This window comes from Arthrobacter sp. Leaf141, from assembly GCF_001424565.1.
In the GTDB taxonomy this organism is placed as follows: Bacteria; Actinomycetota; Actinomycetes; order Actinomycetales; family Micrococcaceae; genus Arthrobacter.
In genome coordinates this window covers 61,347-118,343 of record NZ_LMOL01000007.1, presented here as the reverse complement: position 1 = coordinate 118,343, position 56,997 = coordinate 61,347, and the positions used below count along the sequence as shown (strand labels likewise).

At 66.7% G+C, this 56,997-nt stretch carries 54 protein-coding genes and 1 tRNA gene (1 of these 55 cut by a window edge); 21 read left to right on the top strand and 34 right to left on the bottom strand.

Annotated features, from left to right (window positions below):
* Both ASF72_RS08260 and ASF72_RS20965 read right to left on the bottom strand, forming a co-directional pair.
* A protein-coding gene (locus ASF72_RS08260; RefSeq protein ID WP_056597956.1) for a glycosyltransferase family 2 protein crosses the window boundary here: on the bottom strand, positions 1-1,790 show its 5' portion. 1,549 nt of this gene lie to the left of the window's left edge; only the first 1,790 of its 3,339 coding nucleotides appear in the window; the start codon lies at positions 1,788-1,790; its stop codon lies off the left edge, out of view.
* A gap of 29 nt (positions 1,791-1,819) precedes the next feature.
* The gene (locus tag ASF72_RS20965; protein ID WP_082178404.1) at positions 1,820-2,350 is read right to left on the bottom strand and encodes a WhiB family transcriptional regulator; all 531 of its coding nucleotides are present in this window, start codon (positions 2,348-2,350) and stop codon (positions 1,820-1,822) included.
* Between the two features lie 378 nt (positions 2,351-2,728).
* Here ASF72_RS20965 and ASF72_RS08250 point away from each other — a divergent pair, with 378 nt between their 5' ends.
* The gene (locus ASF72_RS08250) at positions 2,729-3,427 is read left to right on the top strand and encodes a TIGR03089 family protein (RefSeq protein ID WP_056597954.1); all 699 of its coding nucleotides are present in this window, start codon (positions 2,729-2,731) and stop codon (positions 3,425-3,427) included.
* A 36-nt stretch (positions 3,428-3,463) separates the two neighbouring features.
* On the opposite strand, the gene ASF72_RS08245 is transcribed toward ASF72_RS08250, so the two are convergent.
* Positions 3,464-4,024, bottom strand: coding sequence for a GtrA family protein (locus ASF72_RS08245; protein ID WP_050687898.1), 561 nt, complete (start codon positions 4,022-4,024; stop codon positions 3,464-3,466).
* Positions 4,025-4,198: 174 nt separating this feature from the next.
* On the opposite strand from ASF72_RS08245, the gene ASF72_RS08240 reads away from it, so the two are divergent.
* The 4 genes from ASF72_RS08240 to manA are packed head-to-tail and all read left to right on the top strand — an operon-like array spanning position 4,199 to position 8,929.
* Positions 4,199-5,395 carry a 5-(carboxyamino)imidazole ribonucleotide synthase gene (locus ASF72_RS08240; RefSeq protein ID WP_082178405.1) on the top strand — a complete coding sequence of 399 codons (1,197 nt, stop codon included), beginning with the start codon at positions 4,199-4,201 and terminating at the stop codon, positions 5,393-5,395.
* Positions 5,392-5,976 (top strand): 5-(carboxyamino)imidazole ribonucleotide mutase, encoded by a 585-nt coding sequence (gene purE / locus ASF72_RS08235; RefSeq protein WP_050687900.1) that lies wholly within the window; start codon positions 5,392-5,394, stop codon positions 5,974-5,976. Before ASF72_RS08240 ends, purE begins: the two co-directional genes overlap by 4 nt.
* A gap of 9 nt (positions 5,977-5,985) precedes the next feature.
* Positions 5,986-7,629, top strand: a complete 1,644-nt coding sequence (locus tag ASF72_RS08230) for an LCP family protein (RefSeq protein ID WP_056597952.1) — start codon at positions 5,986-5,988, stop codon at positions 7,627-7,629.
* A gap of 40 nt (positions 7,630-7,669) precedes the next feature.
* Positions 7,670-8,929 (top strand): mannose-6-phosphate isomerase, class I, encoded by a 1,260-nt coding sequence (manA, locus tag ASF72_RS08225; protein WP_056597950.1) that lies wholly within the window; start codon positions 7,670-7,672, stop codon positions 8,927-8,929.
* Here the strand turns inward: manA and ASF72_RS08220 are convergent.
* Positions 8,926-9,978 carry a lipid II:glycine glycyltransferase FemX gene (locus ASF72_RS08220; protein WP_056597948.1) on the bottom strand — a complete coding sequence of 351 codons (1,053 nt, stop codon included), beginning with the start codon at positions 9,976-9,978 and terminating at the stop codon, positions 8,926-8,928. The two genes, manA and ASF72_RS08220, sit on opposite strands and share 4 nt — an antisense overlap.
* A gap of 93 nt (positions 9,979-10,071) precedes the next feature.
* The gene (gene glpX, locus ASF72_RS08215; protein WP_197273624.1) at positions 10,072-11,094 is read right to left on the bottom strand and encodes a class II fructose-bisphosphatase; all 1,023 of its coding nucleotides are present in this window, start codon (positions 11,092-11,094) and stop codon (positions 10,072-10,074) included.
* Positions 11,095-11,319: 225 nt separating this feature from the next.
* Here glpX and ASF72_RS08210 point away from each other — a divergent pair, with 225 nt between their 5' ends.
* The 5 genes from ASF72_RS08210 to ASF72_RS08190 all read left to right on the top strand — a co-directional run bounded on the left by ASF72_RS08210 (position 11,320) and on the right by ASF72_RS08190 (position 16,608).
* A complete protein-coding gene (locus ASF72_RS08210) occupies positions 11,320-12,000 on the top strand; it encodes a DUF4245 domain-containing protein (RefSeq protein ID WP_050687905.1) in 681 nt (226 codons plus the stop codon).
* Positions 12,001-12,009: 9 nt separating this feature from the next.
* Positions 12,010-12,624: a carbonic anhydrase gene (locus tag ASF72_RS08205; RefSeq protein ID WP_050687906.1), complete on the top strand. Its 615-nt coding sequence runs from the start codon at positions 12,010-12,012 to the stop codon at positions 12,622-12,624.
* Positions 12,625-12,700: 76 nt separating this feature from the next.
* On the top strand, positions 12,701-14,122 hold the full coding sequence (locus ASF72_RS08200) for a class II fumarate hydratase (RefSeq protein ID WP_050687907.1): 1,422 nt from the start codon (positions 12,701-12,703) through the stop codon (positions 14,120-14,122).
* A gap of 123 nt (positions 14,123-14,245) precedes the next feature.
* A complete protein-coding gene (locus ASF72_RS08195; RefSeq protein ID WP_056597946.1) occupies positions 14,246-14,914 on the top strand; it encodes a TetR/AcrR family transcriptional regulator in 669 nt (222 codons plus the stop codon).
* Positions 14,911-16,608, top strand: a complete 1,698-nt coding sequence (locus ASF72_RS08190) for an MDR family MFS transporter (protein WP_050684574.1) — start codon at positions 14,911-14,913, stop codon at positions 16,606-16,608. The genes ASF72_RS08195 and ASF72_RS08190 overlap by 4 nt, the downstream gene beginning before the upstream one ends.
* 94 nt (positions 16,609-16,702) lie before the next feature.
* On the opposite strand, the gene ASF72_RS08185 is transcribed toward ASF72_RS08190, so the two are convergent.
* Both ASF72_RS08185 and ASF72_RS08180 read right to left on the bottom strand, forming a co-directional pair.
* Entirely contained in the window at positions 16,703-17,173 is a 471-nt protein-coding gene (locus ASF72_RS08185; protein WP_056597944.1) for an NUDIX hydrolase, read from the bottom strand.
* A gap of 31 nt (positions 17,174-17,204) precedes the next feature.
* A complete protein-coding gene (locus ASF72_RS08180; RefSeq protein ID WP_050684576.1) occupies positions 17,205-17,744 on the bottom strand; it encodes a prepilin peptidase in 540 nt (179 codons plus the stop codon).
* A 59-nt stretch (positions 17,745-17,803) separates the two neighbouring features.
* On the opposite strand from ASF72_RS08180, the gene ASF72_RS08175 reads away from it, so the two are divergent.
* Positions 17,804-18,616, top strand: coding sequence for a hypothetical protein (locus tag ASF72_RS08175; RefSeq protein WP_200933632.1), 813 nt, complete (start codon positions 17,804-17,806; stop codon positions 18,614-18,616).
* Positions 18,617-18,640: 24 nt separating this feature from the next.
* A complete protein-coding gene (locus ASF72_RS08170; protein ID WP_056597942.1) occupies positions 18,641-19,315 on the top strand; it encodes a GNAT family N-acetyltransferase in 675 nt (224 codons plus the stop codon).
* A 132-nt stretch (positions 19,316-19,447) separates the two neighbouring features.
* On the opposite strand, the gene ASF72_RS08165 is transcribed toward ASF72_RS08170, so the two are convergent.
* Together ASF72_RS08165 and ASF72_RS08160 are read right to left on the bottom strand one after the other, a co-directional pair.
* Positions 19,448-20,866, bottom strand: a complete 1,419-nt coding sequence (locus ASF72_RS08165; protein ID WP_050684578.1) for a PhoH family protein — start codon at positions 20,864-20,866, stop codon at positions 19,448-19,450.
* Positions 20,867-21,102: 236 nt separating this feature from the next.
* Positions 21,103-21,864 carry an isoprenyl transferase gene (locus ASF72_RS08160; RefSeq protein WP_050684579.1) on the bottom strand — a complete coding sequence of 254 codons (762 nt, stop codon included), beginning with the start codon at positions 21,862-21,864 and terminating at the stop codon, positions 21,103-21,105.
* Between the two features lie 255 nt (positions 21,865-22,119).
* Here ASF72_RS08160 and trhA point away from each other — a divergent pair, with 255 nt between their 5' ends.
* Complete coding sequence (gene trhA, locus ASF72_RS08155; protein WP_056598063.1) at positions 22,120-22,761, top strand: PAQR family membrane homeostasis protein TrhA; 642 nt, start codon at positions 22,120-22,122, stop codon at positions 22,759-22,761.
* Positions 22,762-22,801: 40 nt separating this feature from the next.
* Here trhA and ASF72_RS08150 read toward each other — a convergent pair whose 3' ends face one another.
* On the bottom strand, positions 22,802-23,134 hold the full coding sequence (locus ASF72_RS08150; protein ID WP_050684580.1) for a hypothetical protein: 333 nt from the start codon (positions 23,132-23,134) through the stop codon (positions 22,802-22,804).
* A gap of 89 nt (positions 23,135-23,223) precedes the next feature.
* Positions 23,224-24,129 (bottom strand): mycothiol conjugate amidase Mca, encoded by a 906-nt coding sequence (gene mca, locus ASF72_RS08145; RefSeq protein WP_050684581.1) that lies wholly within the window; start codon positions 24,127-24,129, stop codon positions 23,224-23,226.
* Between the two features lie 111 nt (positions 24,130-24,240).
* Between mca and ASF72_RS08140 the strand changes: the two genes are divergently transcribed.
* Positions 24,241-24,693: a DUF4307 domain-containing protein gene (locus ASF72_RS08140; protein ID WP_056597940.1), complete on the top strand. Its 453-nt coding sequence runs from the start codon at positions 24,241-24,243 to the stop codon at positions 24,691-24,693.
* A gap of 158 nt (positions 24,694-24,851) precedes the next feature.
* The gene (greA, locus tag ASF72_RS08135; RefSeq protein ID WP_050684583.1) at positions 24,852-25,346 is read left to right on the top strand and encodes a transcription elongation factor GreA; all 495 of its coding nucleotides are present in this window, start codon (positions 24,852-24,854) and stop codon (positions 25,344-25,346) included.
* A gap of 83 nt (positions 25,347-25,429) precedes the next feature.
* Here greA and ASF72_RS08130 read toward each other — a convergent pair whose 3' ends face one another.
* Genes ASF72_RS08130 through ASF72_RS08115 form a run of 4 tightly spaced genes read right to left on the bottom strand, consistent with a single transcriptional unit; the run spans position 25,430 to position 29,646 of the window.
* Positions 25,430-26,068, bottom strand: coding sequence for a rhomboid family intramembrane serine protease (locus tag ASF72_RS08130; protein WP_056597938.1), 639 nt, complete (start codon positions 26,066-26,068; stop codon positions 25,430-25,432).
* Between the two features lie 9 nt (positions 26,069-26,077).
* Complete coding sequence (gene ilvA / locus ASF72_RS08125; RefSeq protein WP_050684585.1) at positions 26,078-27,316, bottom strand: threonine ammonia-lyase; 1,239 nt, start codon at positions 27,314-27,316, stop codon at positions 26,078-26,080.
* A 12-nt stretch (positions 27,317-27,328) separates the two neighbouring features.
* The gene (locus ASF72_RS08120; RefSeq protein WP_082484155.1) at positions 27,329-28,645 is read right to left on the bottom strand and encodes an AI-2E family transporter; all 1,317 of its coding nucleotides are present in this window, start codon (positions 28,643-28,645) and stop codon (positions 27,329-27,331) included.
* A 56-nt stretch (positions 28,646-28,701) separates the two neighbouring features.
* A complete protein-coding gene (locus ASF72_RS08115) occupies positions 28,702-29,646 on the bottom strand; it encodes an aldose 1-epimerase family protein (RefSeq protein ID WP_050684587.1) in 945 nt (314 codons plus the stop codon).
* Positions 29,647-29,744: 98 nt separating this feature from the next.
* Here ASF72_RS08115 and galT point away from each other — a divergent pair, with 98 nt between their 5' ends.
* The gene (gene galT / locus ASF72_RS08110; protein ID WP_050684588.1) at positions 29,745-30,896 is read left to right on the top strand and encodes a galactose-1-phosphate uridylyltransferase; all 1,152 of its coding nucleotides are present in this window, start codon (positions 29,745-29,747) and stop codon (positions 30,894-30,896) included.
* Complete coding sequence (galK, locus tag ASF72_RS08105) at positions 30,893-32,080, top strand: galactokinase (RefSeq protein ID WP_056597935.1); 1,188 nt, start codon at positions 30,893-30,895, stop codon at positions 32,078-32,080. The genes galT and galK overlap by 4 nt, the downstream gene beginning before the upstream one ends.
* Before the next feature lie 99 nt (positions 32,081-32,179).
* Here the strand turns inward: galK and ASF72_RS08100 are convergent, their stop codons facing one another.
* The gene (locus tag ASF72_RS08100) at positions 32,180-33,043 is read right to left on the bottom strand and encodes a Bax inhibitor-1/YccA family protein (protein ID WP_056597933.1); all 864 of its coding nucleotides are present in this window, start codon (positions 33,041-33,043) and stop codon (positions 32,180-32,182) included.
* A 505-nt stretch (positions 33,044-33,548) separates the two neighbouring features.
* Here ASF72_RS08100 and ASF72_RS08095 point away from each other — a divergent pair.
* Genes ASF72_RS08095 through ASF72_RS08080 form a run of 4 tightly spaced genes read left to right on the top strand, consistent with a single transcriptional unit; the run spans position 33,549 to position 37,620 of the window.
* Positions 33,549-34,802 carry a branched-chain amino acid ABC transporter permease gene (locus tag ASF72_RS08095; protein ID WP_235504683.1) on the top strand — a complete coding sequence of 418 codons (1,254 nt, stop codon included), beginning with the start codon at positions 33,549-33,551 and terminating at the stop codon, positions 34,800-34,802.
* A 12-nt stretch (positions 34,803-34,814) separates the two neighbouring features.
* Positions 34,815-35,783: a branched-chain amino acid ABC transporter permease gene (locus ASF72_RS08090; protein ID WP_050684591.1), complete on the top strand. Its 969-nt coding sequence runs from the start codon at positions 34,815-34,817 to the stop codon at positions 35,781-35,783.
* A complete protein-coding gene (locus ASF72_RS08085; RefSeq protein ID WP_050684592.1) occupies positions 35,780-36,850 on the top strand; it encodes an ABC transporter ATP-binding protein in 1,071 nt (356 codons plus the stop codon). The genes ASF72_RS08090 and ASF72_RS08085 overlap by 4 nt, the downstream gene beginning before the upstream one ends.
* The gene (locus ASF72_RS08080) at positions 36,847-37,620 is read left to right on the top strand and encodes an ABC transporter ATP-binding protein (RefSeq protein WP_050684593.1); all 774 of its coding nucleotides are present in this window, start codon (positions 36,847-36,849) and stop codon (positions 37,618-37,620) included. Before ASF72_RS08085 ends, ASF72_RS08080 begins: the two co-directional genes overlap by 4 nt.
* A 355-nt stretch (positions 37,621-37,975) precedes the next feature.
* Here the strand turns inward: ASF72_RS08080 and ASF72_RS08075 are convergent, their stop codons facing one another.
* From ASF72_RS08075 to ASF72_RS07990, 18 genes are all read right to left on the bottom strand, one after another.
* Positions 37,976-39,325 carry an ABC transporter substrate-binding protein gene (locus tag ASF72_RS08075; protein ID WP_056597931.1) on the bottom strand — a complete coding sequence of 450 codons (1,350 nt, stop codon included), beginning with the start codon at positions 39,323-39,325 and terminating at the stop codon, positions 37,976-37,978.
* A 243-nt stretch (positions 39,326-39,568) separates the two neighbouring features.
* Positions 39,569-39,642: transfer RNA gene (locus ASF72_RS08070), tRNA-Leu, on the bottom strand.
* Between the two features lie 20 nt (positions 39,643-39,662).
* Positions 39,663-40,607: an N-acetyltransferase gene (locus ASF72_RS08065; RefSeq protein ID WP_050684595.1), complete on the bottom strand. Its 945-nt coding sequence runs from the start codon at positions 40,605-40,607 to the stop codon at positions 39,663-39,665.
* Positions 40,608-40,743: 136 nt separating this feature from the next.
* On the bottom strand, positions 40,744-42,231 hold the full coding sequence (locus ASF72_RS08060) for an NAD(P)/FAD-dependent oxidoreductase (protein ID WP_056597929.1): 1,488 nt from the start codon (positions 42,229-42,231) through the stop codon (positions 40,744-40,746).
* A gap of 59 nt (positions 42,232-42,290) precedes the next feature.
* A complete protein-coding gene (locus ASF72_RS08055) occupies positions 42,291-43,691 on the bottom strand; it encodes a S8 family serine peptidase (RefSeq protein WP_056597928.1) in 1,401 nt (466 codons plus the stop codon).
* Between the two features lie 2 nt (positions 43,692-43,693).
* Positions 43,694-44,641, bottom strand: a complete 948-nt coding sequence (locus ASF72_RS08050; protein ID WP_056597926.1) for a Ppx/GppA phosphatase family protein — start codon at positions 44,639-44,641, stop codon at positions 43,694-43,696.
* Complete coding sequence (locus ASF72_RS08045; protein ID WP_082484151.1) at positions 44,638-45,309, bottom strand: DUF501 domain-containing protein; 672 nt, start codon at positions 45,307-45,309, stop codon at positions 44,638-44,640. Before ASF72_RS08045 ends, ASF72_RS08050 begins: the two co-directional genes overlap by 4 nt.
* Positions 45,310-45,335: 26 nt before the next feature.
* Entirely contained in the window at positions 45,336-45,971 is a 636-nt protein-coding gene (locus tag ASF72_RS08040) for an FtsB family cell division protein (RefSeq protein WP_056597922.1), read from the bottom strand.
* A 124-nt stretch (positions 45,972-46,095) separates the two neighbouring features.
* Complete coding sequence (gene eno, locus ASF72_RS08035; RefSeq protein ID WP_056597920.1) at positions 46,096-47,376, bottom strand: phosphopyruvate hydratase; 1,281 nt, start codon at positions 47,374-47,376, stop codon at positions 46,096-46,098.
* A 118-nt stretch (positions 47,377-47,494) separates the two neighbouring features.
* On the bottom strand, positions 47,495-48,145 hold the full coding sequence (locus ASF72_RS08030) for a MazG nucleotide pyrophosphohydrolase domain-containing protein (protein ID WP_056597918.1): 651 nt from the start codon (positions 48,143-48,145) through the stop codon (positions 47,495-47,497).
* 100 nt (positions 48,146-48,245) lie between these two features.
* Positions 48,246-49,382 carry an adenosine deaminase gene (locus ASF72_RS08025; RefSeq protein WP_050684904.1) on the bottom strand — a complete coding sequence of 379 codons (1,137 nt, stop codon included), beginning with the start codon at positions 49,380-49,382 and terminating at the stop codon, positions 48,246-48,248.
* Positions 49,383-49,421: 39 nt separating this feature from the next.
* Positions 49,422-50,120 (bottom strand): DedA family protein, encoded by a 699-nt coding sequence (locus ASF72_RS08020; RefSeq protein WP_056598059.1) that lies wholly within the window; start codon positions 50,118-50,120, stop codon positions 49,422-49,424.
* A 220-nt stretch (positions 50,121-50,340) separates the two neighbouring features.
* Entirely contained in the window at positions 50,341-50,970 is a 630-nt protein-coding gene (locus ASF72_RS08015) for a DedA family protein (protein ID WP_050684902.1), read from the bottom strand.
* A gap of 6 nt (positions 50,971-50,976) precedes the next feature.
* Positions 50,977-52,296, bottom strand: coding sequence for a thymidine phosphorylase (locus tag ASF72_RS08010; protein ID WP_056597916.1), 1,320 nt, complete (start codon positions 52,294-52,296; stop codon positions 50,977-50,979).
* Positions 52,293-52,700: a cytidine deaminase gene (locus tag ASF72_RS08005; protein ID WP_082178228.1), complete on the bottom strand. Its 408-nt coding sequence runs from the start codon at positions 52,698-52,700 to the stop codon at positions 52,293-52,295. The genes ASF72_RS08010 and ASF72_RS08005 overlap by 4 nt, the downstream gene beginning before the upstream one ends.
* Positions 52,701-52,705: 5 nt before the next feature.
* Positions 52,706-54,031: an ABC transporter permease gene (locus ASF72_RS08000; RefSeq protein ID WP_056597914.1), complete on the bottom strand. Its 1,326-nt coding sequence runs from the start codon at positions 54,029-54,031 to the stop codon at positions 52,706-52,708.
* Positions 54,028-55,383 (bottom strand): ABC transporter permease, encoded by a 1,356-nt coding sequence (locus ASF72_RS07995; RefSeq protein WP_050684899.1) that lies wholly within the window; start codon positions 55,381-55,383, stop codon positions 54,028-54,030. Before ASF72_RS07995 ends, ASF72_RS08000 begins: the two co-directional genes overlap by 4 nt.
* On the bottom strand, positions 55,376-56,950 hold the full coding sequence (locus ASF72_RS07990; protein ID WP_056597912.1) for an ABC transporter ATP-binding protein: 1,575 nt from the start codon (positions 56,948-56,950) through the stop codon (positions 55,376-55,378). The genes ASF72_RS07995 and ASF72_RS07990 overlap by 8 nt, the downstream gene beginning before the upstream one ends.
* Positions 56,951-56,997: the final 47 nt, after the last annotated feature.

Below are 56,997 nucleotides of genomic sequence, written 5' to 3'. Positions count from 1 at the left end.
CGGCCCAGCAACAGTCCGCACAGCACCACCACGGCCACGGCAGGCACCAGCAGTGCCGGCGCCGAAGCCGCGATGACGGCCAATGCCAGGCCGGCGGCGGCCGCAGCTGTCCAGGACGGGGTGCCGTTGATGCCGGGCCGGATGGGTGGCTTGTTTCCTGTCCTGCGGTCGCCGGGGGCGGGCATGGTGAATCGTCCGTGGCCTACCGCTGAGCCTGTGGCCCGGAGCAGCGCGAGGGCAAACAGGGGAATCATCAGGTGCGCGATCAACGCACCGGCGCGGCCCTGGTTAAGTGCCACCTGCAGGGCCGGGGCAGCGGCCCAGGCCAAAGCGGCGGCCAGCCGGAGCCTGCGGCGGACGGTAAGGCCGCCGGCCGCGAACCAGGCAGTGAGTCCGGAAAGCGGGGTGCTGAGCAGCAACAGCCACGCCAGGGCGGCGTTGGCGTCGCCGCCGCCGATGACGCCAAGGACCCACAGGACGTATCCGAAGGGGTCGCCACGGCCCGGCAGCCCGGCGCCGAGGCCCACCCACCAGCTGGAGGCATGGTGCCAGATGTCGCCCAGGCCGGCGGAGACGGGGATCAGCGCACCACCGGATACGGCGTCGGCGCGGAACAGGCCGGCGAGGCCAAGCAGGGCGGCGACCGCGGCGACAATAACGGCAGCAAGGGCGCCGTTGCCCACCCAACCTCGCTTGGTGGTGGCCAGGGCGGCAAAATCATCAGCGGCGTCTCCGGTGGGCTGGTTGGCCAGCGGATCGTGTTCCAGCTCGTCCGCCGGAGTGTTGTCGGATCCCAGCGCCTCCATGAGGGACCGCCGGTGGCTCCACACCTCCCGGCGGGGGGTCTGCAGCTTCCGGATCACGGAACGCCGGATCCTCCGGGTTTTCCGCGCAGCCCCCCTGGCGCGGGCAACGGCCCGGGGCCGGGCCAGGGCAGCGCAGGTCGCGGCCAGCTGGGACAGGCCGTACCCGGGATCCTTGACCAGGATGCTGAGGACGAACTTGAAGAGGCTGCCCAGCAGGGCGCCAACAGCGTGGACCGGGACCAGCCAGGCCGGTGCGTGCTTGAGCCGCAGGTGGACCTGGGCTTTCCTGGCAGCGGCAGCGTTGCCCAGGGCATGCGGCCGGTGGGCCACATGGAACATCCTGGCCGAAGGCACCACCACCACGCGGTGCCCGGCCAGGCGGTTGCGCCAGCAGAAATCGACGTCGTCGCCGCTGCCGGGAAGCGCCGGGTCGAAGCCGCCCAGCTGCTCCCAGACGTCGCGGCGCACCAGCATCCCGGCGGAATTCACCGCGAAAGTATCACTTCGCCCGTCGTACTGGCCCTGGTCCAGTTCCTCGGCGTCAATCAGGGTCAGCCGTTCAGCCCAGCGGCTCGTTGAAAGGCCCACGTCAATGAGGTGGCGTTCCGCGTCCCAGTCCAGCTGCTTGCAGCCGGCCACGGTCACGGACGGCGCCCGCTCCACTGCCATGAGCAGCTCGGCCAGCGCCTCCGGCGCCGGCGCGGCGTCGTCATGGAGCAGCCAGATCCACTCCGGGCGTGCGTTTTCGGCGGCGGCATGCCATGGCGACAGCCCGGCAAGGCCGGCCTGCACGGCAGCGCCCATACCGCCCTTGACCCGGTCATGGGCCACAACGTGCGCGGCGCCGAGGGCCCCGGCAAGGAGCTGCTGCGATTCGTCGCGGGAGCCGGCATCCACACCGATGGCGCGGTCAACCGGCCGGGTCTGTTCCGCCAGGGCGGAGAGGGTCCTGGGGAGATAGGCACTGCCGTTGTGGGCGACCACAACGGCAGTGACATAAACGTCCTGAAGAATTAGACTGCCCGCTTCCTAAGCCGCCGGCGCTCGCGCTCGGACAGGCCACCCCAAATGCCAAACCGTTCATCGTTGGCCAGCGCATACTCAAGGCACTGCGACCTTACGTTGCACGCACCGCAAACCTTTTTGGCGTCCCGGGTTGAGCCGCCTTTTTCCGGAAAAAACGCCTCGGGATCCGTCTGGGCGCACAAGGCGTCAGTCTGCCACCCCAGCTCCCCTTCGTCGTCGAAGTCCTGCTGGAACGGCAGGCCCAGCCATTCCGGCTGCGTCGCGGCGGAAATGGCCAGTTCCATGGGCGGGTCGAGTTCGTCCTCGGGATCCGCGCCGCTGGAGAGGGCTTCATGGGCTGCCAGGAACGCGGTGGCCTGCTGGTCAAGGCTGCCGCCGGAATTCCGGTTGTAGCGTTCGGCGGCGTCAGGATCTGCAGGATCCACATACCAATCGCCGGGCACGCCCCGTGCACGGTATTTGGCTGTCGCCTGACCGGCGACAATGCCATCTTCCTGGATTCGCTCTGCTTGCCCCACGGCGACCCTCCTGCTGTTGCGGCTACTGCCTGGATACGTGGACACTCGGTTGTGTGCCGGTATTTACGCAGTTGCCTTAGATATCTAATTACACGTGTGTAACTTGGGTGAGTCAAGCCGGAGCCGGGATAATAATCACTCCGAACCCCCAACGCGCGCACGCCACGCCGATCATTTCGTGGCGTGTCGCGCGGCCCTCATGCAGGTCAGCGCGGTTCCCGGCAGTTGCGGCCCTGATTTCCCGGCAATCGGGCACCTTCGGGCAACGCCCCGCCGGGATGGACGTCACTCCGGTGAGAGGCAAGTCACAGGCCCCCTGCGCCGGAATGGTCCCGGCCTGCTGGCGCACGGAGGGCTGCCCGGTGGCAGGATGGAGTCATGACTACTCCGGCGTCCCACCTGATGACCAGCCTCCGTTCCGGCAATGCCACAGCGCCGCGGCTTACCTGGTACGGCCCGGACAGCGAACGCGTGGAACTTTCCGGCAGGGTCCTGGACAACTGGGTGGCCAAGACCAGCAACCTGCTCCAGGACGAACTGGACGCGGCTCCCGGGATGCGGCTGAAACTTGACCTGCCCGCGCACTGGAAGTCAATGGTGTGGGCCCTGGCAGCCTGGCAGGTGGGTCTGGAAACGGTCCTGGACGGGGCGGACGCCGATTTCCTGGTCACGGCGGCCACCGACCCGGTCGAGGGCCGGTATGACGCCGTAATCGCCGTTGCCCTGCCTGCCCTGGCCATGCGCTGGCCGGGCACGCTGCCGGCAGGCTGGGTGGATTACGCCGCCGAAGTGCGCTCCCACGGTGACGTCTTTATGGCCCATGCCGAGCCGGACCCGGCGGCCTGCGCCATCCGTGCCGGCGGGGGCGGGGTACACAGCCAGGCTGGGCTGCTGGAGGGCTTCGCACTCCCCCACGAGGACGGCGCAAGGATCCACCTCGCCGCCGGGGATGGCCTGGAAGGCGCCCTTGCCGGCGCACTGGGCGCCTGGCAGCGCGACGGGTCGGTGGTGCTGACCGCACCTGAGGTTGAACTGACGGACCACCTGCTGGCTACCGAACGCATCCACGGCAACTAGGCCACAGCGGCCCTGCCCGCGCGCATTCGGGCTGGATCAGGGCCGGGACGGTCCGCCCGGGGTGCTGCCCTGATCGGCGGCCGGAGCCTGCCCGCGGTGCTGGTGGTGGAGTTCGATCAGGTCATGGTCGTGCGAGAACTCGGGTTCCTGGTCCAGTTCCTCGTTGAAGACCCAGAACCGGTAGGCGAAGAACCGGAAGATGGTGCCCAGAACAAGGCCCACAACGCTGCCCGCGATAAAGAGCGAGGGCTTGTCGTTCAGTTCCAGGACGTACTTGGCGAACCACACGCAGCCGGAGGCGATCAGCAGGCCCACGAAGTTCATCACGGCGAACAGGACGGCCTCGCGCACCACGTTGGCCTGCTTACGATGGCGGAACGTCCAGAACCGGTTGGCCACCCACGAGAAGATGCTGGCCACGATCGTGGCGACGGCCTTGGCCCAGACTTCGCTGCCGTGCATGGGCCCCGTGAAAAGCCAGATGAAAATGGCGGAGTCAATGACAAACGCCACACCGCCCACGGCCCCGAATTTGGCAACTTCACGCCAAAAGAGTGAGGCGAGCCCCCGGATTCGATCTGCAAGTGCGCTAAACATGACCCTCCATGGCCGTCTGAACTATGGGCCACACGGCCAAACGACTATTTTAGCCCCCAAACACCCCCTCCGGCCCCTCCGCCGCCGCCTTCCCCGGCGCAGATTGGTGGAAATCTTCGGCGTAGAGCGCCCGGGAAGCCGGGATCACGGGCTGTCTTCGGTAGGCTTGCCCATGTGACTTTTCCAGTAATAGGCGTGGTTGGCGGCGGCCAACTGGCCCGAATGATGGCCCCAGCCGCAACCGCACTCGGCTTTGAACTCCGTGTCCTGGCAGAAAGCGGGGACGTTTCGGCAGTCCCGGCGGTCCGGACCTCACCGGTGGGTGACTACAAGGACCTCCAGGCCCTGCTCGGCTTTGCCGAAGGCGTGGACGTGCTGACCTTCGACCACGAGCACGTCCCCACGGCGCACCTGCGCGCCCTCCAGGACGCCGGGGTCAACGTCCAGCCCGGACCGGACGCCCTGGTCCATGCCCAGGACAAACTGGTGATGCGTGCTGCCATCGAGAGGCTGGAACTGCCCAACCCCGCGTGGGCCTCAGTGGACGGCATCGCCGACCTGGTGGCCTTCGGGGAGGACAGCGGCTGGCCCGTGGTGCTGAAGATGCCCCGCGGCGGGTATGACGGCAAGGGTGTTCGGATTGTCGCGTCCGCGGAGGAAGCCGCAGAAACCGCTGAGTGGTTTGCCGCCATGAGCCCGCTGCTGGCCGAGGCCAAAGTGGAATTCACCCGCGAACTTTCGGCCCTGGTGGCCCGGACTCCGGACGGCGAGTCCCGGGCCTGGCCCGTGGTGCACACCATCCAGGTTGACGGCGTCTGCGATGAAGTCATTGCCCCGGCCCTGGACATCCCGGTGGAGGTCGCCGCCGCTGCCGAGGACGCGGCCCTGCGGATCGCCGCCGAACTCAACGTGACAGGCGTCCTCGCCGTCGAACTTTTTGAAACCCCCGGCTCCGGCCCCGGGTTCCTGATCAACGAACTGGCCATGCGGCCGCACAACACCGGCCACTGGACCCAGGACGGTTCGGTGACCAGCCAGTTTGAGCAACACCTCCGGGCTGTTTTGAACCTTCCGCTCGGGTCCACCGACGTGCTGGCACCGGTAGTGGTGATGAAGAACTTCCTGGGCGGCGACAACCAGGACCTGTTCTCGGCGTTCCCCCTGGCGTTGGCCAGCGAACCGGCCGCCAAAGTGCACTGCTACGGCAAATCGGTCCGCCCGGGCCGCAAGATAGGACACGTGAACCTGGTGGGCACGTCCGCGGCGGACGTTGATTCCGTCCGCAGCCGCGCCTCGCTGGTGGCGGGCATCATCCGTGATGGCCGCGTCCCCGCCGGGGAACCGCAGCAAACATTCGAGGAGAACCAATGAGCGCCAAAGCCAACCCCGCCGCCACACCGGCGGCGGCCCCCCTGGTGGGACTGGTCATGGGTTCCGACTCCGACTGGCCCGTGATGGAAGCTGCGGCCGAAGCCCTGGCTGAGTTCGGCATCCCCTTCGAAGCTGATGTGGTTTCCGCACACCGGATGCCCACCGAGATGATCAGTTACGGCAAGTCCGCCCACGAACGCGGGCTCCGTGTGATCATCGCCGGCGCCGGCGGTGCCGCCCACCTGCCCGGCATGCTGGCGAGCGTCACTCCGCTGCCCGTGATCGGCGTCCCCGTTCCCTTGAAGACCCTGGACGGGATGGACTCGCTCCTTTCCATCGTCCAGATGCCCGCCGGTGTACCGGTGGCCACCGTCTCCATCGCCGGCGCCCGGAACGCGGGCCTCCTGGCTGTCCGGATCCTCGCAGCCGGTACCGACGATCTGGCAGCCTCCCTCCGGACCGACCTGCTCGCATTTGCCGAGGAACTCAACGCCGTGGCCAGCCGCAAGGGGGCAAACCTCCGGCAGAAAGTCAGCGAGGTCTTCGCGGACCCCGCGGGCTCCCCCCGGGGCAGCCACTAGGACGCGCCCATGGCCAGCAGCAAAGCACAGCACGAAGCCACCGGCAGTGGCCTGACCGATCCCGTCCGGTTCCCGGCCGGCGCCGCCCCCGCGGTCCGCACCAAGCGGGCCTTTGTCCTGGTGCTGCTGACCCTCCTGGTTCCGGGCAGTGCGCAATTGGTGGCCGGCGACCGCAAACTGGGCCGCACGGCCCTGCGGGTCACCCTGTGCGCCTGGGGGCTCGTGGCCATTGCCCTGCTCCTTGCCGTGTTCAACAGGAGCCTGCTGATCAACATCCTGGCCAACCAGTTCGGTTCACTGCTGGTGGTCATCCTGCTCGTCGCCCTGGCTGCCGGCTGGGCGGTCCTGTTTGTCAACACCCTGCGCCTGATCCGCCCGGTCCTGCTGGCGCCCAAGGCGCGTCCCGGCGTCGCCATTGCCCTCGTCCTGTCGCTGGTCCTGGGCAGCGGTACCCTCGCCTACAGCGCCTACCTGCTCAACGTGAGCCGCAACGCGATCGGGAGTATCTTCTCTGCCGGCCCCGCCATCGAACCGGTGGACGGCAGGTACAACTTCCTGATGATGGGCGGAGACGCGGGCGATGACCGCACCGGCCGCCGCCCGGACAGCCTCTCCGTCCTGAGCGTGGATGCCAAAACGGGCCAGACGGCCATCATCTCGGTGCCCAGGAACTTCCAGAACGCACAGTTCAGCGAAGGGTCGCCGATGCGGGACATCTACCCGGACGGTTACAACTGCGGCGACGAGTGCCTGATCAACGCGATCAACACCGAGGTCACCAACAAATACGCGGACCTGTACCCCGGCGTCGCTGATCCAGGGGCGCAGGCCACCATGGAAGCCGTCTCCGGCACCCTGGGCCTCACGGTCCAGGCCTATGTCCTGGTGGACATGGAAGGTTTCGCCAAACTCATCGACGCCATGGGTGGAATCAAAATCAAGGCCGGTGGCTGGGTGCCGCTGAGCGGTGAGGTCATCGATGAGGCGAACGGCATCCACGGCATGCCCATGGGCTGGATTCCGGCCGGCGAACACCGCCTGAACGGCGACCTGGCGCTCTGGTACGGCCGGTCCCGCGAATTTGTGGACGACTACGCCAGAATCCAGCGCCAGCAGTGCATCCAGCAGGCCATGCTCAAACAGCTCGACCCGGGCACGCTGCTGGCCAAGTTCGAGGAAATCGCCAATGCCGGAACCCAGGTGGCGGACTCCAACATCTCGTCCAACCAGCTGGGCAGCTTCGTGGACCTCGCCGTAAAAGCAAAGGGACTTGACATCAAGCGGATGACTATCGGTCCGCCGGACTTCGACGCCTCCTTCTCCACGGTGCCGGACTTCGGTGAACTCCACTCCCGCGTGGACCAGCTGCTGGCGTCGGCCGGGCCGCAGGCTGCCGGGACGGCCGACGACGCCATGGCAGTTCCCGCCGCCGGTACCGGCCAGGTGCAGGCCGCCGGAGTTCCTGCCGCCCTTTACGCGGCCGGCGCCCTTCCCCGCCAGCAGTCACCGTCGCCGTCGGACTTCGTCCCGGTGACCACCACGCCGGACGGCGAGCCGATTACCGAGGCCATGCTGAACGAACTCAAGCGCCAGGGCAACGAGCAGGCCATCCGGGACCTCGTGGCCAGTAACGGCAACTGCGCGCCGCTTTAGGCAGCGCAGCCAAACCAGAACCAAGTGATCGGAACGGGCTTTGTACGAAATTGAGAACGTCCTCCGGGATTATGCCTGGGGTTCGACCACCGCCATCGCCGCCCTGCTGGGGCGGCCCGAATCGGGCGGCCCCGAGGCCGAACTCTGGATCGGCGCGCACGCTGACTCCCCGTCGATGGCCCGGTCCGGCAGGAATGGAACACCGACGCCGCTCAACGAGCTGATCGACGCCGACCCTGCGCACCACCTCGGTGCAGGTTCCGTGGCCCGCTTCGGTCCCCGGCTGCCGTTCCTTGCCAAGATCCTGGCCGCCGCCCAGCCGCTGTCCCTTCAGGTGCATCCGAGCCTCGAGCAGGCGCGCTCAGGTTTTGCCCGGGAGAACGACGCCGGCGTGCCGGCCAACGCAGCCAACCGCAACTACCGCGACGATAACCACAAGCCGGAAATGATCCTGGCGCTGACGCCGTTCGAGGCCCTGTGCGGATTCCGGCCTCCGGAACAGACCCGGCAGCTCCTGCAGCACGTGGCAGGCCGTTTTGACCAGGCCGGGCGCACTGCTCCCGCCTTGCTGGGCACCCTGCTCGCGGACCTGGCCGGACCGGACGAGGGACAGGCCCTCCGGACGGCCTTTGAAAGGCTGATTTCCGGTGGCGGAGAGGTAGCGGAGGCCACGGCAGTGGTGGCAGCTGCCCTCATCTCGGGCGCGCCGCTGGAGCCCTACCGCCCTGAACTGGCCACAGTGGTCAGCCTGAACGAAAAATACCCGGGCGACCCCGGCGTCCTGATCTCCCTGCTGCTGAACCGGATTTCGCTGCAGCCCGGCGAAGCCGTCTACCTTCCGGCAGGCAACGTCCACGCCTACCTGCACGGCCTGGGTGTGGAGGTCATGGCATCATCGGACAACGTCCTCCGTGGGGGGCTGACGCCCAAGTTCGTGGATGTCCCCGAACTGCTGCGGACCATCGATTTCCAGCCCGTCGCGGTGCCCATGCTGGCGGCCACCAGGAACGGCCTGGACCAGGAAATCTTCAGCCCTCCGTTCGCGGAGTTCTCCCTGCAGCGCATCGCTTTGGGTCCGGACGCGGGTCCGGTGCCTATAGCCCAGTCGGGAGCGGCAGTGGTGGTTGTGGTGGCCGGCGACATCTACCTGGACTCCCCGAAGGGCGACCTGCACCTGTCCCGCGGCGGCAGCGCGTTCCTGCCGGCCGCCGAGGCGCCGGTGAATGTCCACCGCGCCGCGGGCAGCACCGAAGAAGTCCTCGCCTTCGCGGTGACCACCGGCCTTCCGGCCGGGGACTAGCGCTTCAGCAGGCGGGCCGCTGCCGGCCGGACCCGGCCAGCAGCGGCCTTCACCGCGCGCCGGGCGCCCTGCAGGCCGCGCCTGGCCAGCGGCATGGCTTTGGCGTAGGCAGGGTACAACGGCGACAAGGGCTTGTCCCAGGTGCCCAGGAGCAGGTTCTCGTGCTTGGCGAACTGCTTCTTGAAATCGGAGATGCCGTCGTTGAGCAGGCCGTTGAAGTCATACCGCGAGCAGCCGTCCGCTCGCATTGCCTGCAGGGCTGCCCACTTCACGCCGTAGTTGACCCGCTGCTTCTGCCCTTCGGCGGACACCCCGCCGTAGAGTTCGAAGGCCGTGGCACCGCTGCGGGCGAGCCAGACAAAGGCCAGGACCCGGCTGCCGTCAAACGCGGCGATGATCGGGGAACCCTCGCCCAGGTTGGCAAAGATGTCCCGGTAGTACTGGTCCTCATGGATGCCGAACCCGGCCCGTTCGGCCGTTTCGTGGTAGATCGCCAGGACCTGTTCCAGTTCGTCCGCGCTGGCGACCTTCCGGAACTCCACCTCGCTGCGCATTGACTTGCGGATGTTGGCGCGGGTGGACTTGGACATGTCCGCCATCAGCTCATCGTCGGTCCGGCCAAGGTCCAGGATGAGGGTCCGCGGGATCAGGACCGTGTTTTCGGTTTTGCGGAACCCGGCGGCAGCCACCGCGCCGGCGAAGTCCGAGTCGGCGTCCCAGTCAGGTTCGATGCTGAGCGCCACTCCCCCGTGACGGGTTGCGGCATGCGCCGCCAGGCTGTCCAGCACTGCGGGGGCATCGGCCGCTGAGCACATGGGCCCGCGGGGAATGTAGACCAGGGCCTTGAAGGGAAAGGGCAGTCTGCGGATCAGCAGCTGCGCGCAGCCAACTGTGGTGCCGCCGGCCACCAGGAGCACCCGGTCAACGGACCAACCGTGCGCGGCCTTGGTCTGCCCCCAACCCCACAGCTGCTGCGGATGCCCCTGGAACCGGTCAACATGCTCATCCCACAGGGTGCGGTCAGTACAGGGCACAACAGCGACAATCATGGCTTAAACCCTATACCAACGCGTTAACGCCGAAGCCCCGGGGCGCGCTGGGCACTCCGGGGCTTCGGGACGGGCCGGCTACGGCCGGCAGGCTCAGCTCTTGCGGGCGTAGCCTTCCCACTTGCTGGCCTGGTGCTCGCCGTCCACAAAGCGGATGGTGCCGGATTTGGACCGCATCACGATTGACTGGGTCAGGACCTTGTCCTTGGAGTAGCGGACACCCTTGAGCAGGTCTCCGTCCGTGATGCCGGTGGCTGCGAAGTAGCAGTTGTCGCTTGAGACGAGGTCGTTGGTGGAGAGGACGCGGTCAAGGTCATGGCCGGCGTCGATCGCCTTCTGCTTCTCGTCGTCGCTGGTGGGCCACAGGCGGCCTTGGATGACGCCGCCCAGGGACTTGATGGCGCAGGCCGCGACGATGCCCTCGGGGGTGCCGCCGATGCCCATCAGGGCGTCCACGCCGGTGCCGGACCGGGCCGCCGCAATGGCGCCGGCAACGTCGCCGTCCATGATGAACTTGGTGCGGGCACCGGCTTCGCGGATCTCTTCGACCAGCGGGCGGTGGCGGTCACGGTCCAGGATCATCACGTTGAGCTGGTTGACCTTAACGCCCTTGGCCTTCGCGATGAGGTGCAGGTTCTGCTTGACGGGCAGGCGGAGGTCCACCATGTCGGCAGCCTCGGGGCCGGTGACCAGCTTCTCCATGTAGAAAACGGCTGAGGGGTCGAACATGGAGCCGCGCTCAGCCACGGCGAGCACGGCCAGGGCGTTGTTGATGCCCAGGGCGGTCAGGCGGGTGCCGTCGATGGGGTCGACGGCAACGTCGCACTCAGGGCCGGTGCCGTCGCCGACGCGTTCGCCGTTGAACAGCATGGGGGCTTCGTCTTTTTCGCCTTCGCCGATGACCACAACGCCGTTGAAGTGGACGGTCTGCAGGAAGGAACGCATGGCGTCAACGGCAGCGCCGTCCGCCGTATTCTTGTCGCCGAAACCTACCCAGTGTCCGCCGGCGATGGCCGCGGCCTCGGTGACGCGGACCAGTTCAAGGGCCAGGTTGCGGTCAGGCTCGTCGTTGCCTACTGCCAGGGACGGTGAGATCGTGGAGTATTTCTGGGTCATGGACGCTGGTGACACGTGAACCTCTTCTTCGAGTGGCGATCATTAAACCCGCAACGCCGGTGCGGCGGTGCGGTGATTCCTCTGCTTCCGATCATAGTCGCGGCATCGGGCACGGGGCATCGGATGACGCGCCCCCGCAATGTGCCGGGATTGGCCGGAGCCGGACCGAGGGGGTCCCGAATAGCAGAGGGTGCCTCTATAGGCGACTATGGAGGGGTGAATGAAATGCAGGAAAAGCCCAGCCCCAGCCCCGAACCCAGCGAAACCCGCGGCCGGGAGTCTGCCGCCGGGCAGGACGGCGGCAGCCAGGTTTTGCCCGTCATTCCGGCCGCGGCGGCCAAGCGGGCCAACGCTTCGGTGATCGGCATGATCATCGCCCTGGTGGTCAGCATTGCGGCGTTCCTGCCGGTAATCCTGATGAACCCGCTGCCCAAGAGTGATGGCTACCGCCCGGACATCGACGTGGCCGCAATAGCCGGCCGGGCCGCGGATGTGGCAGGATTCACACCTGCCGCGCCGGACACCGGCGGTGCGTTCAGGGCCAATTACGCCCGCTGGGAGGCAGGCACGTCCAGCGGGGTCCCCACCTGGGAGGTGGGCTACCTGACGCCCAAGGGCTCCTTCATCGGCATGGTCCAGACCATCAAGGCCAACCCCACCTGGCTGCTCCAGGAAACCCGCAACGCCCCCGTTACCGGCTCCCGCAGCGCAGGCGGCCAGGAATGGGAACTCCGGGACACCGGCAAGGGCGAGAAGTCAATGGTGCTGGAATATGGCGGCACCACCGTCATCCTGACCGGCGCCGCCCAACTGGAAGAATTCGGCACGCTGGCGGGCGCCGTGGTGAAGTCCATTGAGGCCAACCCGGCCGTAACAGTTTCACCCTCCGCCACCGCAGCGCCGTAACGTAGTCGCGTGGCTACCTACCTGACCCCCGCACTCGCCTGGCGCCGCCTGCGCGAAGGAAACGAACGCTTCGTCAACGCCGAAACGTCCCACCCCAACCAGGATGCGTCCCGCCGCTCCTCCCTGGTGGAGAACCAGCACCCGTTTGCGGTGATCTTCGGCTGCTCGGATTCCCGGCTCGCCGCCGAAATCATCTTCGACGTCGGCCTTGGCGACGTTTTTGTGGTCCGCACCGCCGGCCAGGTCATCGACGACGCCGTCCTGGGCTCCCTCGAATACAGCATCGGCGTGCTGGGGGTGCCCCTGATCGTGGTCCTCGGCCACGACAACTGCGGCGCCGTCAGCGCCACCAAGGCCGCCGTCGAGACCGGACAGATGCCTGCCGGTTTCATCCGGGACCTGGTGGAGCGGATCACGCCCTCGGTGCTGACCTCGCTGCGGAACGACCAGACAGAGGTCAACGACATGGTGGTGGAGCACGTCAAGCAGACCGCCCAGCGGCTGGCGGACAGCTCCCGTGTGATTTCCGACGCAATCGAAAGCGGCCGCGCCGCCGTCGTTGGCCTGTCCTACAGCCTGGCGGAAGGCCGGGCGGACGTTGTTTCGGGCATCGGGGACCTCTAGCGGCACCGGGCGGGCCGCTGCGTCGCAGCCCCTTCACGGTTTTCGATGGTGCGCCCGCTCGTCCTAAGCTAGCCCCATGACTTCCACTGAAGAATTCCGCATTGAACACGACACGATGGGCGAAGTCCGCGTCCCCGTGAACGCCCTGTACCGTGCACAGACGCAGCGTGCAGTTGAGAACTTCCCCATCTCCGGAAAAACCCTGGAACGCGCCCACATCGAGGCGCTGGCCCGGGTCAAGAAGGCTGCGGCGCAGGCCAACGCGGAACTTGGGGTGCTCGACGGCGAGCTGGCCAAGGCGATCGCCGACGCTGCCGATGAGGTGGCGGCGGGCAAGTACGACGGCGACTTCCCCATCGACGTTTTCCAGACCGGCTCCGGCACCTCCTCGAACATGAACACCAATGAGGTGCTGGCCGAACTCGCATCACGCGCCCTGAAGGCAGCCGGCAGCGACAAGGTGGTCCACCCCAACGACCACGTCAACGCCTCGCAGTCCTCCAACGACGTCTTTCCCACCTCGGTCCACGTGGCAGCCACCTCGGCCCTGATCAACGACCTCATTCCTGCGCTTGGCTACCTGGCAGAGTCGCTGGAACGCAAGGCCGTGGAGTTCAAGGACGTCGTGAAATCCGGCCGCACCCACCTCATGGACGCCACCCCGGTGACGCTGGGCCAGGAGTTCGGTGGCTACGCAGCGCAGGTCCGCTACGGCATCGAACGCATCAACGCAGCACTCCCCCGCGTCGCTGAGGTTCCGTTGGGCGGCACGGCCGTGGGCACGGGCATCAACACCCCGGCCGGCTTCCCCGAACGTGTCATCGAACTGCTCGCCACGGACACCGGCCTGCCGCTGACCGAAGCCCGCGACCACTTCGAGGCCCAGGCCAACCGCGACGGCCTGATCGAAGCGTCCAGCCAGCTGCGCAACATCGCGATCTCCTTTATGAAGATCAACAACGACCTGCGCTGGATGGGCTCCGGCCCCAACACGGGCCTGGGCGAAATCGCGATCCCCGACCTGCAGCCGGGTTCCTCGATCATGCCGGGCAAGGTCAACCCCGTCATCTGCGAGGCCTCCATCATGGTGTGCGCGCAGGTCATCGGCAACGACACCGCCATCGCCTGGTCCGGCACCAACGGCGCCTTCGAGCTGAACGTCGGCATCCCCGTGATGGCCGCCAACCTGCTTGAGTCCGTGCGCCTGCTGGCCAACACCAGCCGCGTGATGGCGGACAAGATGATCGACGGCATCACCGCGAACGTGGAGCGCGCCCGCTTCCTGGCCGAGGCCTCACCGTCCATCGTCACCCCGCTGAACAAGTACATCGGGTACGAGAACGCGGCGAAGATCGCCAAGAAGGCCGTGGCCGAAGGCCTCACCATCCGTGAAACCGTCATCGCCATGGGCTTCCTGGAGCGCGGCGAGGTCACCGAGGAACAACTGGACACCGCCCTGGACGTTATGTCCATGACGCGCCCGCCGCACAAGGCCTAGTTCCCCCGGCTTTCCTGCAGTACGACGGCGGCCGCCACCTTCCCAGCGAAGGCGGCGGCCGCCGTCGTACGCATTTCCCAGATTAAGTTGCACTAATTCCGACTTAGTGCAAAACTTTACTCTGTGACTCAGAGTGCAACTTTAGAAAATGGCCTCCGTGAGCGGAAACGGGCCGCAACGCGGCAGGCCATCACCAACGCCGCCCGGACCCTGACGGCCGAACGCGGGCTGAACGGCTACACCGTGGAAGAGGTCTGCGAAGCCGCCGGAATCTCGCGCCGCACCTTCTTCAACTACTTCCCGGCCAAGGAAGACGCCATCATCGGCCACGTGGACGACGACGTCCCCGAGGACATCCTTGCCGAGTTCATTGCGGGCGGCGCAGCCTCCCCTGCCGGCGAAATTTCCCCCACCCTTTTCCAGGACCTCATCCGGTTCTCCCTCCGGCTTTCCGAAAAGATGACCGCCTCCGAGGAGGAAACCCGGCAGCTGATCGCCGTGGTCCATAAGGAACCGCAGCTGATCCTGCGCATCATCGGGGTCACTGACCGGCGCGAGAAGCAGTTCGCCAGGGACCTGGCCCGCCGCGAAGGCGTGGGCGAGGACCATCCCGTGGTGCAGATGGCCGTGGTCCTGTTGGGCACCATCGCCCGCAAAAGCAGCATGGCCTACTTCTCGGACGGCAACACCCGCCCCTACCGCGAGCTGCTGATGGAAAACATCAGCGCCGCCAGCAGCCTTTTCTCCCAGCCTTTCGACCCCACCACCGCAGCAGCAGAAGGACACTCATGAGCACCACCACCAAGCCACCGGCAGGGCCCCTGCTGTTGACGCAAAAACGCATCTGGATCATCTTCTCGGCGCTCATCGCCGGCATGCTGCTCTCCAGCCTGGACCAGACAATCGTCTCCACGGCCATGCCCACCATCGTGGGCAAGCTCGGCGGCGTCGAACACCAGGCCTGGATCACCACCGCCTACCTGCTGGCCACCACCATCGTGATGCCCATCTACGGCAAGTTCGGTGACATCCTGGGCCGGCGGAACCTGTTCCTCGTGGCCATCGCGCTGTTCACGCTCGCCTCGGTCGGCTGCGCCCTTGCGACCGATTTCTGGGGCTTTGTCATCTTCCGTGCCATCCAGGGCCTGGGCGGCGGCGGCCTGATGATCCTGTCCCAGGCCATCATCGCCGACATCGTCCCCGCCAAGGACCGCGGCAAGTACATGGGCCCGCTGGGCGCCATCTTCGGACTCTCCGCCGTGGCCGGCCCCCTCCTGGGCGGGTTCTTCGTGGACCACCTCACCTGGGAATGGGCCTTCTACATCAACATTCCCATCGGCATCGCCGCCTTCGCCATCGCCTGGTTCACCCTGACGCTGCCGAACAAAAAGGCAGAAAAGCGCATCGACATCCTCGGGGTCCTCCTCCTCTCCACCGCCACCACCTGCCTGATCTTCTTCACGGACTTCGGCGGCAAAAAGGACGAAGGCTGGGATTCTCCGCTGACCTGGGCCTTCGGTGCCGGCCTTGTCCTGTCGGCCGCAGCCTTTGTTATGGTGGAGCGCCGCGCCGAGGACCCCATCATTCCGCTGAGCCTGTTCCGCAACCGGATCTTCGTCAACGCCACGGCCATCGGCTTCACGCTGGGCCTGGGCATGTTCTCCGCCATCGCCTTTGTGCCCACTTTCCTGCAGATGTCCTCCGGCACGTCCGCCGCCGAATCCGGCCTGCTGATGCTGCCCATGATGGTGGGCCTGATGGGCACCTCCATCTACTCCGGCATCCGGATCTCCAAAACCGGCAAGTACAAGATGTTCCCCATCCTGGGCGCTGCTTTCACCATGGCTGCCATGCTGTGGATGACCACCCTAGCCGCCACAACACCCATCTGGGTTATCTGCGTGCAGCTGTTTGTGTTCGGTGCAGGCCTGGGCCTGATCATGCAGGTGGTGGTCCTGGTGGTCCAGAACTCCGTGCCGGCAGAGCAGATCGGCACCGCCACCAGCACCAACAACTATTTCCGCGAAGTGGGTGCCGCCATGGGCGTCGCAGTGTTTGGTGCCATCTTCACCAACCGGCTCTCCGAATCGCTGACCACCGCCTTCACGGGGGCCGGCGCATCGGCTGACCAGGCCGCGCAGTCCACCAGCACCCTGGACCCGGCAGCGCTCAGCCAGCTCCCGGAGCAGCTGCGGGACGCCATCGTGAACGCTTACGCCGACTCGCTGGCGCCGGTGTTCTGGTACCTGCTGCCCTTCATTGCCGTGGCCCTGCTCCTGGCCATCACGCTCAAGCAGATCCCGTTGTCGGATACGGCCGGCATGGTGGCCCGCGGCGAGGCAGTGGGCGGCGAGGAAGCCACCCGGCTCGAGGCCGAGCAGCGGGCAGCAGCCGCCGGCGAAGCGCCCGCCAGGCAGGACGACCCTGCGAACAACGGCCGGGATGCCGCGGACGACGACGGCGGGCTGGTTTCCCAGCGACGCTGACGCGGGCTGCCACCACGGTCCGTCGGATCACGACAAGCAGGGACGCCGCAATCTTGGGGGATGCGGCGTCCCTGCCTGGTTTTAAGCCGTCGGCTCAGGCCTCGAAATGCGCTGTCCCCGCCGGCGCGAGGGCACGACGGATGCTGGTGAGGTGGCCGGCCATCAATTCCGGCAGGTCCGTCGGGGCGAACCAGCCCACGGCAAGAGATTCGTCGTCGTTGATCCGGGCGGTCCCGGACACGTACCGGCACTTAAAAACAATGTCCAGAAATTCACAAACATCGCCGTTCGGGTAGGTGAACGGACCCACGGCGCCAACAGAGACCACGTGCTCCACCTCTGCCACCACGGCTGTTTCCTCAAAAATCTCCCGCACCAGGCCGCGGGCGGGCTGCTCCCCCGGCTCCAGGATGCCGCTGACCAGGGCCCACTGCCCGTTATCGGCCCGCCGGGCCAACAGGATCCGGCCTTCCCCGTCCACCACCACACCCCGGACGCCGGGAAGCCACAGCAGGTCGTTGCCGACCTTCTTACGCAGGTTCAGGATGAAGTCAGGTGCAGGCATAAGCCAAGCCTATGCCTCCGGCGCACCGCCCTCAGGCCGGCAGGAGCAGGGCCAGGAAAGCACCGGCCAGCATAAACGGGCCGAACGGGATAGCTGTCTTCAACGTGCCGCGGCGTGCCACCAACAGGATTACGGACCAGGATCCGCCCAGCAGGAACGCCAGGAACGTGCCCGCGAACAGGTGGCCCCAGCCCAGGAAGCCCAGGTACAGGCCCAACACTCCCGCCAGCTTCACATCGCCGAATCCCATGCCCGGCGGGTACAAGCGCCGCAGCACGTAGTAGAACAGCCACAGCAGCCCCGCTCCCGCCAGCACCCGGAAAGTCTCCGTGGCGGCAAGCCCGCCGTCGTGGAGGGTACCGGAGCCGGCATCACCCAGCGCCGCGGCAGCCACCAGAAGCAGGCCGACAATGGCGTAGGAAGGGAAAATGATCCGGTTGGGCAGCAGGTGATGCCGGACATCGATGACTGTGAGGCGCACGGCCATGACCACAAAATAGGCGCACGCGGCCAGCACCAGCCAGAAGGCCACAGGGTTGCCGGCCCAAAGGCCGCCGAGTCGTCCCATCACCCCTCGGATGCTACTGGAATCGGGCCGGGCCCAGAACCGCGCCCGCGTAATATGTGGATATGGCCACATGGGACGCCCGGCACCGCCCGGATCCGGAGCACGGCGCCGGCCCGGCGGACACGGCAGCAATGTTCCGGAACCTCTGCCGGTCCTCGCCGTGGAAATGGCAGGCCCTGCAGTTCGAGTACTGGGATGAGCCCTTCACCGATGCCCCTGCCCCGGCGGCGCCGCTGGTGCGGGCGTCGCTGCGCCGGCCCGGCGCGCTCCGGTTGGAAAGCCCCGACGGACTGGTCCTCCACAGCACACCCGGAATCAACGACTCCCGCGACGGGTTTTACGTCACCTCGACACGGAAGTCCTGGCTGCTGCCGCCGCACCTTGTTACCCCGGTCTATGACGGCTCCGGCCTGGTCCGCCGCAGGCCCGAGGCCGCGTACGGGGATCCCGGGTTCGGCAACGGCCGTCTTTCGGCGGCCCTGGACCCGGTGGAACTGGCGGGCAATGCCCCGGTGCCCCTGGAATTCCCTGGCAGCAATGCAGTGCTGGTCCACGGCGTCCGGCGGCTGGACCACGAGGGCCGGCCCGCGCTCGAGGCCGAGGTGTCGCCTACGGCGGCGTACCACGCCGGCGATCCCGCAGCCCCGCTGTGCCTGCCTGGCAGGTCATTGGTCCGGGTGGACCTGCGGACCGGTGTCTGTGTGGCCAGCCGCTCCCTGGAACCGGAGAAGGACCAGTACGGCCACTGGCTGCGGATCCTCGCGGTGGACGGATACATGCCTGATGATCTGTTCCTGGCCAGCCCTGCAGCTCCGGCGGATGTCCGCCGATACATCAGCTGGAACCTCCCGGCCCAGGTGTGGCCCGAACCCTAGGTGCCGCTGGGCTAGGCTGGCCCGATGACTGCGATAACCCACCTGTGGCCCCTCGACGGCCTGGTCCTGAAGACACCGCGCCTGGAACTGCGGACCGTGACGGACCAGGACCTGCCGGCGCTGGTCGATGCTGCGGCGGGCGGCATCCACGAACCCGGCAGGAACCCGTTCAGCACGGCCTGGGCCGAGGCGCCCCGCGCCGAGCTCGGACCCCGGATGGCGCAGTGGCACTGGCGGAACCGGGCGGAGTGCGGACCGGAGTCCTGGACCATCCTGCTGGGCATCTGGCACGAGGGGGAGCTCGTTGGCTGCCAGGACGTTGGCGCCAAGAAATTCGCGGCCCTCAAGACCATCAGCACCGGCTCCTGGCTGCAGCGCTCCGCGCACGGCATCGGCCTGGGCAAGGAGATGCGGGCCGCCGTTGTGCTGTGGGCGTTTGACTGGTTGGGTGCCGAAGTCGCCGAGTCCGAGGCCGCCGCGTGGAACGAATCCTCGCTGGGCGTCTCCCGTTCCCTGGGCTACGAACCCAACGGGGTGCACAGGACCCAGTGGGGCACCGAGGTGGAAACGGTCCAACAAGTCCGGCTCACCCCCGAATCGTTCAAACGCCCCGACTGGGAGTTGCAGGTGGCAGGCCACAACGCCGCGGCTGGATTCTTAGGCGCGTCCAGGCACCAGCCGGGCCCCGGCGCTTCGTAAAGGAGCGCATCGCCGACCAAAGCGGCGCGCAGGTCGCTCAGCGACCGGAGGGTTGCGACGGGAGGTGTCTAAGCGACGGCGAAGGGCCGCGGCCCGGCGAACCAAGCAAGCCACGGCCCTCCTTCTGACGGCTTACCCTTCGAGCAACTCCGTCACCAGTGCTGCGATGGGTGAGCGTTCGCTGCGGGTGAGCGTGATGTGGCCGAAAAGCGGGTGTCCTTTCAGGGTTTCGACGACCGCGGCGATGCCGTCGTGCCGGCCGACGCGGAGGTTGTCGCGCTGGGCGACGTCGTGGGTGAGCACAATCTTGGAGTTCTGGCCCATGCGGCTCATGACCGTCAGCAGGACGTTTTTCTCCAGGGACTGCGCTTCGTCCACAATCACGAAGGCATCGTGCAGGGACCGGCCACGGATGTGGGTCAGGGGCATCACCTCAAGCATGCCCCGGTCCATGACTTCCTCCACCACTTCCTGGCTGACCAGCGCGCCCAGGGTATCGAAGACTGCCTGGGCCCACGGGTTCATTTTTTCGGACTCGGAGCCCGGCAGGTAGCCCAACTCCTGGCCGCCCACGGCGTACAGCGGGCGGAACACGATGACCTTGCGGTGTTCGCGGCGTTCCAGGACCGCTTCCAGGCCGGCGCAGAGCGCCAGTGCGGACTTGCCAGTGCCGGCGCGGCCGCCGATCGAGACGATTCCCACGGCGGGATCCATCAGCATGTCGATGGCCAGCCGCTGCTCAGCGGACCTGCCATGCAGGCCGAAGACATCGCGGTCGCCCTTGACCAGGCGGACCTGTTTGTCGGCGCCCACCCGACCCAGCGCGGAGCCCCTGTTGGACAGCAGCACCAGGCCGGTGTTGACCGGCAGTTCCGCGGCAGCCGGGATAAAAACGGGTTCGTGGCCGTACAGGGTGGAGATTTCCTGTTCGTTGGCCTCCACCTCGGCCACGCCTGTCCAGCCGGAGTCCTTGACCAGTTCGTTCCGGTACTCGTCGGCAGTGAGGCCCATGGCCGAGGCCTTGACGCGCATGGGCAGGTCCTTGGACACCACCGTGACGTTTTTGCCTTCGTTGGCCAGGTTTTTGGCGACGGCGAGGATGCGGCTGTCGTTGTCGCCGCTCCGGAACCCCAACGGGAGCACCTCCGTGGAAATATGGTTGAGCTCCACAGTCAGGGTGCCGCCGTCGTCTCCGATGGGGATGGGCCGGTTCAGGCCGCCGTGCTGGACCCTGAGGTCGTCCATCAGCCGGAGTGCTTTCCGGGCGAAGTATCCCAGTTCCGGGTCGTGGCGTTTGGCCTCAAGCTCGGTGATGACCACCACCGGGATCACCACCTCGTGTTCGGCGAAGCGCAGCAGTGCCAATGGGTCCGAGAGCAGGACCGAGGTGTCGATCACAAAGGTGTTGATGGCTGGTTCCCTTCCGGAGACGGCAAAACCGGTGTCAGCATCTGGTGCTGCACCGGTTTGTGTGGTGGCTCGCGTGGCGCGAGAGGTAGCTTTCACTTCCTGGTCGGAAACGACCTCGGGCAGTGTTTCAGAAGTAGCCACATCGACTCCAGCCCCGGGCGCCAGCCCGGATTTCTTAATGGTGAGGCGGTTCGGCCACGAGGCCGGATCCGGCCTCCCATACATCCGGTGCGATGTTCCGCTCCATGTACTGGCCTCCCCGATCAGCCGGCGGTTTGCCTGCTGATGGATATAACGTAATTCCGCCGCGGGTAATTTCCGCAACCATTACGCGGCGATTCCTGTTGCCGCTGCGTGAACTTGGAGTTAACGGACCCTCAGGAACCGAAGCGGCGCTGCCTGCCGGCGTAGTCGCGAAGGGCGCGCAGGAAGTCCACCTTGCGGAACGCCGGCCAGAGGGCCTCGCAGAAGTAGAACTCGCTGTAGGCGCTTTGCCACATCAGGAAGCCGGAGAGCCGCTGTTCGCCCGAGGTGCGGATCACCAGGTCCGGGTCGGGCTGGCCCCTGGTGTAGAGGAACCGGGAGATGTCATCCACGCTCAGCGCGTCGGCGAGCCTGCCGATGTCCTCGCCCTTGGCCACGGCGTCGTGCAGGAGTTCCCTGACGGCGTCCACGATTTCCCGCCGGCCGCCGTACCCCACGGCCACGTTGACGTGGATCTTCTCGCGCAGTGTGGTCCGGGCGGTCAGGTTGTTGAGCCGCTCGGCCAGGTAGTCCGGCAGGAGTTCCGGGGCTCCCATGGCGTGCACGGAGATGTTGGCATCCTCATCCAGGCGGTCAAGGGTATTGGCGATGATGCCCATCAGCAGGTCAAGCTCCTCGCTGGACCGGTTCATGTTGTCCGTGGACAGCATGTACAGGGTGACCACCTTGACGCCGAGTTCCTGGCACCAGCCCAGGAACTCGTGGATCTTGTCCGCGCCGGCCTGGTGGCCCTGGCTGGTGGGGGCGTTGAACTGCTTGGCCCAGCGCCGGTTGCCGTCCACCATCACGCCGATGTGCCGGGGAATGCGGTCCCGTGCGAGGCCACGCAGGAGCCTGCGCTCATAGAAGCCGTAGAGGAACCCGGGCAACTCCACGCCTCCACTCACCTGACTTCCTTGCTGGACGTTCCTTGCACATCCTAGGCTACCGTCCGGCTTTGCTTCCGCCGTCCCACGCCGCTCCGCCGTGCCGCCGCCAGGTCCTACTCATGGGTAACTTACCGGATCGTAAGTTATTCTGGGACCATGAACAGCGAGATGCCGGAGGCACCCCGGACCCCGCAACCGGAGGACGGATCCACCACAGCAGGCGCCCCCAAGGGCACCGCCCTGGATGACGCGGCGGTGCGGCTGGCGGAGCTGCTGATGATCAAACCGAAGTGGCGGGGCTGGATCCACACCGTGGCGGCTCCGATGGCCCTGGCCGCCGGCATAGTGCTGGTGGTCCTCGCCCCGACGCCTGACCGGAAAATCACCTCGTCCATCTACGCTTTCACCGGCGTGCTGCTGTTCGGGATCAGCGCCATCTACCACCGCGGCAACTGGTCGCCGGGGGCAAAACGGGTGTTGAAGCGGCTGGACCACACCAACATCATGCTGGTCATCGCCGGCAGCTATACCCCGCTGGCCTGGAGCCTGCTGGAACGGCCGCAGGCGGTCCTGCTGCTGTGGGTGATCTGGTCCGGCGCCATCCTGGGCGTGCTTTTCCGGCTGTTATGGACGGACGCGCCGCGCTGGCTCTACGTCCCCATCTACATTGCGCTGGGCTGCGGGGCGCTGTTTTACCTGCCGCAGTTCTTCCAGGCCAACATCGCCTCGGCGGTCCTGATTTGCGTGGGCGGCGCGCTGTACATCACCGGCGCCGTGTTTTACGCCCTGAAGAAGCCCAACTTCAGCTACCACCATTTCGGGTTCCACGAACTTTTCCATGCCCTGACGGTCTTTGCCTTTGCGGCGCACTTCATCGCAATCGCCATGGCAGTGCTGGGCTGAGCAGGTACACGCGGGCCGGGGCCGGCCCCCTGGGCGGGGCTCAGTCGCGGGGCCGGTGGTCCAAGGCGTTGGATCCGGTACCTTCGGGGCCAACGGGGCCGGGAGCTGCCAGGCCGTCGTGCTCGTCTGCGGCGTCAACGTCCGCCGCGGCGGCCGCAGCAAGCCGGTCCTCCTCCACCTGTGCCCGGTAGCGGACCCTGCGGATACGCCGCACCATGTCGATAATCAGCAGCGTGGTGGCCACCACAAAAAATGCCGTCATGATGAATCCCCACAGGCCAGGGGTCACCTGGTCCTCGGAGAGCCCGTCCCGGAGCCCCGGCGTGGGCATCGGCGACGGGGTGGTGGCCAGGCTAAGGAGCAGATGATGCACTGTTAAAACCTTCTGTGGAACGGCGGCAGCAGGCGCCGGCCGGCCTCCCGGCCGGTTCTTCTACGCGGCATAGAAATTGCCTGCTGGTTCTATCTTAGCCCGGCGAAGAGATCCTTTTCGGGGAGCTCGGAGGGAACCCGGGACTTGATCAGGCAGTAGTCCTCCCACGGCCATGCTTTTCGCTGCATCTCCGTGGAGACGGCGAAGAAGAAACCCAGCGGGTCGATCTGGGTCCGGTGGGCGCGCAACGCGTCATCCCGGGCTTCGAAGAAATCGCCGCAGTCCACCTGGGTGGTGGTGGCGTGCACCGTGACCGGCGGGGTGTGGCCCTCGGCGTCGGTTTCCAGCCAGGCTGCAAGCCGCTCGGCATACGGGGACTGCAGGCCTGCCTCCTCCAGGGCGAAGTGCAGGGCCCGGAACCGGTCGGGGCTGAACGCTCGGTCGTAGTACAGCTTGCTGGGCTCCCAAGCCGGTCCGGCCTCCGGGTAGCGGTTGGGGTCCCCGGCAGCCTCGAAGGCTTCAACGGCCACCTTGTGGGCCATGATGTGGTCCGGGTGGGGGTAGCCGCCGTTTTCGTCGTAACTGAGGATGACGTGCGGTTTGAAGGAACGCACCAGTCGGACCAGGGGGGCGGCGGCATGGTGCAGCGGCAGCGTGGCGAAGGATCCGGCAGGAAGCGGTGGCAGCGGGTCCCCTTCCGGCAGCCCGGAGTCCACGAAGCCAAGCCATTGCTGGCGGATGCCCAGGACTGCTGCGGCGTTCGCCATCTCGAGGCGGCGCGCGCCGGCCATGTCGCGCTTGGGGTGCGGTGCGTCGGCCATGGCGGGGTTCTGGATGTCGCCGCGGGAGCCGTCCGTGCAGGTGGCCACCATAACGTCCACGCCGGATGCTGCGTACATGGCCATCGTGGCAGCACCCTTGCTGGATTCGTCGTCCGGGTGGGCGTGGACTGCGAGCAGCCGCAGCGGTGCCGGGGAGTTGCTGGGCGCTGTCATTGAAGGACCGCTCCTCTTTCTTCTGTACTTAGGCTGGATGGAACAAAGCGGGCTGCAGTGGTGCGCTGCCGGCCGGAAAAGCCACCGGCGGAAAGGCACTAAACTGGTCAGGTGACTTCCCCGGACCAGCCGGCCCCCTCCGCGCCCGCAGACACCAGCCTAGCCAATCGCTATGGTGCAAAAAAACAGGGGCTTACCCCTCGCGCCAAACGCATCATTGCCGGTGCCGCGCTGGCTGTGGGCATTGGCTTTATGGCCTGGGTTTCCACGTCCAACGCCTTGGGTGGGGTGACGTTCAAGGACATCGGCTACAGCACTCCCGACGGCACGCTCGCAGAAGTTGATTTCCAGGTCACCCGCGAGCCCGGCACCGAGGTCAAATGCTCCGTCAAGGCGCTGGACTCGAAGTACGCGGTGGTGGGCTGGAAGGTTGTGGATATTCCCGCGGAGGCCACGGAGGACTCGTCCGACGGCGGCAGGACACTCGCGCAGCGGGTCTCCGTCCGGACCGAATCATTGTCAGTCTCCGGCGTGGTGGACAGTTGCTGGGTGCCCAAGGCGTAGCTTCCGTTGCTGTGACCTGCATCGCTCCGGCTTTGGGATAAACCTGCCGGACTGACTACACTGGTCCAATACCTTTACCCCGCTGAGCTGGTTGCCGCTCCACAAGTGGCCACCATGGCGGGGTCTTTTGCATGTAGGACCATATAGAGGAGAAGTCCGTGTCTACCACCAACAGCGCAGCTGCAGCCTGGCTTACCCAGGAAGCTTTTGACCGCCTGAAGGCAGAGCTGGACCACCTTTCCGGCCCCGGCCGGGCGGATATCGTCCAGAAGATCGAGGCCGCCCGGCAGGAAGGTGACCTCAAGGAGAACGGCGGGTACCACGCCGCCAAAGAGGAACAGGGAAAGATCGAGGCGCGTATCCGCCAGTTGACCGCCCTGCTCCGGGACGCCCACGTGGGCGAAGCACCCGCTGATGACGGCATCGTGGAGCCCGGCATGCTGGTGGTGGCCCGGATTGCCGGCGACGAGGAGACGTTCCTGCTCGGTTCCCGCGAAATTGCCGGCGACTCCGACCTGGACGTCTTCAGCGAGAAGTCCCCGCTGGGTGCCGCCATCCTGGGCCACAAGGAAGGCGACTCACTGAGCTACGTGGCGCCCAACGGCAAGGACATCACGGTGGAGATCCTTTCCGCCAAGCCGTACTCCGCCTGACCCTCAGCACAGCAAAGCGCCGCCGGGCCCCGAAGGGACCGGCGGCGCTTTGGTTTTAAGCCCGGTAACCGGGGTTGAACATCTCAGATGCCGGACCGGTTCCCGGGCGCCAGGGTTGCCGTCCGGTTCCGTGGCCGCAGCAGCAGGGCTGCGGCCACACCGCCCGCGGCACCGCCCAGGTGCGCCTGCCAGGAGACGAACCCGGCAACGGTGGGCAGGAGCCCGAAGAGGATGCTGCCGTACAGCATAAAAAGAACCACTGCCAGCAGGATCTGCTTCCAGCTGGAATTGAAGAACCCCCGCACCAGGAGGAACGCGAACAAACCAAAAACCAGCCCGGAGGCACCTACGGTGACCCCGGGGTCACCGATCAGCCAGACCGTCAGCCCCGATCCCAGCCAGCTGAAGCCAAGGGCGGTGAGGAACACCCGGATCCCGGACAGGAACACCAGGAAGCCGAAAATGATCAGCGGCAGGGCGTTGGAGAGCAGGTGGTTGAGGTTTGCGTGCAGCAGCGGGAAGGTCAGGATGTCCAGCAGGCCATCAGCGCTCCGCGGCCGCAGTCCGAAAGTCCTGTTCAGCGAGCGCGTCAGCAGGAAGTTGATCACCTCGATGACAAACAAAACCGCCACAAAGCCACCCAGGACCAGCAGCCCGCCTTTGGCACGTGCGGCGATGCCCTGCCGCTCCCCCGCGGACCTGTCCCCCAACATTTTGGCCATGGTGTGCTCCTAGTGCACCACGATGGGCTGGAAACCCTCGGCGCGCAGTGCGCTGAGGACCTGTTCGCCATGTTCGTGGCCCTTGGTTTCCAGGTTGACCGTGATGGACACGTCCCCCATGCTGATCGCGCCGCCCACCCTGGTGTGGTCCAGGCCGGTGACGTTGGCGTCGTTCTCGGCGATGATCCTGGCGATGGTGGCCAGCGAGCCGGGCCGGTCATCCAGCATCATCCGCACGGTCATGTAGCGTCCCGCAGCCGACAGGCCGCGCTGGATGACCTTGAGCATCAGCATGGGGTCGATGTTGCCACCGGACAAAACCACCGCCGTGGTGCCCGGGTTTTCGATCTTGCCATCCATCAGGGCGGCGACGCCCACGGCACCGGCGGGTTCCACCACCATCTTGGCCCGTTCCAGCAGGAAGATCAGGGCCCGCGCCAGGGAGTCCTCACTGACGGTGACCACATCATCCACCAGTTCCCGGATGATGCTGAACGGCAGCTGGCCCGGGCGGCCCACTGCGATGCCGTCAGCCATGGTGGAAACCTTGGTCAGCGGCACCAGGGCGTCGGCTGCCAGCGACGGCGGGTACGCGGCAGCGTTTTCCGCCTGCACGCCGATGATCCTGATTTCGCGGCCCAGTTCCCGGGCGCGGGCCTTGATGGCCACTGCCACTCCGGCCAGGAGCCCGCCGCCACCAACACCCATCAGGATGGTGTCCACGTGGGGGATCTGTTCCAGGATCTCAAGGCCCAGCGTGCCTTGGCCGGCCACAACGTCCACGTTGTCGAAGGGGTGGACAAATACGGTGCCGGTCTCGTCGCTGTAGCGCTGCGCTTCCGCGAGCGCCTCGTCCACGTTGTGCCCGTGCAGGATGACCTCGGCGCCATGGCTGCGCGTGGCGGCAAGCTTGGGCAGGGCCACTCCCAGCGGCATGTAGATGCGGGCCTTGATGCCCAGGCTCTTGGCGGCGACCGCCACGCCCTGGGCGTGGTTGCCGGCGGATGCCGCGACGACACCGCGCTTCTTCTCCTCCGGGGAGAGCCGGGCCATCCGGACATAGGCGCCGCGGACCTTGAAGGACCCAGCCCGCTGGAGGTTTTCGCATTTGAAGTAGACCTCGCCGCCTACCAGCGCACCGAGCGCGCGCGACGATTCCACCGGTGTGCGCGCAATAATCCCGTCCAGGAGCTTCTGCGCCTCAAGGACATCGTCCAGGGTGACGGGAAGGGTTTCCAGGATATTCACGTACTGCTCTCCTTAGGATTCGTCCCCTGAGCCGTGCTCCGTGGCGGTGCGGGCATCAGGATCTGCTGCTGTGGTGCCGGAGGCGGCCTTCCTGCCGCGGCGAAGCGCAGCCGGACGTTCAACGTCTTTGAACGTGGTGTCCGCTCCGGCGCCTGCCATCAGGAGCGTCGCCGGCACGTCTTCATGTTCCCACGTTCTGGCGGCGATGTAGCGAATGGACGAGTTTGCGACGGCGAGGATGGGCACCGAGAACAGGGCGCCGGGGATCCCGGCCAGGTAGGAGCCCGCGGCGACGGCAAGGATGACGGCCACAGGGTGCAGTGACACGGCTTTGCCCATGACCAAAGGCTGGAGGATGTGGCTTTCGAGCTGCTGGACCGCCAGCACGATGGCCAGCATGATCAGGGCGTTGATGGGGCCGTTGGCCACCAGGGCCAGGAGCACGGCGATGGCGCCGGTCACCAGGGCACCCACCACGGGGATAAAGGAGCCGATGAAGACCAGGACGCTGAGCGGCAGGGCCAGGGGAACGCCGATGATTGCGGCTCCCACGCCGATGCCCACGGCATCCACAAACGCCACAAACAGCTGGATACGTGCGTAGCTGACCATCGATGTCCAGCCCTTGCGGCCGGCGCCGAACGTGGCCGCGCGCGCTTTCCTGGGCAGGAGGCGGACCATAAAGGCCCAGATCCGGCCGCCTTCAAGGAGGAAGAAGATCAGGATGAACAGGGCCAGCACCAGGCCCGCTGCGAAATGCCCCGCCGTGCTGCCGAAGGACAACGCACCACTGACGATGCTGCTGCTGTTGTCCTGAAGCGCGGTGGTTGCTTCCTTGAGGTACTGGTCAATCTGGTCCGCTGTCAGGTGCAGGGGCCCATCGGCCAGCCAGTCCTGGACCTGTTTCACCCCGGTCAGCGCCTCGGACCAAAGTTCGCCGAAGCCGGAGAACAGTTGCCGGCCCACCAGCGCCAAGGCCCCGGCAATAAGCCCGATGAAGCCCAGCACGGTGACGGCCACAGCCAGCCCGCCGGGGGTTCCGTGCCGTTTCAGCCAGGCCACGATTGGGCTCAGCAGCCCGGCCAGCAGTGCCGCCACCATAACGGGGATCAGCAGGAAACTGATGCGGGCCAGCAGCCAGATCAGGGTGCCGCCCACCAGCAGGATGAGCCCCAGCCGCCACGCCCACGACGCAGCGATCCGGATGCCGTAGGGAATGTCCTGGTCCAGCTCCCGGTCCGTGCGGACCCTTAGCGGCGGCACGGCGGCGGATCCGGGCTGCCCGGGGGATGGACTGCTGGAGTTTACGGCGTCCTCGGTTGGCGTCATAGCCTAATAATTCACCAGCCACGGCCGTATGGGAAACTGCGGGCCGGGCCCGGCGGCTAGGCGCCGGCGCTGTAGTCGATGCCCCACTCGATGGTGAAGGACTCCCCCGGCCGGAGCCAGCGGAGGCCCTCACCTGAGTTGAAGGCATTGGCGGGCCCGGTCATGGGTTCCACGGCCACGGCCCGGCTGCGGCCGGGGTACTCGGTGCTGACGAACACGTGCACGTACGCGCAGGACTCGTCCTGCCAAAGGCTCACGTGCCGGCCGTCCGGAGCGGAGAGGGTGTGCCGGGCTTTGCCGGCGGTGTACTTCAGGTCAGTCAGGGCAACATCGACGCTGAGCGCTGCCACCTTCCGGCCGGACCGGAAATCGGTGTCTCCCGCCACGGGCGCCGCGCTGCGGGGTATCAGGCGTTCATCGGCCACAAGCTGGGTCTCTGCGTCGACGGTCAGGACCAGGCCGTCGATGGGCGCATCACCCAGCCGCAGGTACGGGTGGGCCCCCAGGACAAACGGCGCCGGCGAGTCCGACAGGTTGGTGAGCGTCTGGCGGACCACCAGCCCCAGGTTCTCCGCCACTTCGTACTGGACCCGGTGGCGGACCAGGAACGGATACCCATGCTGCGGAAAGATCGTGGCTTCCAGTGATACGGAATGTTCGGTTTCGTCCACGAGGGCGTACGAGGCGTTGCGCAGCAGTCCGTGGCTGGCGTTGTTCCGCGAAACTTCCGTGATGTCCAGCTGCTGTTTTTTGCCGTCCAGGAACCAGACCCCGTCCTCGACGCGGTTGGCCCAGGGGGCCAGCGTAATGCCGGTGGCCCCGGGCGGAATCCGGTCGTCCGCGTACGTTTCGGTCAGCAGCACGCCATCGCGGCTGTAGGAGCGCAGTCCTGCGGCGAGTTCGGTAACCACTGCCATGGCGTCACCCCGGCGGAGTTCGTATTGCCGGCCGGTGGCGTACGCGCGGGCCCCGCCATGGGTGGCCTCCAAAGGAAAAGTCATGGGACATACGGTACCCCGCCTGCCGCCGTCGGACGCCCCTGTTTGTTCTGTTTTGTTGTTAACTATTCTTTTTTGATCGAATATGCGAAAATTTGAAGATGACAGCCATCACCAGCACCACCCTCTCCGACGGCCGGGAACTGATCTATTTTGACGACGCCGGCACCACCACGTCCCGCGAAGCGAGCCTGACCACTGACCACCGTGGCCTCCCGCCGCGGGGCGAGCCGGGCGAGGTCCGCTACGACGCGCTGACGGATGAATGGGTGGCTGTGGCGGCACACCGGCAGGCCCGCACCCACCTTCCACCGGCGGACCAGTGCCCCATCTGCCCCACCACCGCCGCCAACCCCTCCGAAATTCCGGCAGCGGACTACGACGTTGTGGTGTTTGAGAACCGTTTCCCCTCCCTGGGCCCTGCGGTGGGCTCCATTCCGGCGCAGCCGGCCTGGGGTACCACCGGCCCTGCCTACGGTCGCTGCGAAGTGGTGTCCTTCACACCCGACCACACCGGGTCCTTCAGCGGACTGGGCAGCACCAGGGCCCGGACCGTCATCGAAGCGTGGGCCCACCGCACCGAAGCCCTGAGCGCACTGCCGGGCATCAAGCAGGTGTTTCCCTTCGAAAACCGGGGAGCGGACATCGGCGTCACGCTGCACCACCCACACGGCCAGATCTACGCCTACCCGTACGTCACACCCCGCGCCGGCACCATTGGCACGGCGGCGCGGAAGCACTTCGACGCGCACGACGGCCGCAGCACCCTGACCGGGTCACTGCTGCGTTCCGAACGGGAGGACGGCAGCCGCATGGTCCTCGAAGGAACCAACTTCAGCGCCTACGTTCCGTTTGCCGCCCGCTGGCCCCTGGAAATCCACCTGGTGCCGCACCGGCAGGTGCCGGACCTGGCCGCGCTCAGCGGTGAGGAGAAGGACGAACTGGCAGTGGTCTACCTTGACCTGCTGCAGCGTCTCGACGCACTGTACCCCACGCCCACCCCGTACATCGCCGCCTGGCACCAGGCGCCGCTGGACGCCCTTCTCCGGCCTGCAGGCTACCTGCACCTTCAGCTCACCTCGCCCCGCCGGGCCGCGGATAAGCTGAAGTACCTGGCCGGGTCGGAAGCTGCAATGGGCGCATTCATCAACGACACCACGCCGGAGAGTGTGGCCGAACGCCTCCGCGCGGTTGCCGTCCCGCCCGCCACCACCCCTGCCCTGGAACCGACGCCCGAAGGAGCCTCCGCTTGAACGCCGCCCCCGCCCCCAAAACTTCCCCCGGCCCTGCCGGGTCCGCTCACCTGGCCGCCCGCTTCACCCAGGCTTTCGGTGCCGTTCCGGATGGAACCTGGCAGGCGCCGGGCCGGGTCAACCTGATCGGCGAACATACCGACTACAACGAAGGTTTTGTCCTCCCGTTTGCGATCGACCGGACGGCCCGGGTTGCCATCGGCGTCCGCCGGGACACTACCGTCCGCCTGCTGTCCACCTATGGTGACCAGGGTGTGGTCACCACCACGCTGGATGCGCTCGAACCCGGATCGGCCAAGGGCTGGACCAAGTACCCGCTGGGTGTCATGTGGGCGCTGCGCCAGCGCGGAATCGATGTTCCCGGCCTCGACCTGCTGCTGGACTCGGACGTCCCGCTGGGCGCCGGACTGTCCTCCTCGCACGCCATCGAGTGCGCCGTTGTGTCGGCGCTGAATGAACTGACGGGCGCCGGGCTCACCGCCCAGGACATGGTGTTGGCAACCCAGCAGGCCGAAAACGATTTCGTGGGTGCGCCTACGGGCATCATGGACCAGTCCGCGTCACTGCGCGGCTCCAAGGGCCACGCGGTGTTCCTTGATTGCCGGGACCAGAATGCCAGCCTCGTCCCGTTTGAAACCGGGCCTGCGGGCCTGATCATGCTGGTGATCGACACCAAGGTGTCGCACTCGCATGCGGACGGCGGCTACGCCTCACGCCGCGCCTCCTGCGAGCTGGGGGCGGAAGTCCTTGGGGTCAGGGCCCTGCGCGATGTCCAGGTGGCGGACCTGGAGGAGGCCAGCGGCCTGCTGGACGAACTGACGTTCCGCCGGGTGCGGCACGTGGTCACCGAGAACGACAGGGTCCTGCAGACGGTGGAGCTGCTGGCGGCCCAGGGCCCGGCCGCCATCGGCGCACTGCTGGACGCCAGCCACGTTTCCATGCGTGATGATTTCGAAATCTCCTGCCCCGAACTGGACGTCGCGGTGGACACCGCGCGCGCCAACGGCGCCATTGGGGCCCGGATGACCGGCGGCGGCTTCGGCGGCGCGGCGATCGCCCTCACGCCGGTGGGCGACGAACAAAAGGTGCGGGACGCCGTCGTCAAGGCTTTTGCGGACGCCGGGTTTACTGCCCCGGACATCTTCACGGTGTCCCCCGCCGCGGGCGCCATGCGCATCTCATAAGGCGCCACGGGCAACCAGGCTGTAACAACAAAGCAGGCCCCACCATTTGGTGGGGCCTGCTTTGTGCTTGCGTACGACGGCGGTGTGCCGGCTGGGGCGTCAGTCGTCCCCGCGCAGGATGGCCAGAAGGCGGATGATCTCCACGTAGAGCCACACCAGGGTGACGGTCAGGCCGAAGGCAGCCGTCCAGGAGAAGCGCTGCGGGGCGCCGCTGCGGACGCCGGCTTCAATGCTGGTGAAGTCCATGATCAGCGAGAAGGCAGCGAGGCCGATGGCCAGGATGCCGATCACCACACCCATAACGCCGCTGCGCAGGCCGAACGGCTCCTGCGTAACGCCGGTCAGCATCATTACCAGGTTCACGATGGAAAACAGTGCGTACCCGGCCATGGCGATCATAAAGAAGCGCATGGCCTTGGGGGTGGCGCGGACCTTGCCGCTCTTGAAGAGCAGCAGTGTGACGGCGAAGACGGACAGCGTGCCCACCACTGCCTGCAGGCCAACGCCCGGGAACTGGGCATCCAGGATCCGGGTCAGGCCGCCGAGGAAGAGGCCTTCCAGGCCGGCGTACGCCAGGATCAGCGCCGGTGAGGGCTGCTTTTTGAAGGTGTTGACCAGCGCCAGGACAAATCCGCCCAGGGCGCCGACGATCATCAGCAGCGAGGCCAGGCCCATGCCAACCGTCAGGGTGATGGCGGCGCCCACAATGACTGCGCCCAGGCAGGCTGCCGTCTTCATGATGACGTCGTCGAAGGTCATCCGGCCGGTGTCGGCCGGGCCCGCGGCAGGCTGGTTGTACAGGTCCTGGAGCTGTTCGTTGGACATGCCCGGCTGCTGGGTCTGGGTGTTCCAGCCCTGCTGGCCGTAAGGGGCCTGTCCGTAGGCAGCCTGCGGAACAGGCGGTGCCTGGGTGGCTCCACGGAAGTTCTTTCCGTTGAAGATCGGGTTGCCGCCAAGTGCCATTGCGGTATTCCTCCATGTGCGTGGGTGACTGTGAACCTTAAAGTTCACGCTACCAATTCCCACGCGGCGGCGCGCGGGAAAGTTCCCCGTACCCTGCTGGTGCAACCCAACCGTGACCCTGTGACGGGACGGCCCGGTGGACCCGGCCAGACCGATTGTTAAGAAATACCGGGACTCAACAAATGTTTCTTTAGCATTCCTACGGTGTTGAAACAATTTGGCTACACAGTTGTTATCCGATCGCGACCATGGCGGCCTGAACAGCAGCAATATCGGCGCGGTTGGCGCTGTAGCATAAGCCAAGCAGGGTGACGAAACTCACACCCGTGAAGGTGTCAGGCGAGTCTGCACCCCCAGCCCTGCGTCCGTTCGCAACGGTTGCAAAGGCGCAGCCTGGACCGTCCCCAAGTGGAGGTTTTTCAATTTGAGAAGTTCAACCCAAGGCCTCCGGGCCGGAGGTCGCCACAGGTTGCTGAAACTGATCGGAGCCATCAGCGCTTCCATCATGGCGATCCTCCTCGTGGCAGCACCGGCATCCCTGGCTGCTTCCCCGTCACCGACACCATCCCCGTCGACCGCCTCCCCTTTCAGCATCAGCGGCTTCCTCCGTAACGCGGGCGCGCCACTTGCTGACGTCAAGATCAACGTGTCCGGTGGAGGTTTTGAAGGCTCCACCACGTCCGGACAAAACGGTTCCTGGGCTGTTGGTGTCCCCGAAAAGGGCACCTACAAGGTGGAATTGGACGAATCCACCCTTCCCGAAGGAATCAAGCTGGCGGATGGGCAGGAGAACCCCCGTGACGTTGTCTTCGGCGGAACCACCACCCAGGGCACCGTCTTCGCGTTCGGCGAGGGCATCGTGGTCCAGCAGGGCAACTTCGGCCAGGACCTGATCAACCGCCTGGTGGCGGGCCTGAGCTTCGGCCTCCTCCTGGCCCTGGCCTCCGTGGGCCTTTCCCTGATCTTCGGCACCACGGGCCTGACCAACTTCGCGCACGGCGAGATGGTCACGCTGGGCGCGGTCCTCGTCTTCGCCTTCAACGCCATCGGCCTGCCCTTCTGGCTGGCCATTGTCCTGGCACTGTTGGGCGGCGGACTGTCCGGCTACATCCAGGACGCCGGCCTGTGGCGTCCGCTGCGAAAACGCGGGACCGGCCTGGTCCCCATGATGATTGTCAGCATCGGCCTGGCACTGGCCGTCCGCTACATCATCCAGTTCTACTTCGGCGGCGCCACCCAGCAGCTGCCCTACGCACAAAGCGCCGAAATCCAGCTCGGGCCGATCTCCATCTCCCCGAACAACCTGGCATCCCTGGTCATCAGCGCCGTGGTCATTGTGATCGTAGGCCTGGTCCTGATGAAGTCGCGGCTCGGCAAGGCCACCAGGGCCGTGGCTGACAACCCCGCACTGGCAGCGGCGTCAGGAATCGACGTGGACCGGGTCATCCGGATTGTCTGGATCACCGGCGGCATGCTGGCCGCCCTGGGCGGAATCCTCTGGGCGTACTACCGTCCCGGCGTGACCTTCAACATGGGCTCGCAGATCCTGCTGCTCATCTTCGCCGGCGTGACCCTGGGCGGCCTGGGCACAGTGTTCGGCGCCCTGATCGGCTCCATCATCGTAGGCCTCTTCACCGAACTGACCACTGTGTTCGGTGCACCGGCAGACCTCAAATACGTCATTCCCCTCGGGATCATGATCATTGTGCTGCTTATCCGCCCTCAAGGCATCTTGGGCCGGCGCGAGCGAGTGGGATAGGAAAACAACACCATGGACTTTTCAAGCATCCTTTCCAACGCGATGGGCGAGATCATCAGCCCAACAACCGCCGCCTACGCCCTGGCGGCGCTGGGCCTGGCCGTGCACTTCGGCTACTCCGGCCTGCTGAACTTCGGGCAGGCAGGTTTTATGGCAGTGGGCGCCTACGGGTTTGCCATTTCCACGCTGACCTTCGGGGCGCCTTTCTTCGTGGCGATGCTGATCGCCGTGCTGTGCTCAGCTTTGTTCGCGCTGCTGCTGGGCATCCCCACGTTGCGGCTTCGGGCTGACTACCTGGCCATCGTCACCATTGCCTCCGCCGAAATCATCCGCTACCTGGTGACCACCAACGGCTGGACCGCCGTGACCGGCTCGGCCAACGGCCTCGCCGCCTTCGAAGGTGGCTTCTACGCCATGAACCCCTTCCCTGAAGGCTCCTACATGGGGATGAGCAGCAGGGACTTCTTTATCCGCCTGGTGGCCTGGATCCTGGTGGCCGCCTGCGCGGTCCTGGTGTTCCTGCTGATGCGCAGCCCTTGGGGCCGGGTCCTTAAGGGTATCCGCGAGGACGAAAACGCTGTCCGGTCCCTGGGCAAAAACGTCTACGCCTACAAAATGCAGGCCCTCATCATCGGTGGTGTCCTGGGCGGGCTCGCAGGGATGATCTTCACGCTCCCCCGGGGCGCCGTGCAGCCGACCAACTATGGAACGGAACTGACGTTCTTCCTCTGGACCTGCCTGCTGCTGGGCGGAATGGCCACGGTCCTGGGGCCGGTGATTGGCGCCATGATGTTCTGGGTGGTGCTGTCCCTGACCCAGGGCATCCTGACAGGGCTCATCGATTCAGGCGTGGTCAGCTGGCTGACCACAACCCAGGCCGGTCAACTCCGGTACATCCTGGTGGGCGTCGCCCTGATGCTGCTGATGATCTTCAGGCCCCAGGGCGTGTTTGGAAACAAGAAGGAGCTGGCGTTCGCATGAGCCTGCACAGCGAAGAACCCACAGCCGCCACCGGCGAGCCGGACTACATGACGGACACCCGGCCCATTGCGGCCGGCGAAACGGGGCCCGGCTGCAAAAAACGCGATCCCATCGTGGTGGCCGAGAACGTGACCCGGACCTTCGGCGGCATCAACGCCGTGGACGTCGACTACCTCGAGATCCCCCGCCACAAGATCACAGCGCTGATCGGACCGAACGGCGCCGGGAAAACCACACTGTTCAACCTGCTCACGGGATTTGATACGCCCAACAGCGGCAAATGGCAGTTCGAGGGACATAGCCTGGCCGGCGTTTCGCCCTACAAGGTGGCCAGGATGGGCATGGTGCGCACCTTCCAGCTCACCAAGGTCATGGGCAAGCTGACGGTGATGGAAAACATGCGCCTGGGAGCTGCTAACCAGCCCGGGGAACGGCTGTCAAAGGCCCTCTTCAAGGGCATGTGGGGTGGCCGGGAAAAGCAGATCACCGCCGAAGCGGACGTCCTGCTGGCCAAGTTCAAACTGGATGCCAAAAAGGACGATTACGCTGCGTCCCTGTCCGGTGGCCAGCGCAAGCTCCTGGAGATGGCCCGGTCCCTCATGGTGCGGCCCAAGCTGGTCATGCTGGATGAGCCCATGGCAGGTGTGAACCCGGCACTGACCCAGTCGCTGCTGGACCACATCAAAAACCTGAAGGCCGAAGGCATGACCGTTCTGTTCGTCGAGCATGACATGCACATGGTCCGGCACATCGCGGACTGGGTAGTGGTCATGGCCGAAGGAAAAGTGGTGGCCGAAGGCCCTCCGGGTGAAGTCATGAAGAACCCGGCGGTCATCGACGCCTACCTGGGCGCCCACCACGATGTTGACCTCGGTGATTCCGAGGGCATCAAGGAGCTTGCAGCGGAACTGGTGGCGGACGACGAATCAATCGTTGGCACCGAAAACGCAGGCATCATCTCCCTGGATGTGGTGGCGGCCGAAGACGGGCCCGTGGAACCGGGCAACAGGCGTCCCCGACCCCACGGCAGCAGTGACACCGACCGGACCGATAGGAACAGCCAATGAGCAGCACCAGCGCGGCACCCGCCGCCCAGCCCGTCAGCGACGGCGACCCGGTGGTCAAAGTCACCGACCTTGTGGCCGGCTACCTGCCGGGCGTGAACATCCTCAACGGCTGCAGCATCGAGGCCCGCAAAGGCGAACTCATCGGCATTATCGGGCCCAACGGTGCCGGGAAGTCGACGCTCCTGAAGGCCATGTTCGGGTTGGTGAAAGTACACTCCGGCACGGTGGTGGTACGCGGCGAGGACCTGACGGGGCTCAAGGCCAACAAGCTGGTGACGCGGGGCGTGGGCTTTGTGCCGCAGACCAACAACGTCTTTGCTGCCCTGACCATCGAGGAAAACCTGCAGATGGGGATGTTCCAGCGGCCCAAGGACTTTGCCCAGCGGTTCGACTTTGTCACCGGCCTGTTTCCGGAGCTGGGCAAGCGCCGCGCCCAGCGCGCCGGTTCGCTCTCCGGCGGCGAGCGGCAGATGGTGGCGATGGGCCGCGCCCTGATGATGGACCCGGCAGTCCTGCTCCTGGACGAACCCTCGGCAGGCCTCTCCCCCGTCAAACAGGATGAGACCTTCCTCCGGGTCCACGAGATCAACAGGGCCGGGGTGTCCGTGATCATGGTGGAGCAGAACGCCCGCCGCTGCCTGCAGATCTGTGACCGCGGCTACGTTTTGGACCAGGGCCGGGACGCCTACACCGGTACCGGCAGGGAGCTTATGAAGGACCCGAAGGTCATCCAGCTGTACCTTGGCACGTTGGCGGACACTGTCGAATAGGCCTGCCTCTTTAGGAGCAACCACCCCGTGTGGGCTGTCTCCCGGAAAGTGGACCCGGATTCCGGGGTCACTTTCCGGGAGGCAGCCCACACCTGCTTTAACGTCGCTGGTCCGCACTGCGGGAACGTGCCGTAGCCCGGCGGCCGCATCCGGCACCCCGCCGGGGCTGAGATCGGCGGTGCGTGCCGCCGTCGTCAGCTTCATCGGAGCCGGAAGGACCTCCATAACCCAGGTATTCCAGCACCTTACGACAATTTCCCGACCCGGTTTCGGGCAAAAGGAGAGGGCCTGAACCCGGTGCAATACCGTTCTCAGGCCCTCCCGCTGCAGGCTCTTAGGGAGCCGGCGTTACTGCTTAGAGCTTGCCGAATTCTTCCTTGACGAGCTTGTACTTGTTGTCGGCGCTGTATTCGTAGACACCGATGGTTGCCTCGGAGGGGTCTCCGCTGTCGGCGAAGGTCACCGGGCCGGACTGGCCGTCGTAGTCGATGTCCTTGCCTTCACGGATCAGCGTGACGCACTGGCCGAAGCTGAAGCACTTCTCGCCGTCCTTGGACACAGCCTGCAGCTGGGCTGCAATATCAACACCCTTGGTGCTCTTTGCAGCTTCAGCAGCCAGAGCCACCAGGTTGGTGGCGTCCCAGCTCTCGCCGGCGTAGGAGTAGTCCGTCAGCGAAGGATCGATGGCCAGCAGGCTCTTCTTGAAGGCATCGCCGGCGCTGGTGCCCGGAAGGGTGCCGTGGGCGCCCGTCATGGTGCCTGCCGCGAAGTCCTTGCTGTAGTCCTTGAGGTTGCCATCAACCAGGAACAGCTGCTCCGGCTTGATGCCCTTGCCCAGGAGCAGCGGGATGATGCTCTTGCCTTCGTCGAAGGTGATCACGCCGATGGCGTCCGGCTTGGCCGCAACAATGGCATCCACCTGGGTGTTGAACTGGGTGTCGCCGGTGTTGAAGAGCTGCTCGGCGACGATCTTGCCGCCTGCGCCCTCAAACGAGGACTTGACGGTCTTGGCCAGGCCGGTGCCGTAGGAGTCGTTGAGGACGATCATGCCCATGGTCTGGGCACCGCAGGAAACGGCGTAGTTGCCCAGCACGGAGCCCTGGAGCAGGTCGGACGGGGCGGTGCGCCAGTAGAGGCCCTTGTCATCCCAGGTGGTGAAGTCGAGGGACGTGTTGGCGGGCGAGAACTGGACCACGCCGGCACCGGTGATCTGGTTGATAACCGTCTTGGAAACGCCTGAGGATGCCGCACCGATGATGGCACTGACGCCCTGGCCCAGGAGGTTGGTGACGGACTGGGTGGCGACGTCGGTGGTGGTGTCACCGGAGTCGAGGTGTGAGACCTCCACAGGCTTGCCCAGGACGCCGCCGGCGTCGTTGATGTCCTTGATCGCCAGGTTGACGCCGGCGATTTCGGGCGGGCCCAGGAAGGCCAGCGAACCGGTGGACGGCAGCAGCGAACCGATCTTAAGCGGCGTCTCGGTAGTGGTGGTCGAGGCGGGCACTGTGCCGGCCGCAGGGATTTCAGGTGCAGGAGCGCCTGCTGCGGGAGCAGGACAGGCTATGGCGCCGGATGCGGCGGCCGTGGTGGTTTCCGTCGAGCTGGGGGTGGAGGTGCCACCGCAAGCCGTAGCCAGAAAGGCAACGCCGACGCCAAGCGCTGTGAGCTTGGCAATTCGGGGCGCCACCGGGGAACGTGGAATCATTGAGAATCTCCTGGATCGAAAGGTGCGAACGGCCTTTGATGCGCATGGTCAGGTGTTCCTGATTAGGCTTCAAGCTAATGCAAATACCGGCCGAAGATAAGTGACTGAGGTCACATCCTTATAACAGTCGTTGCCTATGCGGAATTAAGCGGACATCCGGCGCCCGCCGCGGGCTGTCCCGGGCACAGGAAAAGCCGCCCGCGTCGCGAACGGCTTCCCGATTTTCGGCTGATGCCGGGCCTGTACCCCAGGTGGGACTCGAACCCACAACACGCAGATTTTAAGTCTGCTGCCTCTGCCAATTGGGCTACTGGGGCAACTGCTCAATGGTATCCCGTCAGGCGAGGCTGAATGGCTCCGCGTACCGGAAGGTACCGTGCACTCCCCCGGGCCAGAGCGCCAGGGGCAGCAGCTGGAAATAGTCACCCCAGGCCTCGTCCGGAGCCAGGACCCCGAAGTTGGCCGCGGGCACAAAGCCGAACCGGGGGTAGTACTCGGGGCTGCCCAGCAGCGCGATGCCTCGCTCGCCCGCAGCATTGGCCCTGGCGATGCTCTCCTGCACCAGCGCCGACCCCACACCATGCCGCTGCAGCCGCGGCGTGACGGCCAGGGGGCCCAGGCCCAGGAGTTCGTGGTCCCCCACCCATCCGCGTGTGCTGATGACATGGCCCACCACTTCCCCGGCCAGGACGGCCACGACGCTGAGGTCCGGCAGGTACTCCTCCGCCTCGAACAGCCCCCGCAGCACGGCCACCTCCGCAGGTTCGCCCACCGCAGGAAGGCCAGTGGCCGGCGAGATGGCGAAGGCGTCGGCAACCAGGGCATAGATGGCGTCCCGGTCAGCCTCGGTTTCGCTCCGGAGCTCAAGGGTGGGACGCTCCTGCTGGCGGCTTTCCGCTGACAGTTCTGCCAGGACCTCCAGGGCCCGCGGCGCATCGGGCGCGGGGACCAGCAGGTGGTCGTGGTGCAGTCCCGCCAGGACGTTGCAGCTGATGTGCGCGTCCGCCAGCGCCTTACCGAAGGCCGCCGTGAGTCCCACCGCGTCCAGCGCCGAATGGACCTCCAGGGTGATCCAGGCGGCCACGAAGCTGTACGCCAGCCCCTCACTGTCCGCTGCTGCCCTGGGCAGCACCACCGTCAGGCCCTCAGCCTCGCGCACGGCCGCTTCGGCTCCGGCCGGCAACGGGCGGCCGTCCGGCCACTGCACAAAAACGTATTCACCCTCCCGGAGTGTGGGCGCCATAGTGGCCAACAGGGTCTGTAGATCTTTTTCGGCACTCATCCGGCCAGTCTAGGAGCCAGGCACCGCCGGTGCGGGAGGAACCGGCGGCGCGTCAGGCAGAGCCGTTAAACGAACGACGGCGGCCATCCCCGTGATGGGAACAGCCGCCGTCGTGCGTTATGGGAAAGCCGTGGCGCTATTTGGCGTTCGCCGTGACAGCTTCCTTGGGGTCAACCTTGGTCTTTTCCGCGGAACCGGGGGCGCCGGCCACGGGGGTGGCGTCAGCGGCGGGTGCAGCTGCGGCCGCAGGCTTGGGTGCCGGGGTGGCTGCTGCCACAAAGGCGCCGCGGGGGTTGTCCAGGTCCAGCAGCTGGGTGGTGTCGCGGCCGGCGAAGAACGCGATGACCCAGTTGAGGACCACGCGGAACTTGCGCTCGAACGTGGGCATCGCCATGCCGTGGTAGCCGCGGTGTGCGAGCCAGGCCAGCGGGCCCTTCAGGCCGATGCGGCCCAGGAGGTTGATGTTGGCAACGCCCTTCCACTCGCCGAAACCGGCCACAGCACCGAGGTTCTTGTGCTTGTAGTCCTTGAGCTGCTTGTCCCAGCGGGAGGCCCACAGGTTCTTGGCGAGGCGCTTGGCCTGGCGAAGGGCGTGCTGGGCGTTGGGGACGCAGGTTCCGTCGGGCAGGCCCTTGCCGGTGAGGTCCGGTACAGCGGCGATGTCGCCGGCGGCCCAGGCGTTGTCAACAATGCCTTCGTCGCCGCCGATGCGCAGGTCCGGCAGGACGCGGACACGGCCGCGGGGCTCCAGCGGGAAGTCGGTGGAGCGGACCATCGGGTTGGCCTGCACGCCTGCAGTCCACACCAGGGTGTCGGCTTCGAAATCCTGGGCCAGGGACTTGTCCGGCAGGTTGATCAGCCTGAGGCTGCCTTCGGCGTTGTCCAGGGAGGTGTTCAGCAGGACCTCGATGCCGCGGCTGCGGAGGTGCTCCACCACCCATTCGGCCTGGCTGGCCGTGACCTCGGGCATGATGCGGCCCATGGCTTCAACCAGCACAAAGCGGATTTCCTCCTGCTTGACGCGGGGGTTGTTGCGGACCGCGGCGCGGGCCAGGTCCTCCATCTCGGTGATGCACTCGATGCCGGCGAATCCGCCACCCACCACCACGAAGGTGAGGGCGCGGGCGCGTTCGGCCGGGTCCGTCATGGTGGAGGCAACTTCAATGCGCTCCAGGAGCTTGTTGCGCAGGGCAACGGCTTCCTCGATGGTCTTCAGGCCGATGCCCTTGTCCGCGAGGCCCTTGATGGGGAAGGTGCGCGTGATGGCACCTGCCGCGAGGACAACATCGAAGTACGGGACCTCGATGTTGGCTCCGCCGTCGGCCGGAGCCACAACAGCGGTGCGGTTCGCATGGTCGATCGACGTGACGCGGCCCTGGATGAGCTCGGTCTGCTTGAGGTGCTGGCGGTGGGAGACCACTGCATGGCGCGCCTCGATGTTGCCGCCGGCCACCTCGGGGAGGAAGGGCTGGTAAGTCATGTAGGGCAGTGGATCCACGAGGGTGACGATGCCACCGGCATTCGCGATCTTCTTCTGCAGTTTGAGTGCTACGTACAGGCCGACGTACCCGCCGCCGACGACGAGTACCCTGGGACGGTCCTGGAGCTCTGTGGTGGTTGCCATGATTTAAGGATACAGCAGTTTGTGAAAATCTTCACTAACTACGTTGTCCGCCGGAAATGCTACGTTTTCCGGCCCGAATCAACCCGTTCCATGGTGCCCGTGTCAGGTTCCTCCCGCAGCAGGGCGGGATTCCTGGCCGTCCTGCGCAGTTGGATGACGGCGGCAGCAATGATGAACACAATGAGCAGGGCAAACCCGATCACGACGGCGGCGCCAATGGCGGTGTCCCGCTGCGAGGGCGCCACGGCTGCGGGTACTTTCGCTTCGGGCAGCGTGGGTGCCGCGCTGGGCACCTCCGCGGTGGCCACAGGGGCCGGGGTGGCGGGGATCCCGCGCCGGTGGACCCTGATCCATTCGGCGATGGAGCCCAGCGGGTTGCTGCTGGCTTCCGGAACCGTGTCCTTCAGCGCAGCCTCCGCGTTGAGGATGCCGTAGCCGTACAGCGGGTCCTTGCCGGGCGCGCCTGCATCCTTGGCCGTGGTGATGATGCGGTTGATGACCTGCTTGGCGGTCATGGCGGGCCACTTGGAGCGGATCAGGGCAGCAACGCCGGCCACGATCGGTGTGGAGCCGGACGTGCCGGCCCATTCGGTGTAGCCGCCGCCGGGCAGGCCGCCCAGCAGGTCCTCGGCCGGGGCTGCCACGCCGATGCTGATGCCCTGGGAGGAGGCATCCACGCTGGCCACGCCGTCCCGGTCCAGCCCGGCAACTGTGAGGATGCCGGGGATCGTGGCAGGCGCACCCACCTGGGTGTTGCCGCCCACGCGGTTACCGGCGGCCGCCACGATCACCACGTCCTTTTGTTCGGCGTAGAGGAACGCCGCGTCCCAGCTCTGGGGCCACTGCGGGGTGGTGCTGCCCAGGGAGATGTTGATGACCTTGGCGCCGTTGTCCACCGCCCAGCGGACGGCTTCGGGGATCTGGTCCTGGTCGCTCTTACCCGAGGGGTTGGCGGATCCCAGCCAGGTGGAAACGGACAGGATCTGGGCTTCGGGGGCCACGCCGATGATCCCGTCCGGGGCAGGGTTCGCCGGGGTGGGACTGGGTGACGGGCTGGGGCTGGCGCTGGGGTCCACCGGCGGCTGGTGGCCGCGGCCTGCCAGCATGGTGGCCACCAGGGTGCCATGCTCCGGTTTGGCGCCGACGCTCTTCTGCCCGTTGGCGGCGCCGGACCCGGACGCGTCATACCCGCCCGCCAGCGCACCCTTAAGGTCCGGGTGCTGGCCATCGATGCCGCTGTCGATCACCGCGATCTTGACGCCGGCGCCTTTGGAAACCTCCCAAGCCTTGGTGATGCCCGATTCGGCGAGCCAAAATTGCTTGTCGCGCCAGTCGTCGGCCCGGGCAGGCCCGGCGGTGGCCAGTCCGGCGCAGAGGAAGCACGCCGCGAGGCCTACGGCGAGGACAGCGGACGTGGCTTTTCGGAGCGGGGCGCCCGCCCGGAGCAAAGATGAATGCATGCTCAGCCGATGCTCAGCGCAATGCCGTCGAGGATATCGTGCTCGCTGGCAGTGGCGGTGGTGATCCGGCCGCCGCTCAGCTCAGCCACGCGTTCCAGGATCCGCGCCCACACCAGTCCCCCGGCGCCGATCACGTCCACGCGGCCCGGGTGCATGTAGGGCAGCGCGGCGCGTTCGGCGCGGGTGAGCTGCAGCAGGTCGCCGGCGGCGCTGCGGACGGTGGCCAGGGGCAGTTCCGCCCCGTGGATGGCGTCCGGCGAGTATTCGTCCAGGCGGAGGGCATGGGCGGTGATGGTGGTCACTGACCCGGCGACGCCCACGACGGCGGTGGCGCGTTCCAGCGGAACGTCCCGGCCCGCGAGGGCGATTGCGTTGTCCACGTCGGCCTGGGCGGCGGCGATCTGGCCGGCGGTGGGCGGGTCGGCGCGCAGGTGGCGTTCGGTGAGGCGGACGCAGCCGATGTCCACAGACTCGGCAGCCGTCACGCCGGCTGCGGTGCCCAGGACGAATTCGGTGCTGCCGCCGCCCAGGTCCACCACCAGGACTTCCTGGCCGTCGAGGACGGGCAGCACGCTGCTGGCCCCGGCGAAGGACAGGGCAGCTTCCTCGTCGCCGGAAATGACTTCGGGTTCGACGCCCAGCAGGTCCCTGATGCCGGCCACAAAGACGTCCCTGTTGCTGGCGTCCCGGCTGGCCGAGGTGGCAACAAACCGGACGGCGGCGGGACCGTGCCCGGCAATCAGCCGGGCATAGTCGGCGGTGGCGGCAAAAGTACGGTCCAGGGCGGCCTGTGACAGTTCGCCGGTGGCATCGACGCCTTCACCGAGCCGGACCACCCGCATCTCGCGCACCACGTCGGTCAGGGTGGTGGTGCCGTTGGTCCGGTCGATGTCGGCGATGAGGAGCCGGATGGAGTTGGTGCCGCAGTCGATGGCAGCAACGCGGCTCATGCGGTCTCCCCCGGCTGCTGCGCTGTCTTCCGGACGGGCGCCGGTCGGCCCACGATGTCCGGCAAACCCTGCGGACCGTGCCGGCTCAGGTCCTTCGAAGGTGCCAGGCCGGAGGTGTCCCAGGCGCCGTCGCAGTAGCACCTCTCAACAGTCCACCATTCGGCGATCTGTTCCAGTGCGGCGTCGCCCAGCGGATTGGTTCCGGGACCGGCGGCGAGCGAGTGACCCACCAGGACGTGGAGGCATTTGACGCGGGTGGGCATGCCGCCGGCAGAGATTCCGTCGATCTCCGGGACGGGGCCGATGCCGGACCGCTGGCCGATGGCGTCACGGGCCGCCAGGTACTGTACGTGCGCGCCCCGGTAGGCGCTGGCCAGTTCCGGATCTGCGGCGAGGAGTTCGTTCATGTCGATCATCACGCCGTTGGCTTCGAGGCGCGACACGGCGGATGTGATCACCGGGTGGGTGAGGTAAAAGGTGGTGGGGAAAGGGGTCCCGTTGCCCAGCCGCGGTGCCGTGGCGGCCACCAGCGGGTTGCCGCAGACGCAGCGGGCAGGAATTTCCACAACATCGCGGACGGGGCGGCCCAATTGCCTGCTCAGTACGTCAAGGTCGTGGGCTGATGGTTGGCGGGTTTCATCCCGGGCGGCTGCCGTGTGGTGTTCCATGCGCGGGCCGTCCTTCCTGTTGCGGTTCAGTCTGTGGCCGCGCGCGTGATGGACTCCCACAGGGAATCCACCCACGGCAGATCGGCGGGGTCTGGTGTTGCTGCACCGGGTTCGCTGCTGCTTTCGCCGGCCGGCTCATCGCCGCCGAACACCCAGTAGCCGGTTTCGCCCGGCATAACCATGTTAATGCGGTCGCGGGCCTGCTGCTTCACGTAGTTGGGGTCCTGCCAGCGTGAGACCTGCTGGCGCAGCGCTTTTCCTTCGGCCTGACGTGCGGCGATGTCGGCGTTCAGGGCATCCAGTTCGGCTTTTTTATCGAAGAAGATCTTCACCGTTGGCGCCAGGAGGATGGTAATGGCCACCATCACCACGGCCAGGGCCAGCATCCTGCCGGAGAACGCTTTGGCCGGGACTGGCTGGTGGTCCGCGTCCCGGTCTGCTGATGTGCCGGCGGCTGTGCGGCCGCTTGCCGGAGCTTTACTGCCCGGCGTCTTACCCGCGGGGCCGGGCCTGCCGGGCTGTATCTTGCTGCTGCCGGCCGGTGCTTTAGTGGCGGCCTGCGCGGGCCGGGTGCCGGACGCGGTGTTGTCTGCGCCGTCGGAGGTTTCCGGGGCTGGGCGGGAGGGGGTGACCTTGGGAACTTTGGGACGGCGGGTGGCCATGACACTCCTGGAACGCGCAGCCTGCCGGGGTCGCCGCTGGCTGGGCTGGGACGGGTGCTGCTGAAACAACAACGGTGGCTATGGTCTTTCAACCATAGCCACCGGTTATTGGTTTACGCGGCTACTAGCCTTTGAAACGCGGGAACGCGCTGCGGCCGGCGTAGCGTGCGGCGTCGTCGAGTTCCTCTTCGATGCGAAGCAGCTGGTTGTACTTGGCAACCCGCTCGGACCGTGCCGGGGCACCGGTCTTGATCTGGCCGGCGTTGGTGGCCACCGCGATGTCGGCGATGGTGGTGTCCTCGGTCTCGCCGGAGCGGTGCGAGGTGATGGTGGTGTAACCGGCGCGCTGGGCCAGGCTGACGGCGTCCAGCGTTTCGGTCAGGGAACCGATCTGGTTGACCTTGACCAGCAGCGAGTTGGCGGTGCCGGTGTCGATGCCGCGCTGCAGGATGGCGGGGTTGGTGACGAACAGGTCATCGCCCACCAGCTGGACCTTGTCGCCGATGGCGTCGGTGAGGGTCTTCCAGCCGTCCCAGTCGTTCTCGTCCAGCGGGTCTTCGATGGATACCAGCGGGTAGTCGGCCACGAGCTCGGAGTAGTAGGCGCTCATCTCGGCGGAGGTCAGGGCCTTGCCTTCGAACTGGTAGGCGCCATCAATGAAGAACTCGGAGGAGGCCACGTCGAGGGCCAGGGCGATGTCCTTGCCCGGGGTGTACCCGGCGTTCTGGATGGCTTCCTGGATCAGGTCCAGGGCGGCGCGGTTGGACGGCAGGTTCGGCGCGAAGCCGCCCTCGTCGCCCAGGCCGGTGGCCAGGCCCTTTTCCTTCAGGACGGACTTGAGGGCGTGGTAGACCTCAACGCCCCAGCGGAGGCCTTCGGAGAAGGTCTCGGCGCCGAGCGGGACAACCATAAATTCCTGGATGTCGACGTCGGAGTCGGCGTGTGAGCCACCGTTGAGGATGTTCATCAGCGGGACGGGCAGGACGTGGGCGTTGGGGCCGCCCAGGTACTTGTAGAGCGGCAGGTCAGCGGAGGCTGCGGCGGCGTTGGCCACGGCCAGGGAGACGCCCAGGATGGCGTTGGCGCCGAGCTTGCCCTTGTTGGGGGTGCCGTCCAGGTCCAGCATGGCCTGGTCGATGCTGCGCTGGTCGGTGGCGTCGAAGCCGGTCAGGGCCGGGGCGATCTGGTCAATGATGGCGTCGACGGCCTTCTGGACGCCCTTGCCAAGGTAACGGCCCTTGTCGCCGTCACGCAGTTCAACGGCTTCGTGCTCGCCGGTGGAGGCGCCGGAAGGAACTGCTGCGCGGCCGATCTGGCCGTCGGAGAGCAGGACTTCAACTTCTACTGTCGGGTTGCCGCGGGAATCGAGGATTTCGCGGGCGTGGATGGCATCGATAAGCGCCATGAATTTGCTCCTTATGGGCGATTAACGGGGGATGTTGCAGAAAATGTTGACGTCCTCGTCACGGACAAGCGTAGTCCAGAGTGGCCCAGGTTACGGAAACCTATCCAGCCCCCGGACGTCACGGCAGGGGTGTGGCGGCGGGCCGGGGTTCCGGGGCGTCCTGTTGCTGGTAGCGCCTGATGGCACCGCGCAGGGCGCGTTCGGCGTCCAGGCCACCGGCGGCGGCGGAACGGACGACGCCGAACAGCAGGTCCCCGAGCTCGTCCTCCGTCTGCGGGGCAGGCCCCGCCGGCGGCAGCGCGAGTCCGGCGCGTGCCGCGCGGTCCAGGGACTTCTGCGCCCTCGCCAGGGCGGGAAGGGCCTGCGGGATGCCCTCGAACGGGCTGGCCCGGCCGGGCCGTTCGGTGCGTTTTACGGCGTCCCAGGTCTGGACGATTTCCTCGATCGAGGCCGGGAAACTGTCCTGCAGCGAACCGTCGGGACGGAACACGTGCGGGTTGCGGCGGACCATTTTGGCAGCCAGGCCGCGAGCCACGTCGTCGAACGCAAAAGCGCCGCGCTCCTCCGCGAGCCGGGCATGCAGGACCACCTGCAAAAGGACGTCGCCCAGTTCACCGCAGAGTTCGGCGTCGTCAATCCCCGCGGCCTGGGCCGCGCGTTCCGCGACCTGGCCCGAATCTGCCGGGGTACCCGCCTCGATGGTCTCGGCGAGTTCGTACGCCTCCTCGAGGAGGTATTCCACCAGGGAGGCGTGCGTCAGGGCGCCCATCCAGGGGCAGTGCTCCCGAAGCGCGGCGATTATCCCGACTAATTCGTGCCCAGCCAGCAGCTCCCCCGCAGGGGAGCCGCCGGGCGTTGCAGCGTGCTGGTCAGCCAAGGTTGGCGTAGGCGTCGTTGATGTACTCCACCAGCGCTTCCTTCTCCTCGAGGGGCAGGAAGGAGGCCTCGGCCGCGTTGAGCGTCAGTTCCAGCAGGTCATCGAGGTCGTAGTCGAACGTCTCCACCAGGAGGTCGAACTCGTCGGTGAGCGTAACGCCGCTCATAAGCCGGTTGTCGGTGTTGATGGTGACGTTGAAGCCCAGCTGGTACAGCATGTCCAGCGGGTGGCTCTCGATGCCCTCGCCGAAGCCGGAGATGGCGCCGGTCTGCAGGTTGGAGGACGGGCAGATTTCCAGGGCGATGCCGCGGTCGCGGACCCAGCTGGAGAGGTCGCCCAGGGTCACCATTCCGATGGTGTCCCCGGCGTCGTCGTCCTCGTCGAATTCCACGGTGATGTCTTCGGCGATCCGCACGCCGTGGCCCAGCCGGAGGGCCCGGCCGTCCACCAGTGCCGACTGGATGCTCTCCAGGCCGGCGGCTTCGCCGGCGTGCACGGTGGCGGGGAAGTTGTGCTGGGCAAGGTAGGTGAAGGCGTCCTTGAAGCGTGCGGGCAGGAAGCCGTCCTCGGCGCCGGCGATGTCGAAGCCCACGGCGCCCTGGTTGCGGTGCCTGACGGCGAGCTCGGCGATCTCCTGGCCGCGGTCAGCGTGGCGCATCGCGGTGATCAGCTGGCCGACCTGGATCTCCCGGCCCGTTTCGCTGACTGCTTCGACGCCGGCTTCCAGGCCTTCCTGGACGGCTTCCACTGCTTCGTCCAGGGACAGTCCCTGCTGCAGGTGCTGTTCGGGGGCCCAGCGGACTTCGCCGTACACCACACCATCGTCCGCGAGGTCTTCGACGAATTCCTTGGCGACCCGGAACAGGCCTTCGGCGGTCTGCATCACGGCAACCGTGTGGTCGAACGTTTCCAGGTAGCGGACCAGGGATCCGGAGTCGGCCGACTCGCGGAACCACTCACCCAGGGCCACAGGATCGGTGGAAGGAAGGGTGTGGCCGGCGGCCTGCGCCAGCTCGATGATGGTGGCCGGACGGAGTCCTCCGTCCAGGTGGTCATGCAGGGAAACCTTGGGCAGGCTCTTCAGGTCAAAATCGAGGGCAGGGGCAGCGTCAAGAATAGGCTCAGTCACGTTCCAACCATAGGGTGGCCGGAGATGCAAAGCCAGCCGCTACTTGGCCGCGCCGTCCCCCGGGGTGGGTGCCAGGATGCCGGTGGATCCGCCGGCGGACTCCGGGGCGCCGGCGCCGCGGCCATCGGTTCCAGCGTCGGCACCCTGGGCGTCGTTGCGGGCCAGGTGCTTGTGCCACCAGCGGAGCACGTGGTCGATCACGATGCCCAGCAGGACGGCGAAGACCACGGCGATGCCAACGCCGAGGAGCGGGTTGTGGTGGACCCACTGGCCCGCGAGCAGCCCGATGCCGATCGAGTAGCCCACCCAGGTGACGCAGGCGAAGGCATCGAGCCAGAAGAAGGTGCGGTGCCGGAAACCAGTCTGTCCCGCCACATAGTTCACTGCCACCCGGCCCCAGGGAATGTAGCGGGCGGTGAAGATCAGCACGGCGCCGCGTTTATCCAGCTCATACTGGGCCCAGCCAAACATCTTTTTCACCTTGGGCCGGCGCATCCACCTCCAGCGGTCCAGGCCGATCTTTTTGCCCAGCATGTACGCCATGTTGTCCCCGGCCATGGCGCCCACGAGGGCCGTGGCCCCGAGGATCCACAGGTTAGGCTGCCCGGTGTGGAGCGACAGCGCCGAAAGGCCAACAATGGCGGTTTCGCTGGGCAGGATGGTGGCGAAGCCGTCAACAAAAAAGAAGACCAGGAGCACAGGATAAATCCACGGCTGCTCGGCTGCTGACTCGAGCATTTGGTTCAGGAAATCCACGCGGACTTGCTCCTCAGGGACAGTCGCCGAAAACGTCGGCAGAAATCGCAATAAGTGTCCCACGGCCGGGACGTCGTTCGCTACGCCCCGGCCCCGGAACACCTGTTCCAACGGTATCCCGGCCTGCCCCGCGGCGGCGTCGTCCCAGCGGGTGATATCCGGGGCACGAGCTCCTCCACCCAGGGGCTGATCCGCGCGGGGCCTACGCCTCCGGTTCGCGCATCCGTTCCACCATGGGGGCCTTGCGCCGGACCTTGTTGATCACCAGGTCCACCACCACACCCAGGGCCACGGCGCAGACGATTGCGATGGCCGCCCCCAGCAGGTGGTTGTCCTCGAACCACTGGCCAAAAAACAGGCCGATGCCCACGGAGTAGCCGGCCCACAGCGTGGCCGACAGCGCGGTCAGGCCCACGAACCGCAGGTGGTGGTAGTGGGTGGCTCCGGCGGTGAGGTTCACGGCAACCCTGCCGATGGGGACAAACCTGGCCACCAGCACCAGCGAGGCCGGGCGTTTGCGAAGCTCACGGCCGGCCCACCGGAACGCGTTCTGCATGCGGGGTCCGCGCATCCAGGCCCAGCGCTGCACGCCCACCTTCCGCCCCAGCAGGTAGGCGATATTGTCCCCCGCAAACGCCCCGAGGCCCGCCACCAGGACCAGGAGCCAGGGGTTGGGCACGTCCGCGGTGGCAGCCACCGCGGCCAGGCCCACCACCACGGACTCGCTGGGGATGGGCGGGAAGAAGCCATCGATGATGCAGCACGCCAGGACCAGCACCAGGACCCACGGTTGTCCGGCGGCGGCGAGGATGAAATCGTTGATGGCCTGCATGGGTCCCTACGCGATGCGGTCGATGATCAGCTGCTGCGCGGGCCGGGAGCCCTCCGGGGCGATGACCACTGCGTGTTCCAGTGCTTCCCTGGCCCGGGCAAACCGTTCCGGCGTGTCGGTGAGCAACGTCATCAGCGGCTCCCCCGCACGCACCAGGGCGCCGGGTTTGGCGTGCAGCCGCACCCCGGCTCCGGCCTGGACCACGTCCTCCTTGCGGGCGCGGCCGGCACCGAGGCGCCAGGCAGCGACGCCGACGGACAGGGCATCCAGTTCCACCAGCACACCGTCGGCGGGGGCGTAGATGACATCGGACTCCCTGGCTTCCGGCAGCCTGGCGGCGGGATCGCCGCCCTGGGCCCGGATCATCCGGTTCCACACGTCCATGGCCCGGCCGTCCTTGAGTGCCGCCGCCGGGTCGGCGTTGTGGACGCCGGCGCAGGCCAGCATTTCCTCCGCCAGGCGGACCGTCAGCTCCACCACGTCGGCGGGGCCGCCGCCGGCCAGCACCTCCACGGACTCGGCCACCTCGATGGCGTTGCCGGCGGTCAGCCCCAGCGGGGTGTTCATGTTGGTGAGCAGGGCCACCGTGTTGACTCCGGCGTCCTTGCCCAGCGCCACCATGGTCTCGGCGAGTTCGCGGGCGGTGGCCTCGTCCTTCATAAACGCGCCGCTGCCCACCTTGACGTCCAGGACCAGGGACCCGGTGCCCTCGGCGATTTTTTTGCTCATGATCGAGGAGGCGATCAGCGGAATCGCCTCCACGGTACCCGTCACGTCCCGCAGGGCATACAGCTTTTTGTCGGCAGGGGCCAGGCCGGCACCCGCAGCGCAGATCACGGCCCCCACATCCTGCAGCTGGGCCAGCATCTCCGCGTTGCTCAGGTCCGCCCGCCAACCCGGAATCGCCTCCAGCTTGTCCAGGGTGCCGCCGGTGTGTCCCAGGCCGCGGCCGGAGAGCTGCGGGACAGCCACGCCGAAAACGGCCACCAGTGGTGCCAGCGGAAGAGTGATCTTGTCCCCCACACCGCCGGTGGAGTGCTTGTCGGTGGTGTACTTCAGGCCGCCGTCGGGCCGCCGGAGGCTGGAGAAGTCCATCCGCTCGCCGGAGGCGATCATGGCCGCCGTCCAGCGGGCAATTTCGGTCCGGTCCATGCCGTTGAGCAGGATGGCCATGTTCAAGGCGGCCATCTGCTCATCGGCGATGGCGCCCCGGGTATAGGCGTCGATGGTCCAGTCGATCTGTTCGGGACTCAGGGTCCCTTTGTCCCGTTTGACGCGGATGATGTCAACGGCGTCGAAAGCTTCGGATGTACGGTTCGCTGTCACCGGGTTTCCTCCAGGTGTTCGGGACCGAAGGCGTCTGGCAGCACCTGGTCCATGGTTTTGATGCCGTGAGTGGTCATAAGCTCCATGTCCGGGGCCCGGAACTCATAGAGCAGCTGCCGGCAGCGGCCGCAGGGCATCAGCACGTTGCCGGCGCCGTCCACGCAATAGAACGCCCGGAGCCGGCCGCCGCCGCTCATGTGCAGGTTGCCCACCAGCGCGCACTCGGCGCAGAGGGTCAGGCCGTAGCTGGCGTTCTCCACGTTGCAGCCGCTGACAATCCGGCCGTCCGCGGTGAGCGCCGCGGCGCCCACCGGGAACTTCGAATACGGGGCGTAGGCGTTGCCCATGGCCGCCACCGCTGCCTGCTCCAGGGCGGCCCAGTCCACCGCCGTTCCGTTGTCCACGGCCGTCAACCCTTAACGTACGGGATGCCGCTGGCCGCCGGCCCCCTGGATTTGCCCACCAGGCCGGCGACGGCGAGGACGGTGACCAGGTAGGGCAGCATGGCCATGAACTGGCTCGGCACCGGGGTGCCGATGATGGTCACGATGCTTTGCAGGTTGTCGGCGAAGCCGAACAGCAGCGCTGCGAAGAACGCCCCGATGGGGTTCCAGCGGCCGAAGATCAGCGCGGCCAGGGCGATGAAGCCCCGTCCGCCGGAGATTTCCTTGGTGAAGCTGTCGATGGCCACCAGGGTGAAGAACGAGCCGCCGATGCCTGCCACGGCACCGCCGAGGGTGACGTTCCAGAACCGGGTGGCGTTGACGTTGATGCCCAGGGTGTCGGCGGCCTGCGGGTGCTCGCCCACGGCCCGGACGCGCAGGCCCCAGCGGGTCTTGAACAGGCCCACCCACACCACCAGGACGGCGGCGTACATCAGGTAGCCCACCAGGGACTGGCGGAACAGGATGGGCCCGATGATCGGGATGCCGGACAGCAGCGGAATTTCGATGATGTCCAGTCCCGGCGGGGAGTTGAACTGTGCCTTGTTGGCCTGCATCACGGTGCTGAACAGGAAGCCGGTGACGCCGGAGACCAGGACGTTCAGCACCACACCCACGATGATCTGGTTGACCACGTACTTGATGCTGAAGACGGCGAGCACCATGGACACCACGGCGCCGGCGGCAGCCGCGGCGATGAGCCCGATGAACGGGTTCTGGGTGATGGTGGCCACGATGGCGGCCGTGAAGGCTCCGCCCAGCAGCTGGCCTTCGATGGCGATGTTAACCACACCCACCCGTTCACACAGCACGCCGGAAAGGGAACCGAAGACCAGGGGCACGGCCAGCGTCACGGAACCGGCGATGAGGCCGGCCAGGGAGATGGCCGGGGTGCGGGCACCGCCCACCACCCAGATCAGGAAGGCTGCGACGAAAAGGACAATAAAGGCCACGTTGAGCCAGCCGGGGGCAGGCCGGTCCTGGGTCTTGAGGTAGACGGCATAGCCGGCCAGGGCCAGCAGCACAATGGACAGCACCAGCCCGCCGGCGAAGGCGTTGATCTCCAATGCCGGCAGCTGGAAGAAGTCGCTGCCCGTGGAGATGCCGAAGCTGGCCGTTTGGTTGGGACCCATGAGCCCGAAAAACACCAGGGCGATCAGGGCGAAGGCGGCGAGGATGACGGGCGTGCGCCAGCCCACGGGTTTGGCGGAGACCGCGGCTGCCCGCTCCCCCGGTCCGGCGTTTACCGGCCGCGGGGTACCCGGGTTGGGTGAGGAAACTGTTGTGCTCATGCGGCACCTCCGGTGGTGGCTGCGCGGCGGGACTTGGCGGCGCGGGCGGGTTTCTTCCGCCGCGGGTTCAGTCCGAAGACGGCGCGGACCAGGGGCGGTGCCGCGATGAAGAGGACGATCAGGGACTGGACCACCAGGACGATGTCAATAGGGGTGCCGGTCTGGATCTGCATCTGGACGGCCCCGGCGCGGAAGGCGCCGAACAGCAGGCCGGCCGCGAAGGTTCCCCACGGCGTCGAGCGCCCCAGCAGCGCCACGGTGATGGCGTCGAACCCGTAGGTGGCGGCGACGCCGTCGGTGAGGACCTTCTCGGTGCCGGCCACCTGGGCCACGCCGGAGAGGCCGGCGAGGCCACCGGCGATGGCCATCACCAGGATGGTGGCGCGGGAGACGTTAATGCCGGCGGTCTGGGCAGCCTTGGGGTTGGCGCCCACGGCCCGGAACTCAAAGCCCACGGTGGAGCGGTTGAGGAGCCACCACACCAGGACGGTGGCGGCGATAGCCAGGACAAAGCCCAGGTGGAGGCGGAACTGGCCGCCCAGGATCTGCGGGTACACGGCGCTGGCTTCGAGGATGGGTGAGATGGGGTTGGTCTCCCCCGGCCGCTGGAACGCGGGGGTGTTCAGCAGGTAGCGCAGGAAGTACAGGGCGATGTAGTTGAACATGATGGTGAGGATCACCTCATGTGCGCCGGTGCGGGCCTTGAGCAGGCCCACCAGTCCGCCCCACACCGCGCCGCCGATGATGCCTGCCACAAGGACCAGCAGCAGGTGCAGGCCCAGCGGCAGGTCCAGGGCGAAACCCACCCAGGCGGCCAGGATGCCGGCCATGATGATCTGGCCCTGCGCGCCGATGTTGAACAGCCCGGCCCGGAAGGCCAGGGCCACGCCCAGGCCCGCCGTGATGAGCGGCGTGGCGATGGTCAGGGTTTCGGTAAACGGCGCGAACTGGGCCGCGGCGGTGTTACCGCGCGGGTTGAACACCGAGCCCTGGAACAGTGCGATGTAGGACCGGGTGGCTGCGTTCCATACCGCAGCCAGGAAGTCGGCGGGCCGGGCGAACAGGTACGTCGACGTGGCGGCGACCTGTTTGTCGGTGCTGGCGATCAACAGGCCGCCAATGACCAGTGCCAGGAGGACGGCCAGGACGGAGACCATCCCGCTGCCGGTGAAGATTTTCCGGAGCACGGTGTCCGGGCCGCCGGGAAGCTGCCCGCTTTGGGCGGTGGCGGGGACTGCAGACGGTTCCATGGCACCGCCGGCGGTGTCCACGGCGGCCGCGGCTGCGGTCTGCTCCGGAGCGGTTTCCGGCGTTTCGCCGGCTGCGTGTTGGGGTTTGGGATTCTCAGGCATGGTCGCCTCCCTCGGTGTCGGCGGTGGCGGCGGGCTGGGTGCCCGTGGACGGGCTGGCGGTGTGTTCGCCGGGGGCGATGCCTGCCATCATGAGGCCAAGGACGTCCCTGCCGGTGCCGGCCGGGACGATGCCCACCAGCTTGCCCTTGTAGAGCACCGCGATGCGGTCGGCGAGTTCCATCACCTCGTCCAGCTCGGTGGAGACGATCATCACCGGGGTGCCCTGGTCGCGTTCGGCCACGATGCGGCGGTGCAGGAATTCGATGGAGCCCACGTCCACGCCGCGGGTGGGCTGGGAGGCGATGAAGAGGCGCAGCGGCCGGGACAGCTCCCGGGCCATCACCACTTTCTGCTGGTTGCCGCCGGAAAGGGTGCCGGCGGCGGCAGCGGCGGAGGGGGTGCGGACGTCGAATTCGCCGATCCGTGCCTTGGCGTTTTCCATGATCTTTGCCGGGCTCATGCTGATGCCCTTGGCGTAGGGGGGCTTGTCGTAAAGGTCGAGGACCAGGTTTTCCGCCACGGAGAAGGTACCGACGAGGCCGTCCACTTTGCGGTCCTCCGGGACAAACCCGACGCCGGCGCCGAGGACGTCCTTCACGGACCGGCCCAGGAGTTCCTTGCCGTCAAGGGTGACGGATCCCGAAACCCTGTCCTGCAGGCCCAGGATTGCCTCGGTCAGTTCGGTCTGGCCGTTGCCCTGGACTCCGGCGACGGCGAGGATCTCGCCGCGGGCGATGTCGAAGCTGAGCCCGTCCACCATGTGCTGGCCGTTGGGGGCGATCACCGTCAGGTCCCGGACCTCGAAAGTGGTTTCCTGCGGTGTGGCCGGCTCCTTGTCCAGGGTCAGGCTCACCGCACGTCCCACCATCATGGAGGCGAGTTCGGTGGTGGAGGCTGCGGGATCCGCTGTGCCCACCACTTTTCCGCGCCGGATCACGGTGATGGTATCGGAGACGGCCTTCACTTCGCGCAGCTTGTGGCTGATGAAGACGATGGAGGTGCCGCCGGCCTTGAGCTGGCGCATGATGTCCAGGAGTTCGTCCGTTTCCTGTGGTGTCAGGACGGCAGTGGGCTCATCGAGGATCAGGACGCTGGCGTTGCGTACCAGGGCCTTGATGATTTCCACCCGCTGCTGGACGCCGACGGGCAGGTCTTCCACCAGGGCGTCCGGGTCCACGTCGAAACCGTACTGGTCCGAGATTTCCCGGATCCTGCGCCGGGTTTCGTCCAGGTTCAGGAAGCCGGCCGCCTTGGTGGGCTCGGCGCCCAGGGCCACGTTTTCGGCAACGGTGAAGACGGGCACCAGCATAAAGTGCTGGTGCACCATGCCGATGCCCGCAGCCATGGCATCACCCGGGCCGCGGAAGGAGACGGGTTTGTCGTCGACGAGGATCTCGCCTTCGCTGGGCTCGTAGAGCCCGTACAGGACGTTCATCAGGGTGGATTTGCCGGCACCGTTTTCGCCGAGCAGACAGTGGATCTGGCCGGACTCAACCACCACGTCGATGTGGTCGTTGGCAATCAGGGTGCCGAAGCGTTTGGTGATCCCTCTGAGTTCAAGTTTCAAAACTCTGACCAATCTCGAAGCGTCCGGTGATCGACCGGACGGGATAT

Coding starts and splice junctions, on each gene's coding strand:
- ASF72_RS08100 (WP_056597933.1), bottom strand. CDS start 33,043: ATGGCACTTGGCGGCAACCCGATCTTCAACGGAAAGAACTTCCGTGGA.
- ASF72_RS08120 (WP_082484155.1), bottom strand. CDS start 28,645: ATGACGCCAACCGAGGACGCCGTAAACTCCAGCAGTCCATCCCCCGGG.
- ASF72_RS08245 (WP_050687898.1), bottom strand. CDS start 4,024: ATGTTTAGCGCACTTGCAGATCGAATCCGGGGGCTCGCCTCACTCTTT.
- ASF72_RS07995 (WP_050684899.1), bottom strand. CDS start 55,383: ATGCCTGAGAATCCCAAACCCCAACACGCAGCCGGCGAAACGCCGGAA.
- ASF72_RS08130 (WP_056597938.1), bottom strand. CDS start 26,068: ATGGCCAAAATGTTGGGGGACAGGTCCGCGGGGGAGCGGCAGGGCATC.
- ASF72_RS08050 (WP_056597926.1), bottom strand. CDS start 44,641: ATGAGCCGCGTTGCTGCCATCGACTGCGGCACCAACTCCATCCGGCTC.
- ASF72_RS08000 (WP_056597914.1), bottom strand. CDS start 54,031: ATGAGCACAACAGTTTCCTCACCCAACCCGGGTACCCCGCGGCCGGTA.
- ASF72_RS08080 (WP_050684593.1), top strand. CDS start 36,847: ATGAGCAGCACCAGCGCGGCACCCGCCGCCCAGCCCGTCAGCGACGGC.
- ASF72_RS08185 (WP_056597944.1), bottom strand. CDS start 17,173: ATGCCTGCACCTGACTTCATCCTGAACCTGCGTAAGAAGGTCGGCAAC.
- ASF72_RS08075 (WP_056597931.1), bottom strand. CDS start 39,325: ATGATTCCACGTTCCCCGGTGGCGCCCCGAATTGCCAAGCTCACAGCG.
- ASF72_RS08115 (WP_050684587.1), bottom strand. CDS start 29,646: ATGACTTTTCCTTTGGAGGCCACCCATGGCGGGGCCCGCGCGTACGCC.
- ASF72_RS08055 (WP_056597928.1), bottom strand. CDS start 43,691: ATGCATTCATCTTTGCTCCGGGCGGGCGCCCCGCTCCGAAAAGCCACG.
- ASF72_RS08170 (WP_056597942.1), top strand. CDS start 18,641: ATGACTGCGATAACCCACCTGTGGCCCCTCGACGGCCTGGTCCTGAAG.
- ASF72_RS08250 (WP_056597954.1), top strand. CDS start 2,729: ATGACTACTCCGGCGTCCCACCTGATGACCAGCCTCCGTTCCGGCAAT.
- ASF72_RS08095 (WP_235504683.1), top strand. CDS start 33,549: ATGGCGATCCTCCTCGTGGCAGCACCGGCATCCCTGGCTGCTTCCCCG.
- ASF72_RS08045 (WP_082484151.1), bottom strand. CDS start 45,309: ATGGAACACCACACGGCAGCCGCCCGGGATGAAACCCGCCAACCATCA.
- ASF72_RS08230 (WP_056597952.1), top strand. CDS start 5,986: ATGGCCAGCAGCAAAGCACAGCACGAAGCCACCGGCAGTGGCCTGACC.
- purE (WP_050687900.1), top strand. CDS start 5,392: ATGAGCGCCAAAGCCAACCCCGCCGCCACACCGGCGGCGGCCCCCCTG.
- eno (WP_056597920.1), bottom strand. CDS start 47,376: ATGGCGCTTATCGATGCCATCCACGCCCGCGAAATCCTCGATTCCCGC.
- ASF72_RS08220 (WP_056597948.1), bottom strand. CDS start 9,978: ATGATTGTCGCTGTTGTGCCCTGTACTGACCGCACCCTGTGGGATGAG.
- ASF72_RS08030 (WP_056597918.1), bottom strand. CDS start 48,145: ATGGGCGCCCTGACGCACGCCTCCCTGGTGGAATACCTCCTCGAGGAG.
- galT (WP_050684588.1), top strand. CDS start 29,745: ATGACAGCCATCACCAGCACCACCCTCTCCGACGGCCGGGAACTGATC.
- ASF72_RS08090 (WP_050684591.1), top strand. CDS start 34,815: ATGGACTTTTCAAGCATCCTTTCCAACGCGATGGGCGAGATCATCAGC.
- ASF72_RS08175 (WP_200933632.1), top strand. CDS start 17,804: ATGGCCACATGGGACGCCCGGCACCGCCCGGATCCGGAGCACGGCGCC.
- ASF72_RS08200 (WP_050687907.1), top strand. CDS start 12,701: ATGACTTCCACTGAAGAATTCCGCATTGAACACGACACGATGGGCGAA.
- ASF72_RS08060 (WP_056597929.1), bottom strand. CDS start 42,231: ATGGCAACCACCACAGAGCTCCAGGACCGTCCCAGGGTACTCGTCGTC.
- glpX (WP_197273624.1), bottom strand. CDS start 11,094: ATGACCCAGAAATACTCCACGATCTCACCGTCCCTGGCAGTAGGCAAC.
- ASF72_RS08190 (WP_050684574.1), top strand. CDS start 14,911: ATGAGCACCACCACCAAGCCACCGGCAGGGCCCCTGCTGTTGACGCAA.
- ASF72_RS08015 (WP_050684902.1), bottom strand. CDS start 50,970: ATGCAGGCCATCAACGATTTCATCCTCGCCGCCGCCGGACAACCGTGG.
- ASF72_RS08040 (WP_056597922.1), bottom strand. CDS start 45,971: ATGGCCACCCGCCGTCCCAAAGTTCCCAAGGTCACCCCCTCCCGCCCA.
- ASF72_RS08020 (WP_056598059.1), bottom strand. CDS start 50,120: ATGCTCGAGTCAGCAGCCGAGCAGCCGTGGATTTATCCTGTGCTCCTG.
- mca (WP_050684581.1), bottom strand. CDS start 24,129: ATGACAGCGCCCAGCAACTCCCCGGCACCGCTGCGGCTGCTCGCAGTC.
- ASF72_RS08065 (WP_050684595.1), bottom strand. CDS start 40,607: ATGAGTGCCGAAAAAGATCTACAGACCCTGTTGGCCACTATGGCGCCC.
- ASF72_RS08085 (WP_050684592.1), top strand. CDS start 35,780: ATGAGCCTGCACAGCGAAGAACCCACAGCCGCCACCGGCGAGCCGGAC.
- ASF72_RS08210 (WP_050687905.1), top strand. CDS start 11,320: ATGCAGGAAAAGCCCAGCCCCAGCCCCGAACCCAGCGAAACCCGCGGC.